We start from the raw sequence: 48,628 nt of genomic DNA on the forward strand, positions 1-48,628 counted from the left end.
CCCGATTATCTCATGTCGATACTGCTTGGTTAAGTCCGACAGGCTGCTAGGCACTTTGGAAACCGCAGATCGAGATATTTTACTGCGCTTTACCGACCAGCGGCGCAGTTTGCAAGAGCTTGCAGATGTAGTGGTTGTATCGAGCAGTCGCGGAGGCGAGCTCACCCTAGGCCAGATAGCAACGTTGCGGGAAACCGGGGAGCGCCCCGAGGCAAAAATTTACTTCAATAACCAGCGCGCGATTGTGCTGGAACTCAGTAAAACACTCCGTGATGATTCGTTGAATGTGCTCGATGAACTCACAGCGCTGATGGACGCTGAGCGCCAACGTATAGACGGGGCATTACAGCTAACCCTCACGCAGAATATGACCAGTATTGTTCGCGATCGGCTGGAAATGCTCGTGAGTAATGGCCTTGCGGGGCTGGCCTTACTTATCGTGGTAATGGGTTTGTTCTTCCGCCCACGCCTTGCGCTTTGGGCCGTGCTTGGTTTGCCCGTTGCATTTATGGGTGCGTTTTTTGTGATGAGTCTAACTGGTTTGTCGCTGAACATGATCACCTTGGTAGCGCTGTTAATGGCGATCGGCATTGTGATGGATGACGCAGTCGTCATTGCCGATAACATTGCCGTTCAGGCACAGAAGGGCGCTACGCCCTTGAACGCGGTGGTAGACGGCACGCTACAAGTGTTGCCGGGAGTCGTGTCCTCGTTTCTGACAACCGTTTGGGTGTTCGCTCCTCTGGCATTTCTTGCCGGTGAGCTGGGTGCCGTGCTTGAAGTATTGCCAGTGGTGTTGATTGCCGCGTTGTTCGCCAGTCTTATTGAAGCCCTTTGGATTCTCCCACATCATTTAAAAGGCACAGTGACATCACTGCGAGCGGATACCCGATCTCGGTTCCGAGAAGCCTTTGACCGGCGCTTTGATGTGTTTCAAGAGCATGTTGGCCGTTTGGCAGATAGAGCGGTGAGCTGGCGCTATGCCGTATTGGGTGCTGTGCTACTTATACTTCTGGGTACTGCGGGCTTTATGGCAGGTGGCCATGTAAGTACAGAAGCCATGCCAGATCTTGATGGTGATACTTTGGAAGCCCGGCTTTTAATGCCCCAAGGCACGCCACTGGCTCGCACCGAGCAGGCTGCCAAACAAATTTCCAATGCAATGTTGCGTCTCGATGAGGCACTCACGCCAGAGCAACCTAGCGAGGAAGCCTTGGTCAAATCCATACAGGTTCGCTTCAACTATAACCCAAGTGCACAGGAGGCTGGCGCCCACGTAGCGACGGTAATGGTGGATCTGTTGAGTGCCGAGCGTCGGACTCTAACACTGGATGAGCTAACGGTTGCCTGGCGTGACCAGATTGGTGAAATCCCCGGGCTTGCGAGCCTGATTATTCAAGAACCGGGTTTTGGCCCCGCTGGGATACCTATTGAAGTGCGCCTGCAGGGGTTTAATCTAGATGAACTCAAAGCAGCGGCCTTGGAAACAAGCCATTATCTGAACGGCTATGGTGCCGTTTACAATATCATCGACGATTTACGCCCCGGTAAACCGCAACGAACCTTCACCTTGAAGGAAGGTGCCGTGACCACTGGGTTAACGGCAGAGATGGTCGCCTCGCAACTACGTGCGGCTTTCCTTGGGGAAATCGTCGATACGCAGCGTATTGGCCTGCACGATATAGACATACTGGTCCGCCAGAACCTCAGCGACAGATCTAGCCTGGATAATCTTGCCGATCAAACCATTTTACTGCCCAGCGGGGCGCAGGTTCCGTTGGAAGTTGTGGTCGATATACACGAACGGCGTGGCTGGGCCATGATCACCCGCGTTGACGGCCAGCGAACGGTTACAGTTCAGGCGAACGTAAATGCGGGGAAGGCGAGCGCCCAGTCGGTTGTTAATGATATGCGCAGTAAATGGCTGACTGAATTCGAGCAACGCCACCCGAACGTTGCTGTTGCATTTGAAGGGCAGGTGGCCCGCTCGGCAGAAACTGGCGGCTCTATAGCACGCGGCTTGATGATCGGTTTGTTGGGCATATTTGTGATTTTGTCTTTTCAGTTCCGCAGTTACGCGGAGCCATTTATTGTTATGTTAGCGATTCCTTTGGCTTTTGTAGGTGCGCTGTGGGGGCATGTTCTGTTGGGTTGGTACATCTCGATGCCATCCATGATCGGCGCAGCGTCTCTTGCTGGGATTGTGGTTAACGATTCCATCCTGCTTGTGCAGTTTATAAAGGAGTATCGCCGAAAGGGTATGAGTGCGATTGTTGCGGCAGGGCAGGCTAGTCGCGACAGGCTTCGCGCCATCCTTATTACCTCGACCACCACGATCGCCGGGTTACTGCCGTTATTGGCCGAAACCAGTGTGCAATCTGCAGCCATCAAACCTTTGGTGATTTCCGTGGTATTTGGCCTGTTAGCCACAACCGTGCTGGTGCTCGTGATGATTCCGGCTGTTTATGTGTTGTTTGACGACTGGGGCTGGACTCGCGATGAGACCGCCGAGGCCGAATAGTCACCTGATGCGGGTAGCAATCGGTGTATGATTTGTTTATGAGAGAACACCATGGATAAGACCAGACAAAAGAACCTTCCTGCCGAGGAGCGCCGCAACGTAACTGTGGAGGCCGTGATTGATCTTGCCGCCTCCACAAACCCCGGCGATATAACAACGGCAGCCATCGCCAAACACATGAAGCTGACCCAGGGCGCGTTGTTCCGGCACTTCCCGAACAAAGAGGCTATCTGGCAAGCGGTGATGAAGTGGGTTGCCGAACGGCTTATGGCACGAATCGACAAGGCCGCCGAGGGTGTCGAATCTCCTCTTGAGGCAATGCAGGCTATGTTTATGGCCCATATTGCCTTTGTCTCTCAGCACCCTGGGGCGCCCCGTATGCTGTTTGGCGAACTTCAAGGCGCCAAAGTGACGCCTGCAAAGCGGCTTGCGCACGCACTTCTCAAGCAATATGCAGAGCGCTTGAATACGCTACTTGAAACGGCCAAGTTGCGAAATGAACTGTCTGCTGAGTTGGACAGCCAAGCTGCCGTCACGCTTTTTATTGGCACCATTCAGGGCCTAATTATGCAGTCGCTGATTTCTGGTGACATGGAGCAGATGGTTCGGGATGCGCCTCGTGTGTTTGCTATTTATCGCCGTGGTATTGCCGCTTCTGGTTAAGCCCGTTGCGTTTGGTAATAAAAGCGAATGATGGTATTTTCATCGCCTTTTACAGCCTCGTCAGCAGAATACCTACACCGAAGCCTTCACGCAGAGCGGTCACAATGCCGGATATAGAACACAGCGACGAATACTGGATGGCTCGTGCGCTAGAGCTGGCGGCCCAGGGCGCTTCAATAGGTGAGGTTCCTGTCGGTGCGGTTGTAGTTCGTGATGGCAAAGAGCTGGGTGCGGGCTTTAACACGCCAATTACCGGATGTGATCCGACAGCCCATGCCGAGATAAATGCGCTGCGCGATGCGTCTGCTAAAGTAGAGAACTACCGCCTGAGTGGAGCCACTCTTTACGTTACCTTGGAACCCTGCACCATGTGCGTAGGCGCCATTGTTCATTCTCGTATTAGCCGGCTTGTTTACGGCGCCTGCGAACCGAAAGCAGGTGCGGTAGAATCAGCACGGCGAACGTTGGATGAGCCCCACCTGAACTGGCAGGTTGAGGCAGTGGATGGCATTCTGCAGGATGACTGTAGCCAGATAATCAGCGATTTTTTCAGCCGCCGGCGGGCCGAAATCCGGCAGCGGCGCAAACAGGATTCAGGGAAGGAGTAGGTCTGCATGAAAGTACTCGTTACCGGCGGTGCCGGATACATCGGAAGTCATGTGGTGCGCCAACTGGCTGAGGCCGGCCACGATATTGTGGTGTTTGACAACCTTTCCACGGGGTACCGCTGGGCAGTGACTGCGGGTGAGCTGGTGGTAGGCGATCTGGCGAACGAGGAAGACATCGATCAGGTCTTCTCTATATATGATTTTGAAGCGGTTCTGCACTTTGCGGCCAATATTGTGGTTCCAGAGTCCGTTACCAACCCGCTTAAGTACTACAGCAATAACACTCGCAACACTCTGAATCTGCTTAAAGCTGTCGATAAGTACAAAGTGCCGTACATGGTATTTTCTTCTACCGCAGCGGTTTATGGCACGCCCGAGCAAACGGTTCTTACGGAAGATCTGCCGCTTGCGCCGATTAATCCCTACGGCGCATCCAAGATGATGAGCGAGCGGATGATCATGGATCTCGCAGCCGCTTCTGACCTGAATTACGTTGTGCTGCGCTACTTTAACGTGGCGGGTGCTAACCCGGAAGGCTTGCTCGGCCAGGCAACCCCCGAAGCGACCCACCTTATCAAGGTAGCCTGTGAATGTGTGACCGGGCAGCGTGACGGTATGAGCATTTTTGGTACGGATTACGATACCAGCGACGGTACCTGTGTTCGTGATTATATTCATGTGGAAGACCTTGCCAGTGCCCATGTCATGGCGCTCAATTACATGGCCGGCGGTGGTGAATCAAAGGTCATGAATTGTGGTTATGGCCGCGGGTTTACCGTGCGGGAAGTGATAGACATGGTACGCAAGCAGTCTGGCGTTGATTTCCCGGCCGCTGAAGCTGGCCGCCGTGCCGGTGACCCTGGCGCGTTAATGGCAGACAATACACTGATTAAAAAGACCCTGGGCTGGCAGCCTGTCTACGACGATCTGGAAACGATTGTTGGCACTGCGTTGGCCTGGGAGGCAATCTGGCAGAAGAAAAAAACTGCGGTTAGCCAGTAAAAATCTTTTTTAAATATCATAAATATCGGGATTTGAAGGATGAAGATAACGATTTTTGGTACCGGTTATGTCGGGCTGGTTACAGGGGCCTGTTTGGCTGATGTTGGTCATAACGTACTTTGCATGGACGTTGATCAGGCAAAGATCGACAAGCTGAAAAATGGCCAAATCCCCATTTATGAGCCTGGGCTCGATAACATCGTAAAGCACACGGTGGAAGCCGGGCGCCTGGCGTTCACAACCGATGTGCGCGAAGCCGTGCAGCACGGCACGCTCCAGTTTATCGCTGTAGGCACGCCGCCGGATGAAGACGGTTCAGCTGACTTGCAGTATGTAACGGCTGTAGCCAAGTCCATCGGGCAACACATGGATGACTATAAAGTCATTGTGGACAAATCCACAGTGCCAGTTGGCACCGGTGATAAGGTCAAAGCAGCCGTTCTTGCGCAGCTCGATAGCCGTGGTCTGGAGCTTGAGTTTGATGTGGTCTCCAACCCGGAGTTCCTGAAGGAAGGCGCGGCGATTAACGACTTCATGAAGCCGGATCGCATTATTATCGGCACCGACAGTGATAGAGCCTCGGATGTACTTCGGGAAGTGTACTACCCGTTCAACCGCAGCCATGATCGCATGATCTTTATGGATATCCGGTCTGCGGAGCTAACCAAGTACGCAGCCAACTCCTTGCTGGCCACTAAAATCAGCTTCATGAACGAGATTGCGAACTTGGCTGAGCGCTTGGGTGCGGATATCGAAGCGGTTCGTCGTGGTATCGGCTCGGACCCACGCATCGGTTATCACTTTATCTATCCTGGTTGTGGATACGGTGGCTCTTGCTTCCCTAAAGATGTGCAGGCGCTGGCACGTACGGCGAGCGATTTTGGCTATGATGCGCGCATACTCAATGCTGTAGAGGCGGTTAACTACGCTCAGAAACATGTGCTTTTCGACAAGATTAGCCACTATTTTGGTGGTGATCTGCAGGGTAAAGTGGTGGCGATCTGGGGGTTGGCGTTCAAGCCAAATACAGACGACATGCGCGAAGCTTCAGCCCGTACGCTGATGGAGAAGCTCTGGAAGGCCGGCGCGAAAGTGCAAGCGTTTGATCCGGAGGCCATGGAAGAGACCCAGCGTATATACGGCGATCATGAAGGTTTAGCGCTGTGCGGAACCAAGGAGCAAGCGTTACGGGGTGCCGATGTATTGACGATCTGCACCGAGTGGAAAGAGTTCCGTTCGCCAGATTTTTCAGCCATTGCATCAGCCTTGAACGAGCCAGTTGTGTTCGATGGTCGTAACCTCTACGACCCGGAAGTATTGGCCCGTCACGATCTGATTTACTACGCTATTGGTCGCGGCCGTAACCAGTTTCAATCGTAAGGGCGCAGAGATGACTCAGAGCCAGGATCAGAACTACCAGCTTCACGAACGGCTGGCGGCGGATACCATCAGTCTTGGTCGGAGCAGTTTATGTGAAGTTCGGCTGATGAATGATCAGACCTGGCCCTGGGTATTGCTGGTACCAGCATTTGCGGGTATTCGCGAAATTTACGAGTTAAACGCGGAACAGCAACAAGTGCTGATGCAGGAATCCTCGGCGCTCAGCCGTGGCATGATGGACGCGTTCGGTGGCGACAAAATGAATGTCGCGGCACTTGGGAACATGGTTCCCCAGCTGCATTTGCATCACATTGTCCGCTTTGAAGGTGACCCTGCCTGGCCCGGCCCTGTGTGGGGGAAGCAGTCACCGGTTCCTTATGACGACGACCGGCTTGCAAAAGCCAAGCGGTCTCTTGCGCCTGTGTTGGCTGAGCTAGGCGTTGCCTGAGTGTTAACTGGTTACCTCTAATTAACGGGTTGATGCATGCTTGGCTAGCCGTTGAGAACCAATCAAAATCATCCTGAGCTCGGTTTTAAGCTTGGCTTTCAGCTCTTCCCGCTCTTTTGGCGTTCCATCCAAAGCATCCGCCCCTTGGTTGAATACCAGTGTAACCATGGCTTCGGCAACCAGCCTGGCTTCAGATAACGGTTTGCGCTGTTCATCCGCAAGGCGCCGCAAATCGTCAGCAAGCTCCGTCACGAAGTGATCAATCTCAGCTTTAATGGCCGTTCGGAATGGTTTTGAGCCACCGGTGCGTTCCCGAAGCATTAGCCGGAACAGGTTGGCATTATTGCCAAGATACTCCATAAAGGTTTCTACAGAGGTAGAGATAGCACTGCCATCCCGGGCAATTCGCTTGCGCGCCTGACGCATAAGCTGCCGTAAAGCTACGCCGCCTTCGTCGACCAGTACCAGCCCCAATTCATCAAGATCTGCAAAGTGGCGATAGAAAGAGGTTGGCGCAATTCCGGCTTCCCGCGCCACTTCCCGCAGGCTTAGGCTCCCGAAACCGCGATCCGCGCTCAACTGGGCGAGGGCAGAATCCATTAGGGCGCGCCGGGTGAGAAGTTTCTGTTCGGCTCTTGTTGACAAGATTGCGGCTCCAGTAATACATGAACGCTGCATTCTAGCGATCTGCCTTCCGGTAGTCACCCGAACCCTTTTATTCTGGGGCAAACACGCCTGATTTCCGGCGCCAAACTGTTTATAATGGTGCGCCTTTACAGTATGGTTCCTGCTTATTTGGCGGGCCAAGATCGAATTTAGGGCAAGCGGGCGTATAGAGCCTACCGAAACCGTGCGGAGCCATGGATGGCGGAGCCGAGCGTACATGGACGTATTTACAGCGTGTTTCGGTAGGCTCTATACGCCCGATTGCTTGCCAGATTTATCAGACAATCACGTAAACATTAGACACTACGGGAACCGGTATGCGCAGTCATTATTGCGGTGGGATCAACGAATCTCACATTGATCAGGAAGTTACACTCTGCGGATGGGTACACCGCCGCCGTGACCATGGTGGGGTTATCTTCCTGGATCTGCGAGACCGGGATGGCATTTCCCAAGTTGTGATCGATCCGGATACCCCTGAAAGCTTTGCGCTGGCAGAAAAAGTGCGCAGCGAATTTGTGGTGAAGGTAACAGGCCTTGTGCGTCGTCGACCTGCTGGCACTGAGAACAGCAACATGCCTACGGGCCAGGTTGAGATGCTGGGTAAAGAAGTGACCATTCTGAACGCCGCAGCCACGCCTCCCTTCCCGCTGGATGAGCACGTAGATGTAGGTGAGGACGTTCGCCTGCGTTACCGCTTCATCGACCTGCGCCGCCCAGAAATGCTGAACCGGCTAAGGTTCCGTTCACGGGTAACCAGTTATATCCGTAACTACCTGGACAGCAACGGCTTTATGGATGTGGAAACACCCATCTTGACTCGTGCCACGCCTGAAGGTGCCCGTGACTATCTGGTGCCAAGCCGTACTCATGAAGGGTCGTTCTTCGCGCTTCCGCAGTCGCCCCAGCTGTTTAAACAAATGCTGATGGTGTCTGGTGTCGATCGCTATTACCAGATCGCAAAGTGCTTCCGTGACGAGGATCTGCGTGCAGATCGTCAACCTGAGTTTACCCAGGTGGATATCGAAGCGTCGTTCGTTGACGAAGAAGACCTGATGAACCTGAACGAGGGCATGATTCGCGCTTTGTTCAAAGACGTTATGGATGTCGAGTTGCCGACATTCCCGCGTATGTCGCACGCCGAAGCCATGGATCGTTTCGGAAGCGATAAGCCAGACTTGCGTATCCCGCTTGAGCTTCAAGATGTGGGTGACCTGGTCGCCGGCGTCGATTTCAAAGTATTTGCCGGCCCAGCCAAGGATCCGAAGGGGCGTGTTGCTGCTCTGCGCGTACCAAAAGGCGGAGAGCTGAGCCGCAAGAAAATCGATGAATACACCAAGTTTGTTGGTATTTACGGTGCGAAAGGTCTGGCCTATATCAAGGTGAACGATTTGGCCAAGGGCGTGGCAGGCCTGCAGTCGCCAATCGTGAAGTTCCTTGGCGATGATGTTGCCATGGCCGTTATCGAACGCACGGGAGCCGAGGACGGCGATATTGTGTTCTTTGGCGCCGACAAGACCACAGTTGTAAATGAAGCTCTTGGCGCTCTGCGCATCCGCGTTGGCCATGATCTGAATTTGCTGACTTCGGAATGGGCGCCCATGTGGGTTGTGGACTTCCCAATGTTCGAAGAACTGCCTGATGGCGGGTTTACCGCCATTCACCACCCGTTCACCGCGCCTAGCTGCAGCCCGGAAGAGCTGGCGTCGAACCCGGCAACGGCTTTGTCCCGCGCCTACGATATGGTTCTTAACGGCACCGAGCTGGGTGGTGGTTCTATTCGTATCCACAACCAGCAAATGCAGCAGGAAGTGCTCCGCATTTTGGGCATTGGCGAGGAAGAGGCTCGCGCCAAATTCGGCTTCCTGCTTGATGCTCTCAAGTACGGTTGCCCGCCACATGGTGGCCTGGCTTTGGGCTTGGATCGTCTCATTATGCTGCTTACTGGCGCCAGCTCCATTCGTGATGTGATCGCCTTCCCGAAAACCCAGAGCGCAACCTGCTTGATGACTCAGGCACCGGGTGAAGTGGACGAGAAGCAACTGCGTGAGCTGAACATTCGCCTACGTAAAAAGCCGGCAAAAGCGGCTGACGATCAGGCTTCAGAAGCCGAAGAAAAGTAAGCAGGCACTGATGTGGCGATTATTCTAGGTGTCGACCCCGGCTCAAGAATCACCGGTTACGGGATTATCCGTGCCGAAGGCCGGCACATAGAATATATCGACAGCGGTTGTATCCGCATGGGTGAAAAGCCCATGCCGGAGCGCCTGAAAATCATCTTTCAAAGCCTGGTGAGTTTGATCGATGAATATCGGCCACAGGAGTTTGCTATTGAGCAGGTGTTCATGGCCCGCAACCCAGATTCCGCGCTCAAGCTTGGTCAGGCCCGTGGTGCTGCTATAGTAGGTGCCGCCACCAGCGGGTTAGCTGTGCACGAATACTCTGCACGGCAGGTTAAACAGGCAGTGGTGGGCAAGGGCGGAGCTGAAAAATCTCAGGTACAGCACATGGTTCAGGTGTTGCTGTCACTTTCCCGCAAACCCCAGGAAGATGCCGCCGACGCTTTGGCCATCGCCCTGTGCCATGCGCACATGAATCAAAGCATTTTGAAAGTTGCAGGCGCTGCGGGTAAAGCGCGCAGCGGGCGTGTGCGACAACAATAAACTGCTCTGAGGAGCGACAGGAGGCTTTCCTTGATAGGTCGTATCCGAGGTATTCTGGTCGAAAAGTCACCCGGGCAGGCGCTAGTTGAGTGCAGTGGCCTGGGTTACGAAGTTGATATCCCTTACACCACCTTCTTTAACCTGCCAGAAACCGGCCAGGAAGTTACCCTTCATACACATTTTGCGGTTCGCGAAGACGCTCAAAGCCTGTTTGGTTTTGCCTCAGGGCTTGATCGGAACCTATTCCGGTTGCTGATCAAGGTGAACGGCGTGGGCCCAAAAATGGCCATCGGCATATTGTCTGGCCTGGATGCACAGCAGTTTATTCGCTGTGTTGAAGCGCGTGATATCAATTCTCTAGTGAAGCTTCCCGGTGTTGGTAAAAAAACGGCAGAGCGCCTGTTGATTGAGATGGCAGACCGCATCAAACAGCTGGAAGGCCAGTTTATATCTGGGTCGGCGCACACGCAGGGCTCGGCAGCAGACGTGCCCGCGCCTTCAGTTACTTCACACAATCCGGCCGACGAAGCGGAGGCTGCGCTCATTGCTCTTGGGTATAAGCCTCAAGAGGCCGCGCGGGCGATTTCCAGGGTGGCGGAAGAGGGTATGTCCAGCGAAGCCCTGATTCGTCTGGCCTTGCGCAACATGATTCCTGCTTGATGACGTGACTTTAATATGTCGCTTGTATAGCACCAAACCTGTAGAGAGCGTAACGTGACACGCACAGGGCTGTTTGTACAATTGGGTCACTTTTGGTTTCAAGTGGCAGTCTATTGATTCCCGATAAGCGGATGAGTAAATGATTGAGTCGGATCGACTGATTTCAGCCCGGACCGGTGACAACGAAGAGGTTCAGGATCGCGCTATCCGGCCCACGTTGCTTTCGGAGTATGTGGGGCAGCCCGTTGTACGGGAGCAGATGGACATCTTTATGTCGGCGGCTCGTGGGCGCCGAGAAGCTCTGGATCATGTGCTGATTTTTGGGCCGCCAGGATTGGGTAAAACCACACTTGCCAACATTGTTGCCAATGAAATGGGGGTGGCGATAAAAACCACTTCCGGGCCGGTTCTTGAAAAAGCCGGCGATTTGGCAGCCATGCTTACCAACCTTGAAGAGGGCGATGTTCTCTTTATTGACGAGATACACCGCCTTAGCGCCGTGGTAGAAGAAATATTGTATCCAGCGATGGAAGACTATCAGTTGGATATTATGATCGGCGAGGGGCCTGCAGCGCGTTCCATCAAGCTGGATTTGCCACCATTTACTCTCGTTGGCGCAACCACTCGCGCGGGTTTATTAACGTCGCCCCTGCGGGATCGTTTCGGCATTGTGCAGCGCCTGGAGTTTTATAATACGGCGGATCTTACGCACATTATTATGCGTTCTGCGCGCTTGTCAGGCGTTGATGTTGATGAAGAAGGCGCCTACGAGATAGCTCGCCGCTCCCGGGGAACACCCCGAATAGCCAATCGGCTGTTACGGCGGGTGAGGGATTATGCGGAAGTGCGGGCGAACGGCCATATAGATGCAGGAATTGCAGACCAGGCTCTGAACATGCTGAAAGTTGATGGCCAAGGTTTTGATCATATGGATCGGCGGTTACTGCTGGCGATGATTGAAAAATTCGATGGTGGGCCAGTAGGCGTTGAAAGCCTTGCCGCCGCGATCAGTGAAGAGCGGGGTACGATAGAGGATGTGCTTGAGCCTTTTTTGATTCAACAGGGTTACATAATGCGTACGCCCCGTGGTCGTATGGTGACATCCCATGCGTATCAGCACTTCGGTATTGTGAGGGAAAATCGGGATTCTGCGGGAGGCTCTTTTGAGTGACCGCGTGGCTCCGGCCGTGTTTGCATGGCCAGTGCGAGTCTACATTGAAGATACAGATGCCGGCGGCATTGTCTTTCATGCCCGCTACCTCCATTACATGGAGCGCGCTCGCACAGAGTGGGTGCGTAGCTGCGGAATAGGGCTCAGGGCGGGAATGGCGGACAACATAAGTTATGTTGTACAGCGACTTTCGATTCACTATGCCACGCCTGCTGTGCTTGATGATGAGCTTACCGTAACCGCAGAGCCAGTGGCCTTTGGTCGAGTTTGGATGAAGTTTCGCCAGCGGGTTGTGCGGGTACGGGATGGAAAACCGTTGTGCGAAGCGGAAGTAAGAGTTGCCTGCATAGCCCTCGACAACGGGCGACCAAGGCGTTTGCCAGAAAATATGCGAGAGCTGCTCGAACAGAATAAGCAGCATTTTGAAACAAAACACGAGCTAAGCCAGGAGTAAGCGGTGGATTCGGAACTGTCAGTCTGGAGTCTGGTTTCTAATGCCGGTGTGTTGGTGCAACTGGTTATGTTGCTACTTGCCGCCGCATCGATAATGTCATGGGCGTTTATTTTTCAGCGCTTTCAGGTTTTTCGCAAGGCCCGCCAAGCGCAGCTTGCGTTTGAAGAGCGCTTCTGGTCCGGCATGGATTTGGGGCAGCTCTATCGCGAAGTGAGCGCCGAGCCAACGCCTTTCTCTGGGATGGAGTCGTTATTTCGCGCCGGATTCAAAGAGTTTTCGCGGTTGCGTCAGCAAAGCCGCGACGCAGATGCTGTCATGGAAGGAACTCAGCGAGCCATGCGAGTTGCGTTTTCCCGTGAGCAGGAGCGCTTTGAAACTCATTTGCCGTTTCTTGCGACGGTTGGTTCTACCAGTCCCTATGTTGGTCTGTTCGGCACGGTTTGGGGGATTATGAACTCATTTCGCGGTTTGGCACAGGTTCAGCAGGCTACGCTGGCCACTGTGGCGCCAGGTATCTCGGAAGCACTTATTGCGACCGCCATGGGCCTGTTTGCCGCGATTCCCGCAGTTATTGCTTATAACCGGTTTTCTACCAAGTCGGATGCGCTTCTGAAAAATTACGAAACCTTTGCGGAAGAGTTTTCCAGCATTCTGCATCGCCGTGTTCACAGTGCTGATAAGGGCGCAGCCTAATGACGTTTACCGTTAGCAGCCGGAGCACAGTGCTATGAAAGGTATGGGGATGATGCCCGAAAATCGGCGCAAGCCGATGGCGGAGATTAACGTCGTTCCGTATATCGACGTAATGCTGGTGCTGTTGATTATTTTTATGGTCACGGCACCCATGCTCACTCAAGGCGTTAAAGTTGATTTGCCAGAGACTTCATCTGACCCGATTCAGGCAGACAAAGATGTAGAATCCATTGTCGTGTCGGTAGATTCCAACGGAGCCTATTATGTCGAGGTTGGTGATAAGGGTAGTGATCCTATGTCTCTTGCGGAAGTTCGTGAGCAGGTAGCCAAAATCCTGTCTCAAAGGACATCCGGCGACATACTTGTGCGTGGCGACGAAAATGTGGAATACGGCACAGTGGTGCGTTTGATGGCAGCTCTTCAGGGTGCGGGGGCGACCAGCGTTGGTCTGATTACCGATACGCTCCCGGACGAAACGTGAGATCAGGGCGGGCGGAATTGTTGTGACAGGTCACGAACGGGAATTTACCAGTACCGGAACGCCGGCTTGGAAGTCGCCAGTCGCGCTTTCAATTGCTTTGCACCTGCTTATTGCCGGTGTTGGCCTAGTAGGTTGGTCATGGTCTTCACCTATCCATGAGCCACCTCCCAACAGCGTTTCTGCTCGCCTTATTACCCAGCAGAAGCCTGAGCCCAGCCCGGTTGTTGAGCCTGTAGATCAACCGGATCGAGAGCAAGAACAGAAAGAGCTTGAGAAACAGAAGCAGGCGGAAGCGCAAAAGCGCCAGAAAGAGGAAGAAGCGCGCAAGGCCACAGAGCAGAAGAAGCGCGAAGACGCTAAACGAAAAGCTGACGAGCAAGAACGCAAGCGCAAGCAAGCTAAGGCTGAGGAGCGTAAGGTTCAAGAGGCGCGTGAAGCTGAAGCCGCGCGCCAGAAGGCCGAGGCTGAAGCCAAAGAACGTGAGCGCAATAAGGCAGAAGCTGAAGCTGAAAAACAGCGACAGCAAGCTGCCCAGAAAAAAGCTGAAGAGGAAAAGCGGCGCCAAGAAGAGCAACGTAAACGCGAAGAAGCCGAACGCAAGAAAAAGGAAGAGCAGGCTCGTAAGGAAGCCGAACGGAAGCGGCTAGAGTCTGAGCGCAGACTGCAGGAACAGCAGCTGGAGGCGCAGGCTGATCAGGCTAGAAAAGCCCGCGCGGAAGAAGCACAGCGCAGAAAACAGGCCGCGGCGGCCAAGGCCAACGAGGCACGGATGCTGTCGGAGAGTGAGAAATACCAAGCGATGATTCGTGAGAAGCTGAGCCAGGCTTGGTTTCCTCCGTCTTCTGCAACCGAAGAGATGACAGTACGTTTGCAGATTACGTTGCTACCAACCGGTGAGTTGGTCAGTGTGAAAGTGATGGCCAGTAGCGGAAACACAGCGTTTGATAACTCTGCATTGGGCGCGGTGAAGTCTTTAAATCGGTACCCGGTGCCGTCTGAACGGGACGCGTTTGAAGCCTATTTTCGCCAGTTCACGATTGAATTCAATCCTCGCAGATTGAGATAAGGAAGCGGGTAACGCCATGATACAGAAAGTTTCTTTCAGTCTATTAAAGACGTTTTATGCTGCGGTTGCTCTGATGCTTCTGGCAGCTACCACTGCTCAGGCTGAATTGCTGATCCGTGTTACCGAAGGCGCTGATTCTGCTATTCCATTGTCAGTGGTGCCGTTTTCAGAGAGTGGCAGCATGCCATCTGGAGACAAATTGAGTAGCATTGTTCAGGCCGATTTGGCAATGAGTGGCGAGTTTCGCCCCTTATCCCCTGAGAAGATGCTGAGCCTGCCATCAAAGCGTTCAGATATATATTTCCGGGATTGGCGAATGCTTGGGCAGCGGTACGTGCTGGTAGGCGAGCTAACCCGTAATGGTGACCGTGTGGAAGCTCGTTATGAGTTGTTTGATGTTAACCGTGAAGAACGGATTCTTGGCGAAACCGCTGCAGCGCCAGCTTCAAATATTCGGTCACTGGCCCACCACGTCAGCGACAAAGTATACGAAGCCATTACGGGCGTTCCTGGTGCCTTCTCCACTAAGCTTGCCTACGTGACGCTTGATAGGGCAAACGGAGAAGCCCGTTACCGGTTGCAGGTGAGTGATATAGACGGAAAACGCGCCAAAATCCGCCTTGAAAGCAAAGAGCCTATTATGTCACCGGCTTGGTCGCCAGATGGTAAAAAGCTGGCTTATGTGTCGTTTGAATCCGGCAAGCCAGCCATATTCGTGCACGAGCTCCGCACTGGTCAGCGTACAAAAGTCGCGGATTTTCGTGGACTGAACTCGGCGCCGACCTGGTCGGCCGACGGGCAGTCGCTGCTAATGACGTTATCGAAAGACGGTAACGCTGAGATCTACAAAATGAACCTTCAAACCCAGAAAGTGACAAAACTGACCAGTCACTGGGCGATTGATACTGAGGCAGCCTGGGATAGTTCTGGTGAAGGCGTGTTTTTCACCTCAGACCGTTCTGGTGGCCCACAAATTTATTACATGGCGCAGCCTGGCGCTGAGCCAAGGCGCATCACGTTTGGTAGCCGATACAATGCGCGCCCGCGCCCAGACAGCAAGGGCGAATATGTGTATTACGTGCATCAGCGAGATGGCGCGTTCCTGATTGCCCGTACCAACCTTAAAAACGATGAGGAAACGGTCCTTACTCGTACAGAATCCGATGAGTCCCCCAGCGTGTCGCCAAACGGTCGCATGTTGATTTATGCCACCAAACAAAGTGGTGAAAGCGTACTGACCGTCATCTCCTCAGACGGTGGCGCTGCGTACAGCCTACCCGCCTCGGAAGGTAACGTTCGCGATCCGGCCTGGGGGCCTATTGTTCGGTAGTGAGTGATTGCAAAAGCATTCACCGAAAAGGCAGAAATTGAAGTCAATCAACGGAAAGGAATGAACCATGAAGTTGTCAGCTCAAACCAAAGTAATTGCTCTTTTGTTCTCCGCAGGCCTTTTCGCCGGTTGTAGCACTACCGGTGAAAACATGGATGACGGCGGCTACGACTCCGATGTTGCACCCATTGATCAGGATCAAGGTTCTACCGTTTATGGTGGTGGCGATCAAGATGGCATTTCTTCGTCTTCAATGACTGAAGAAGAGCGCATGGAAGCTCAGCAGCAAGCTGAACAGGAAGCCCTGCGCGATATCACCACATTCTATTTTGATTTTGACACCTCCGAAATCAAGCCAGAAGCTCGCGATGTACTGATGGCTCACGCCCGCTATCTGACCAACAATCCTGGTCAAAACGTGCGTCTTGAAGGCCACGGTGATGAGCGCGGCTCCAAGGAATATAACTTGGCCATCGGTGAGCGTCGTGCTAATGCGGTTCAGCGCTTCCTGATCGTGAATGGCGCTTCACGGGGCCAAATGGAAACCGTAAGCTATGGTGAAGAGAAGCCGGCGGTTATGGGCTCGTCAGAGAGTTCTTGGGCACAGAATCGCCGTGTGGAACTCGTATTCGAGTAAACGCACATACAACATCAGGTTAACCCCATGAGAAAACAGCTCATGGCGGCAGTGATTTTCCCGCTTGCCCTTGGGCAGGCGGGAATAGCGCTGGCGCAATCATCTACGTCCGCACAGTCAGAGACTCAGCGTAAGGCCAATACCAGCCAGGCCACGTCAGAGCTCTTCTACATGATTCAGCAGCTTCAAGGCGAAGTCCGGCGGCTTCAGGGTGAGTCTGAAGAGCAGCAACACCTTATCAAGCGCCTGCAGAACCAGGGCAGAGACCGATATATCGATCTGGATCAGCGCATTCTCGATCTTTCAGAGAAGATGTCGGCCCAGCCTCAGGCCGCTGAGGCCTCGGGTGAGAAAGCTGGAAAGGATAAGGGTGCGGCTGAGATACGAGAGTATCGCCAGCCCGAGCCTGAAGAGCGCAAAACATACAGGGCTATTCAGGATCTTATTCATAAACAGAAAAAATACGACGAAGCCATTAGTCGGCTTTACGAGTTTATAGACAAGTACCCTGAAGGGGACTTAACGGTGAATGCCTATTACTGGTTAGGCGAGGTTTATCTTGTAAAACCTCAGCTTGAGCAGGCTCGTCAGGCGTTCTCTATTGTGGCGACCCGTTATGAGGATCACCGCAAGGCGCCGGATGCTGTCTACAAACTTGGCGTAACGCTGGATCGGCTGGATGAAAAAGCCGATGCTCGCCGCCAGATGGAACAGGTTGTTAATGACTATCCCGAAAGCGATGCTGCCCGGCTAGCCAAAAAATTCCTGGATTCTGGTCAGAGCTGAGAGCGGCGTTTTAGAAAAATTTTTAAAAACATGGCGCGAAAGGGTTGATCGTCGGGGAAAAATCATTACTATATGCGCCTCGCTTGGGTCGTTAGCTCAGTTGGTAGAGCAGTTGGCTTTTAACCAATTGGTCGATGGTTCGAATCCATCACGACCCACCATATCGATATTTCGGGGCAGTTTCTGAGCCGCCACGGAATCGATCAGGGTCTCCAGGCACTGGTCACAAGTTTTGGGTCGTTAGCTCAGTTGGTAGAGCAGTTGGCTTTTAACCAATTGGTCGATGGTTCGAATCCATCACGACCCACCATATTTGGCGATTTGAAGAGTTAAAGAGTCAAAGAGTTGAAGCTTAAAGGGGCTGCAGAAATGCAGTCCTTTTTTTTTACCTGTTAGTTTATCCATCGCCAAAGCGGATTTTGCGAGACACGGTATAGTCCGTACAGTGCTACCCGTGTTTGAAATGATATACTCGGGCGCAGAAAGTAACTGGCGGAAAATAGCTGCCGGCGGAAAGTAACTGAGAGTATCCGTACATGACTAAAGCTGAAGACCGAATCCTTGTTCAGGAACACCTGGCCCATGCAGCGGAGCCCAAACCGCTCAGCGCTGATGAGAAGACGCAGCTTGAATCCCGTATTAAGGCTGCGCTCAAGGAAAAGGACGCCGTGCTCGTGGCGCACTATTACGTGGATCCAGACATCCAGCGTCTTGCCGAGGAAAGCGGCGGCTGTGTGGCAGATTCGCTCGAAATGGCCCGCTTTGGGAATCAGCATTCCGCCTCAACCGTGGTTGTGGCCGGCGTTCGATTCATGGGTGAAACCGCCAAGATTCTGAACCCTGAAAAGCGTGTTTTGATGCCCACTTTGGAGGCAACCTGCTCGCTGGATGTCGGTTGTCCAGCCGATGAGTTTCAAGCCTTCTGTGATGAGCATAGCGATCGTACTGTTGTGGTCTATGCCAATACGTCAGCCGCTGTAAAGGCCCGCGCAGACTGGGTGGTAACGTCTAGCTGTGCGCAGGCCATCGTAGAGGATCTGGATACCCGAGGAGAGAAGGTTCTTTGGGCACCAGACAAGCACCTTGGCCATTACGTGCAGAAAACCACCGGCGCCGATATGCTGCTGTGGGATGGGTCATGCATCGTGCATGAAGAGTTTAAGCATCGCGGTTTAGAGGATCTCAAGGCTCTGTACCCGGATGCGGCTGTTTTGGTTCACCCGGAATCTCCAGATGCCGTGGTTGAAATGGCAGATGTGATTGGTTCTACCTCGCAGTTGATTCACGCGGTGCAGACCCTGCCAAACCAGCAGTTTATTGTTGCTACGGATAACGGTATTTTCTATAAGATGCAGCAGTTGGCGCCCAACAAGACGCTTATTGAGGCACCCACAGCGGGTAACGGTGCTACCTGTCGCAGTTGTGCACAGTGCCCGTGGATGGCCATGAACGGCTTGGAAAACTTACTTCACGTGATTGAAAACGGCGATCAGGAAGTGCTTGTGGATTCGGAAACCCGGGAGGCCGCGCTCAAACCCCTGCGGCGCATGCTGGATTTCACCGCAGGGATGAACTTGAAGGCCGCAGGCAACGCTTGAGGTTAGCTGTTCCTGCGTATTTGAAGGCGGCTGATGATTTCGTTCAGCCGCTCGCTTACCACTTGTCGCTGGGCTGAGCCTGCTGGCAACTTCTCCTGAGCCTGTCTCAGCTGCCTCTGGGCTGACTCCAGATCTCCCATGAGCGCGTCGTATTCCGCCCTTGCGCGATGAACACCTACTATGTTTCTGGCCATACCTTCGGCTTCAGCCAAGCGCAGCCATAAATACTCCTGCTGGGGCATTCTGCGCGCCAACTGCTTCAGGTACTCTGCAGCCTGGGTGCCATTACCGGCTACAATTTCTACATCTGCAAGAGTGGATGTAATAGGGTAGTTGCCGGGGTTTCGGCTAAGGGCATCTTTTAGAAGCGATCGTGCTTCATCCAGTTTTTTCTCCTGAATCCGGATCTCTGCCAGTGTGACCTGGAAGGTTATCCGCCCCGGGTTGCTGGCTAGTAATTCGTTGATGATGTCGGCCGATTTTTCAAACTGATTGTTACTCAAGTAGGCCGTTGCCAGGCCGTATCGGATTGCTTCATTGCTTTGGGCATCTGGTTTCTTAAGGTAGTTTTCGAAGGTGTCCACGGCAATTTCAGGTGAAGCGGCATAGTGCACTTGTAGGCGACTACGCATCAGATGATATTCTTGGGCGTCTTGGATCGTCTTCTCAGGATATTGCTCTGCACGGTTACGGGTATCGGCCACACGGTTCTGCGTCAGGGGGTGCGTTGAGAGGTACTCCGGCATGTTGTTTCCTTGTAGCCGGTTCTGCCGCATCATGATTTCAAACATTTCAGGCATGCCCCGCGGATCCAATCCGGCAGTTGCCAAAATATCGAGGCCCACCCGATCTGCCTCCTGCTCGTGTGACCGGCTATAGGCAAGCATGTTCTGTATCGCTAAGGCTTGGGTTCCGGCGATGGCGGCTATGCCTATATCGGATTGCGTCACCGCAGAAAGCACAATGCCAGCAATCATTCCGGCAATGGTCAGCGGAGCGCTGGTTTCCTGCTGCTCCAGCCTGCGGGCAAAATGTCGCTGACTTAAGTGGGCAAGCTCGTGGGCAAGCACAGATGCGAACTGTTGCTCAGTAGCTGCGTTGAGAAACAGTCCCCCGTTAACGCCGACAATGCCGCCGGGCACCGCAAACGCGTTGATGGCGGGGCTATCAATCAGTGCAAGGGTGAGGTTGCGGTTTTCCAGGGGGGCCGAGGGCACCAGCCGGTAGATAACGGAACTGAGATAGTCGTAGATCAGCGGATCTGTTATGCGCGGAGCAGAGCGACGGATCGAGACCATAACCTGCTGCCCAATATCGCTTTCCTGTTGCCCGGAAATAAGGCCGCCCCCGGTTCCGCCAATGTTTGGTAGTCGGGTTTCTTGTGCTGTTGAGGCTGGGCTCAATGCCAGCGAAAACGCCAAGGCTATGGCTATCGACAGCTTTCGGTAACAGCGAAACTCAGTAAGAACGTTAATCATGTAATGCTATGTGCTCCTGATTCGGACCGTTCCTGTTACCGCAAATTATGGTTGAAGTTCCGGTAGAAAATCCGGATCTGCGGATTAACAGGTATTGTGATGCAATACAGTATCACTGGGGGCATAATGCCGGCTTGCGAATTCCATGTCTTGTGATGGTGCATCTTTTTTATGGCTGATCGTACATTGGATACGTCTGGGCTTCGTTGCCCAATGCCTCTACTAAAAACAAAACTGGAGCTCAATGGCATGTCTCCCGGCGAAGAGCTTGAGGTGATTGCCACTGATGCGGGCTCTGCTCGCGATATCCCGGCCTTTTTGGCGTTGTCCCGCCACTGCTTGGTGAATTCCTCAGAAACTGATGGCCAGTACTGCTTTGTGATAAAGTGCGGCGGCTAATTTCCGGAGTCCTTGATGGTCAGAATTTTACGCGGTCTTGCGCACAAATACTTTTCAGACGACGAAGCTGTCATTCTATTTCTGATTCTGGTGATAGGCACAATTTTTGTGATCTGGTTCGGTGCCATGCTTGCACCGGCAATCGCCTCTCTCATCGTTGCCTTTATTTTGCAGGGGCTCGTTACCCGGCTTAACACTCTCGGCGTGCCCGAGGGCCTGGCAATACTCGGCGTATTCCTGATATTTCTCGGTGTGCTGGTGGGGTTCATCTTCGGTCTCTTGCCGTTGATTTGGACCCAAGTTAGCACCCTTGCCGGCGAGGCGCCTCGTATCATCGGCGAGCTGCAATCCTATCTTGAGCTACTGCCTGAAGAATACCCGCACATCATCTCAGCCCAGTCGGTTAGCAGCCTTTATGATCAGGTAAACACGGAAGTAGGGCACATGACCCAGTGGCTGGTGTCGTTCTCATTGTCTAGCATCCCCGATTTGGTTGCGCTGTTGATATACATGGTGCTTGTGCCGATTCTCGTGTTCTTTTTCCTGAAAGATCGGGAGGTTTTGCTTGGCGCTATTTCCAAGCTGCTACCGCCTCAACGCCCAATGATGCTGCGAATCTGGCATGAAGTGAACTTACAGTGTGCCAACTATGTGCGGGGGAAAGCTCTGGAAATTCTGATAGTTGGCGGCGCAACTTACATCGCGCTTAAACTCATGGGCGTACCTTATGCGGCACTGCTTTCACTTTTGGTTGGCCTGAGTGTGGTTATTCCCTACATTGGCGCTGCTGTGGTTACCATTCCGGTTGCAGTGATTGCACTGTTTGCTTTCGGCTGGGGCAGTCACTTCATTTGGGTAATGGTGATTTACGGAATCATTCAAGCCCTGGATGGCAACGTGCTGGTTCCTGTGCTTTTCTCAGAGGTGAACAATCTACACCCCGTTGTGATCATCATTTCGGTGCTATTCTTTGGCGGTATCTGGGGCTTGTGGGGCGTTTTCTTTGCCATTCCGTTGGCGACTATGCTGAAAGCGGTGTTCTCTGCTTGGCCGGTGAAGGGGCCTGCTCCTTCAACCGCTCCAGATAAGGTGTAATTTAATTTCCTTGTGTCGGTTCGTGCCCAACATTACCATATCCATTTTATTCGGACGGAGCTTTTATGATTACGGGTAGCCTTGTTGCACTGGTCACGCCCATGCATCCAAACGGTGACATTCACTGGGAGGATCTGGACAAGTTGGTGGACTTTCATCTGGAGAACGGTACAGACGGTATCGTTGCTGTGGGAACCACTGGCGAATCCGCAACGCTCGATCAGAAAGAGCACTGCACGGTAATTGGCCATATCATCAAACGTGTTAACGGGCGGATTCCTGTTATTGCTGGTAGTGGCGGTAACAGCACCCGTGAAGCCATTGAGTTGACCACCGAAGCCTACAAGCTTGGTGCAGATGCCTGTCTGCTGGTTGTGCCTTATTACAACAAGCCGACTCAGGAAGGCCTGTATCAGCACTACAAAACCATCGCAGAAGCCGTGCCGGGCCTGAGCCAAATGCTCTATAACGTGCCTGGGCGCACCGCCTGCGACATGCTAAACGAAACCGTTCTGCGCCTGGCCGATATTCCAAACATTGTTGCCATCAAGGATGCCACCGGCAATATTCCTCGGGGTGCAGAACTGATAGACGCGCTTGACGGTCGCCTGGCTGTCTATTCTGGTGACGATGCCACCGCAGCTGAGCTGATGCTGGCAGGCGCTCAAGGTAATGTGTCGGTTACCGCTAACGTGGCGCCAAAAGGTATGTCCGAGTTATGCGCCGCGGCCATTGCGGGCAACCGGGAAGAAACAGAGCGGTTGAATGAGCTTCTAATGCCTTTGAACCGCAAGTTATTCCTAGAGGCAAATCCTATCCCGGTTAAATGGGCGCTTCAGCGTATGGGCATGATGGGGAAAGGTATACGGCTTCCGCTGACACCGTTCAGCGAAAAATTCCACGCCGAACTTGAAGAAGCTATGAAAGCCTCGGGTGTGCTCTGAGTTTGCTGCCACCAACCCTGAAACACTCCCACACAGAGAGTAGGCCGATGCCGGTTCTTTCAAGAACCCGTAAGTTTGTTGCATTTCGACCCTTGGCTATCACATCCGGGCTATTGCTCGCTGTCGCGACGTCCGGTTGTAGCTTGATCGAAGATCGCTCCGAACGTTATGTGAACGAGAAGGAAGGTGACTCCCTAACGCTGCCAGAAACGGCGGATTCGTCCCGTTTTTCCCAGGTAATGCCGATTCGTTCGGTAAATTCGGCAGACGCCAGCCAGATGTATCCGTCCGATATTCCTCGGCCGCCGGATATGACCTCGGAAATTCTCGAAGAAAATTATGTGGTCGAGGAACTGGATGGTCGAGCCTGGTTACTGGTAAACGATGTGCCGGGGCGCATTTGGCCTGCCGTAACGGCTTACATGAACGAGCAGAACCTAGGTGTCGCACACGACAACCCGCAACTGGGCGTGCTGCAAAGTGAGTTGGCCAATTTCAGCATGCGCGCGCGTGAGCTTCTTGAACTTTCCAGTGAGCCCGCAGAAGCAACGACTGCCGAGCCTAAAACGGTGTTGCAGGTTCGCATAGCTCCTGGTGTTCGCCGTAAAACCACCGAAATCCAAGTTCGCAAGCTCACATCGGACACAACGGCGGAAGAAAGCGAGCCTTGGCCCAGTGAGCTGATCTCATGGCGCGGTATTTCTGAGCCTTCAATCGAGCAGCTCGGGTTGCAAAAACGCCTTCTTGCCGATCTTGGGGAGTTTTTGAAAGCCCGTGAAGAGAGCAAGTCATTCTCTCGTGCAGCGTCGGGTATGGTCGCCAAGCCTTTGGTTAAGCTTGTTAGTGAGAATGATAAAGTGCAAGCCATCCAAATGGATCTCGACTACGGCCGCTCGTGGGCCGAGGTTAACCGGTCGCTCATCGAATCGAACGTTGACGTAGTTGATCTCAACCGCAGCGAAGGCTGGCTCTTTGTCGATGCCCGCACTGCCGATGAGCGCGATCCCGGCTGGTTCAGTTGGTTCAGCGATAAAGAAAAGGCCCGCCATACTCACACGATCAATCTGGTTGAACGCGATGGCCAGGTGCGGGTGACCGCTGAAGAAGCCGAAGGTTACACCGGTGATAGGCGTGCTGAAGATCTGCTGACAAGGCTGTTCGATTACCTATACTGATTAAGAAAGGGCGCCCGCAATGCGGGCCTCTGTTTCGGAGACATATGATGGAAAAGCGCGAAGAACTATACGCTGGCAAAGCCAAATCCGTGTTCTGCACCGACGATCCGGAACGCTTTGTTCTTGTTTTTAGGGATGATACCTCGGCATTTGACGGCGAAAAGAAAGAGCAGCTCAACCGAAAAGGAATGGTGAATAACCGGTTCAATGGGTTCATCATGGAAAAGCTGGAAGCTGCGGGTGTGCCAACGCACTTTGAAGGTTTGCTATGTGCTACCGAATCACTCGTTAAAAAGCTGGATATGATTCCGGTAGAGTGTGTGGTGCGGAACGTGTCGGCTGGCAGCTTGTGCCGTCGCATAGGCGTGGAGGAGGGGCTGGAGCTCACCCCACCAACCTATGAGTTGTTTTTGAAAGACGACGCGCTGCACGACCCAATGGTTAATGAGTCTTTAGCGGTTACTTTCAATTGGGCGAGTGAAGACGAGCTTGCACGTATGAAAGAGCTGACCTACAAGGTAAACAGCGTACTGAAAAACCTGTTTGATGAAGCCGGAATGCTACTGGTGGATTACAAGCTGGAATTCGGGCGTAGCGGCGGAGAGATTGTTCTGGGCGATGAGTTCAGTCCAGACGGCTGCCGTATCTGGGATAAGGAAACCCGGAAAAAGATGGACAAGGATCGCTTTCGCCAAGGGCTGGGCGACGTTATCGAAACTTATGAAGAGGTTGGCCGCCGTCTTGGCATCAACTTCAACTGATCATTAGCGATAGATCCAAACAGACAAAATGATACAGGTGCATTATGCGTAAACTGACCCTTGCGGTAGGCAGTTCTTTGATTCTGGCCACCCCCTTTGCCCAGGCTGATATTGTTGGCTTGGGCGCTAGTGTGAGCTACTGGGATTCCGATTTGTCCGGCAACGTTGCCAATGGCGATAATGCGGTTGACGTGGATGATGAACTGCGACTGAAAGACGATGGCAACGCAAACGCCAGCATTTACCTGGAGCACCCGGTGCCCTTGCTGCCTAACGTGCGCCTGGCCTATACGCTGATTCAGCAAAGTGGTAACGGTGCGCTCGATAGTCAATATGATGGGGTGGATGCTGGCGATGTACGCTCAGAACTCGACTTGGAGCAACTTGACCTTACCCTGTATTACGAGATTTTAGATAACTGGGTAAACCTCGATTTGGGCCTCACAGTGCGTGATTTTTCAGGTGAGCTGCTCGTGCAGAACGCTGCTCAGTCCAGTGTGACTAAAGCGGATGCCATTTTACCACTAGGCTATGTCGCTGCCCGCTTTGACCTGCCATTGACCGGCGTATCCGTTGGCGCTGAAGGCAATTTCATTGCCTTTGATGGCGACTCCATGCGTGATTTTAACGTGTATGGCCAGTACAGCATTTCGTTACTTCAGTTGCGCGCAGGCTACCGCCAAATCGCCGTAGATTATGAAGACGGCAGCGACGTATTCGATGTTAAAATTGACGGGCCGTTTATCAGTGCAGGTGTTACGTTTTAAAGCACCGAACCTGTAAAGCCCTTAAAGGGAGCGATAGACTTGAAGATTCTGGTAACGGGCACTGCCGGGTTCATCGGTGCGCAGTTGGCGCACCGGTTACTTGAGCGGGGAGACGAGGTGATCGGCGTTGACAGCGTTAACGACTATTACGATGTAAGTCTCAAGGAAGCTCGGTTGGCACGCCTTACTGGTCATGCCAGCTTTACAGAAGTGCGCCAGGACATCGCAGATCGTTCTGTGATGTCAGAGATCTTCGAAAAGTATCGCCCCGAGCGTGTCGTACATCTTGCCGCACAGGCAGGTGTGCGATATTCGCTGGAAAACCCGAATGCCTACGTGGATGCCAATATTGTTGGCTTCATGAATATCCTCGAAGGGTGCCGATATAACGATGTGAAGCATCTGGTGTACGCTTCGAGCAGTTCCGTATACGGTGCTAACGAAGCTATGCCGTTTTCCGTTGACGACAACGTGGATCACCCGCTTAGTCTGTATGCTGCGTCTAAAAAAGCCAATGAGTTGATGGCCCACACGTATAGTCATCTGTACGGCCTACCCACCACTGGCCTGCGGTTCTTTACAGTGTATGGGCCTTGGGGCCGCCCCGATATGGCCCCATTTATTTTCACCAAAAAGATTCTAGCCGGCGAGCCGATTGATGTGTTCAATCACGGCAATCACAAGCGAGACTTCACCTACATTGACGATATTGTAGAAGGCGTTATTCGCACACTTGATAAAGTGGCCCTTGGTAATTCCGAGTGGAGTGGGGCCGCTCCGGACCCTAGTACCAGCAAAGCCCCATATCGCATTTACAATATTGGCAGTAATAACCCCGTAGAGTTGTCTCGTTTCATCGAAATTATTGAAGAACGAACGGGCAAGAAAGCTCAGAAAAACCTGCTACCTATGCAGCCAGGCGATGTGCAGGCTACCTATGCAAACGTTGATGGTTTGATAAACGATGCGGGCTATAAACCGGAAACTTCCGTGGAGCAGGGCATAGCCAGCTTTGTGGACTGGTATCGCGAGTTTTACCAGGTCTGATCCCGCAAGTGGCGCCTCCCCAGAATGAAAACGCCCCTTCAAAGAGGGGCGTTGTTCGATATAAAACGCTATTTCCTGCCTTAGAAACTTAACGTTGCAGACAACCAGAGATTCCTGGCTTTTGCCTTCATATTATAATCGTCAATGTAATTGGCGTTGTAGGTAACACCGCCATCATCCGTGGTGTATACGGTTTCGTAGCTGGTGAAATCTTCGTCTAGCAGGTTGTTGATGCGGCCATTAAGGGTTAGATGTTCATTAACTCTATAGCTCGCCCCAAGGTGAAAGATAGTGTAATCCTTGTAGAACTCCGGATATTCAATGGTAGTATCCCAGCCTCTTGGGGTACTGGTGTAGCGCTTGGATCTTAGCTCTGCTGTAAGGTACGTATTAAATGCCGGGGTTACCTGCCAGTCGAGCGTCGCGTTAGCCATGTGCTTGGCTGTCCCGCTCAGTGGATCGCCTTTGTTGTCGCCGCTTTTGATTTCCGCATCTGTGTATGTGTAATTAGCCCGAATAGAAAGCGGGTCGGTAATCCAGTAGCGGCCTGCCAGTTCAAGCCCGTTGATCTCGGCCCTATCGATATTGATCTCTTGTCCAAATTCGTACCCGTCACCTAGCAGTTGATTCCACTCGGGCGCAAGGTTGGCACAGTTGCTGGGGTTAGCGCCTGAGTCATCACAATGCAGGATAGAGCCGCCGCTATCTATTTTATCTTTAAACTGGTTCGAAAAGAGCGTGGCGTTGAAGTTATGGCCTTCTGGGTGGGTGTAGTAAATCGCAATCTCTGAATTTACACTTTTCTCTGGTGTTAGATCCGGCGTTCCAACGAATGGTTTTGTTCCTTGCCCGCCAAAGCCGGTGATGCCTTCAAATAGATCGCTTGCTTTTGGTGCTTTGTAACCAGTGCTCACACCACCTTTTAGTGTCCATTCTGGTGTTATGTCCCAGTTACCGTACAAGCGCGGGCTAGTGTTGCCGCCAAAGATATTGTGGTGGTCGTAACGGACACCGCCTGTTAACGAGAAGTCCTGAGTAACCTCCCAGTTGTCTTCAGCAAAAACAGCCCATTGTCGGTGGGGTTGTGTTTTGCCGGCGCTGAAGCCGCTACCAGTCATCCCGAAGGTGCCGTCCTCCATTTCGGCATCCATGTATTGGGCGCCGTATACAAGAAGGTGGTCACCCACCAGCGAGTCAAATTTCAGATCCAGCGTTGTCTGTCGGGTTTCCAGAATACGTTTTGGCCGTGGCAGCAAGGTGTCTGAAATTTGCTGATCGGTGGCGCCATTGGCGATTAGTTGGTCATATTCCAAGCGTTCCAGAGCCGTAAGTGGCAAAGTGCGCCCGTCGTTCCTGGTTTCAATGTGATGCAGTGAAATGTCACTGTTAGCAAAGCCCCAGGAGCCTTGATGGCGAATAGAGGCTTGCTCGCGGTTGAATTCCTGATTTTGAGCGTAACCAGCGCGGGGCAGTCGGTCTACACTATCGGTGGTACCGAGAGGATTGTTGCCATCTTGGGGTTTGTTGTCGTATGTCTGGCTAGAGGTCTCAAAATCAAACGTCAGATCTTGTCTGTCTGTTACTCGAAGGTCTACACGCGCACCCAGGTTGGTGTTCTCGTTATCCACGGTGCGCCCGCCACTGCCGAAGCCTAATTCTCGGGGCACTTGGTTTCCATTGGGATCAATTCCTGGTTCGTACTGAGGGTTTGAGGCATCGCGGTTGTAAAGGCTGCCTCGTAACCTGAGGCCCAAGCGGTTCTTGATCAGCGGCCCGGCTACAGTGAATTCGGTTGTATCATCGTTACCAAAATCGCTGTCACTTTCGAGAGTCTGGCTGTGAGAGAGAGAGCCACTCCATGTATCACCAATCTTTTTGGTGATTATGTTGATAACACCACCTAAAGCATCAGCCCCGTAAAGAGTAGAGGCAGGCCCTCTAATAATTTCAATCCGATCGATCATTTCCTTGGGAGGAATATGGTTGAACTGGTTGCCGCCAAAGTTGTTTGGGTAGATGTCTCCAACGTTGTTTTGACGCTTCCCATCAATAAGAATCAGTGTGTATTCGGCACCCATCCCCCGAATACTAATACCGCCCTGGCCAGTTTTGTCGGTTGTTTCGCCGACATCAACGCCTTCTACCTCCCGCACTGCGTCAAGAAGTGTCACATACGGTTTCTTGTCCAGTTCTTCCTTCTGAATAACGGTAATTGAGGCGGGCGCATCGGTTATCTTTTGTTCAATACCTGAAGCGCTTACCACCAAAGGAGCCAGCTCTACCGTGCTTTGAGCGAAGGTGTGGGCTGAAAACGTGGATGCCGCAAGGGCCAGAGACGTCTGTGCAAATCGTTTCACGAGGGTAGAGTCCTTTACAAATTATTGATCTGATTAGGTTTCCAATTAGGTGTGATCGCAATATATGTAAACTGTTAACGAAGCGCAATGGTAATTATTATCAAATGGGTCTGCAAATTAAATGTAAATGGGAATTGAAACTAAAAAGAAACTGACATAATCTCCGCCTGAATTCTTCATGAAGTGCCGCCCGATAACTTAGCGACTTCCAGACCAACGGCAGGCCGGAGCCTTCCCTAGATATGCATAACTCTGCCAGTACCACGCCAACCGAGAACCTTGATGAAGAACCGAGTGACCAGCGTGTCCGGCGTCAGAATCGCTGGTTAAAGCTCTGTTTGCAGTGGCACTGGATCAGCTCAGCGCTAGCGGTGTTCGGGATGCTGTTATTCGCGATCACCGGAGTAACTCTTAATCATGCGGGTCAGATTGGCTCGAACCCCGAGGTAGTGATCGTTGAGGATCGACTTCCAGAAACCCTTGTGCAGAAACTTGTCAGCTATGAGCACAAAAAGAGTAGACAGGCGCCGGAAGATTTCACCACATGGCTTTCAGAAAAACATGGCATTTCCCTTATCGGAGGTGCCCTCGAATGGGCTGAGTACGAGCTTTATGTCTCCAGCCCCAGACCGGGGGGTGATGCCTGGTTGAGTGTGGACTTTGAAACAGGCGAGTTGGTTTACGAAGAAACGGACAGAGGCTGGGTAGCTTGGCTGAATGATCTGCATAAAGGTCGTAACACTGGCGCTATCTGGGTCTGGTTTATCGATCTTTTTGCGTTTGTGTGTGTGGTTTTCTGTATGACCGGTTTCGGGGTGTTGTGGATCTACTCCAGGGAACGAGCACAGATCTGGCCTATTGTAGGCGCGGGAGTTCTGGTACCCATTTTGTTGGCGGTTCTGTTTGTTCACTAAGGAGTGTTTATGAAGTTAACAGGGAAAATTCCGGCACTGGCATTGCTGCTGGGTTCCGCTTGCGCAGGGGCTGGAGAGCTAGCTCTGAAAGTTGAGATTCCGGCGCTGAATGTCGCGGAATACCATAAGCCCTACGTTGCGATATGGATTGAAGATAGCAAGGGGCGGCATCAGCAGAATATTTCGCTCTGGTATGACCACGATATGCGTGATGACGAAGGCAGCAAATGGCTCAAGGATCTCCGACTTTGGTGGCGAAGGAGCGGGCGGCAGTTGAGTTTACCCGTCGATGGATTTAGTGGTGCAACCCGGCCAGTCGGTACCCACGAGTTGGTCTTTAACAGTCTCTCACCCGCCATTCGTGATTTGCCCAAAGGTGATTACCGGTTAGTGGTAGAAGCCGCGAGAGAAGTTGGCGGTCGGGAACTTTTGAAACTGCCATTTCAATGGCCAGCTGAGTCAACGTATGAAACGTCTCAGCAGGGCAGCAGTGAGCTTGGCCGCATATACCTTACAATCCAACCCTGAATATTCGGAGAGACTTAATGAACATCAAAAAGCTAACCGCAGTGGTCTTAATGGCAACAGGCGTGGCTGCTGGTTCTCAGGCCCATGCCCATAGAGCCTGGATGCTACCTTCAGCGACAGTACTCTCCGGTGATACAGCTTGGGTAACGGTGGACGGTGCCGTTTCAAACAGTCTTTTTTACTTTGAGCACCACCCTCTGGGCCTGGAGCAGTTAGAGATTACAGATCCACAAGGCGAGCCGGTGGAGGCCGAGAACAAGGCGTCCGGCAAATATCGGTCAGTATTTGATGCTGAGCTGATTAGCGATGGCACCTATACCTTTGAGATTCGCAATTCTGGTCTGTTCGGGGTATTTAAGCTTAATGACAAAAATGTCCGGTGGCGGGGGACAGTGGATGAGATGGATGAAATTCCTACAGAGGCGGAGGATTTGCGAGTGTTTGAGGTAGATCGTCTCATGCAGGTTTTCGTAACCAAAGGGGCTCCGACAACCGAAACCTTTAAAACGGAAGGTGTTGGCCTGGAAATGGTTCCGGTCACCCATCCCAATGATTTGTTTGCCGGCGAAACATCGGAGTTCCGGTTTCTAGTAGATGGTCAACCTGCTGCGGATTTGGATGTGGTTCTGATTCGTGGCGGCATTCGGTACCGTGATCAGGTTGATGAAATACAGCTTCAAACTGATGCCGAAGGCCGTGTTTTTGTGGAGTGGAAAGAGCCCGGAATGTACTGGCTTGAAGCCGAGTTGGAGCAGTCGGGCAAGTTACTCGACAACGCCAAAAGACGCATGAGCTACAGCGCGACGCTTGAGGTGCTGCCACTTTGAGATTATGGGTGAAACCGACACTCGCCGCGCTGTCTTGTGGGGTGCTATGGGTGCTTTTTCAGGATGGGGTAGCGACTGACCGAAAATATATTGCCGTCGCTGCAATGGTTGGTTATGGGATCATCCTGCTGCGGTACCACAAAGCCGGCGCTATAGAAGCAAACGGCAAAGTGGCAAAAGAGTCGGACTACCTGGTGGCTTATGCGACTGAAACGGGTACCGCTCGCCAATTCGCTAAGCAGACCTGCAAAAGGATTCGCCAAGAAGGATTGCGAGCATCGCTGGTTGAGCTCAATCACTTGGCTTCAGCCCAAGTGCCGGCAAAAGCCTTATTGGTTATTGCCAGCACCACGGGTAACGGAGATGCGCCGAGGACGGGGGACGCGTGGCAGGAGGATAGGGGCTTTCTCCAGAACTTTGCCTCCTGCTCGTATGCGGTACTTGCCTTGGGGGATCGTAGCTACCCGCGATTCTGTTGTTTTGGCCTGGAAGTCGCCGCAGACCTAAGGCAGGTAGGGGCCGCCCCGCTTTTTGAGCCGGTACTGGTGCACCAGGGCGACCCGGCCTCTGTGAAGTACTGGTTCAGGCAGCTTTCCCAAAGCGTTGTTCCAGCCAGGCATTGATATCACCGGATTCGTACATCCATTGTTCGCTGCCATCTTCATTTTTAATTCGCAAACATGGCACCTTTATGTTGCCGCCACCTTGCTCAAGATCCGCACGGTGGGTCTCATTGTGCTGGGCATCTCGCTTTTCAATATTCAGATTAAGCCGCACCATCTGCTTTCTGACTTTCACGCAGAAAGGGCAGGTTTTGAACTGGTATAACGCCAACTGTTCGCAGGCGGTGTCCACGTTCTGTTGTTCCTTGGCACTACGCTCCAAGCGTTTGCCTGTGCCCAGCTTTTCGCTTAACAGTACAAAGGGTGTCAAAATAAGACGTAACGTCCGGAAAAAATAACGAATAACCAGTCGCATTAATCAGACCTTTTTAGGGTGGGTGCATTAAAACGGGGCTGTAGTATAAAGCAAAACAAGCAAGGTTCGGGTATTCTGCCGCGAAGGATTGTAAGTGAACTTTTGATGAGGGTCCTATAGATGAAGTCGATTTCCTTGTGGGATCTCCCCACACGGTTGTTTCATTGGTTGTTGGTGCTGTGTGTTACCGGCTCACTGGTTAGCGTGAACCTTGGCGGCACCTGGATGGTGTGGCATGAACGCTGCGGGCTTGCCGTTATTGGCCTGCTCAGTTTCAGGTTGGCGTGGGGAATTGTTGGCTCTACACACGCGCGTTTTCATGAATTTGTTCCGGGCCCTGCCGCAATATCGGCCTACCTGAAAGGAGAGTGGCGAGGCCTTGGGCACAACCCGTTGGGCGCGCTATCCGTTTTCGCTATGCTTGGGTTGCTGGGTTTTCAGGCAGTTACCGGGCTGTTTGCCACAGACGCTATTGCGTTCAATGGGCCGCTCTACCGGGCGGTTTCATCCAGCTGGAACGACACAATTACATCGTGGCATAAGCTAACAGAATGGTTTATTTACGGTTTGATTGGGTTACACATCGCTTCGGTACTTTTCTATACCCTGGTGAAGAAAGACAATCTGATCGCGCCAATGATTACCGGGCGTAAGAATGTGAGCGCAGAAGTGGCCAGCGAACGTAAAGGCGGCGGCTGGATTGCAGTGATCGTTGCGTTGGTAGTGGCGGGAATTGCAATTTGGCTGGCTAACGGAGGGATCCTGCCACCACCTCCGCCACCACCACCCGATTTGGGTTGGTGAGTAGCGAAGGGGGTTGGGCTGTAAGGCTTACTCGGCGCGGAAAGCGTCGTGGCAAGCCTTGCAGGATTTACCAACTTCGCTGAACTGAGCTGCCAATGCGGCTTTGTCTCCGTTACTGGCAACTTCCTGGAGTTTGTTGGCGGCTTTGGCAAAGCCAATGGCTACTTCACGAGCCTTTTCTGGCTTGTCAAAAAACTCAGGCTTGAGCTTAGTGTTGTCGTTTTTGTCCATGGCTGTGCCAGGACCAAACAGGGCGCCCAGTCCAGAGTTTGCTACAGCTGCAATGGAGTTAGCGGCAGCCAGCATCTGCTGCTGGTTGTAAGCAACATCGCCATCAATGGCTTGGGCTTTGATTTTACCCATGTTCCATCCGGCAAACGTAAAGGTGCTCTGGCGGGTTTCAATCTGGTCTTCCACATCCATCTGGGCCGCAACGGGGGTTGCTACGGCAGCACTCAATGCTAAAGCCACAAAAAATCCTGATTTACGCATGCTTCTCTCTCTCATTTTTCAAACGAACAAAAGTAATGTACCAGTCTAATGATTTCATAGAAATTATTCTGGTTATATCGGTATGACGTAAAGTTTAAGTAAATGTGGAAAGGTCACTCCTGAAGGTTAAGCGGAGTCTTTATAGTTGATAGCTTGCTAATTATGTTGTGGCTAGTAATATAGCCGCCCCTGTTCACAGGATCAGCTTGCGGCTGATTCTTCAACGTTTGTCTATTATTTATGACGCCAGATCAAAGTTTTGCGCGCTGGGTTCATGTTTCTCTGGTCGCGTTTATTGTGTTGTTTGTGTATTTCCTGATCGCAGATATCTGGATGCCAGTTACGCCCCAATCAAGGGTGATGCATCCAGTCGTCCAGCTGGCGCCACAGGTCAGCGGTCATGTTATGCAGGTTCATGTCACAGACAATCAACACGTTCGTGCCGGTGATTTGCTGTTTAGTCTTGATCAACGCCCGTATCAGCTGTCGGTCGACAGGGCACGCATCTCGCTGGCGCAGGCCGGTGCCCAAAACGAACAGCTGGATGCCGGAATCGCAGCAGCAGAAGCCAGTTGGCTGGCTGCCAAAGTGGATGTGGCAGACTTGTCCCGGGAACTCCAGCGCATGCGCAGTCTAGCTGCAAAACACAGTGTTTCGGAACAGCAATTGGATCGCTCGAAAGCGCAGCATCAGGCTGCGGCGGCAAGAGCTTCTGCGGCGGAAGCCAAAGTGCAACAGCTTCAGGCACAACGAGGGGATTCTGGCGATACGAACCTGGCGGTGCGAGAAGCCAGCAATGCACTGGCAAGAGCACAACTAGACTTGGGTTACTCCCAAGTTCGGCCAGAAACGGATGGCATTATTTCCAACCTGCAAGTTACACCGGGAGTGTATGCCAAGGCCGGCTTTGTTATGGCAGCGTTAGTGGCGGATAGCGCTGACATTATTGCCGATTTTCGTGAAAAATCTTTGTCTCAAGCCGTTCCCGGTGATCGTGCGGCCATTGTCTTCGATAGCTTGCCTGGGCAAGTTTTTCCTGCGGCTATTGCCGCCGTGGATGCAGGCACAAGGGCAGGGCAGTTGACTGCAGACGGTACGTTGGCGGCGCCTGAATCCACTGACCGTTGGGTACGGGATGCCCAGCGCCAGCGTGTGCACCTGACACTCAGTGATTCGGGCAATACCATGTTGGAGCGCATGCCCTCTGGCTCCCGGGCCACGGTACAGTTGTATCCGGCTGATGGGCTGTCTGCATGGTTAGGAGCATTACAGATCCGCCTGATCAGCCTTATTCATTATATTTACTGAGGGTGCCGGCATGTCCAGATTTGAGCCGATCCTCCTTGTTAAAAAACGTTCGCTGAATAGTAATGACGTGCGCCAGTGTTTGCGGATCTCTTTCGGAGGCATGCTTGGGTTTTTGTTGTGTAAGTTAATGGGCTGGAATTACGGTGCCTTCTTTACCGTAACCCCTCTGTTGTTGCTGGGCTTGGTACCTCAGTTGAATGCCCACATTATTCGTCAGTTTGTGGCGAATGTGGCGCTGGTTAGCCTGGCGGTTTTGGTATTACAGGGACTGTTTGGCGATAAGCCATTACCGATGATAATGGTAGTGATGGGGTTGTTTGCCTGGCTGTTTCGAGAAATGGCTCGCGGGCCACATTTTCTCTTCGGCGCCATGACAGTTGTGAACCTCTCCATGCAGTTTCACTTTGCCAGTTACCCCAGTGCTAACGTCGGCGACATCGTTGTCTCTAATCTTGTGGCCTCGGTGCTGACGCTCTTTATCGCATTTTTGATGCACACTCTGTTTCCCGACGTTGAAACACGGCCGGCACGACAGCCTGCGATCAAGCCACTCTCAAATCAGCGTCACGAAGTGTTGTTGGCGACCACCGTGGCTACGCTGTCTTTTGTCGCCTTTCAGGTGCTGAACCTGCAAGGCTCATTATCCGCACTGGTTGCGACGATTCTGGTTTTGTTTCCCCTGAATTGGAAAGGCGCGGGGCCGGCGGGTTGGAATCGCGCGATAGGTACCTTGGTGGGGTGTAGTTTTGGCTTGGTGGTTCAGTTGGTATTAGTGAACCATTTTGATGTGTTGCCGTTCGTTACGTTTGGGTTGTGGCTCAGCCTGATGCTGTTTGCCCGTTACCACATGCTAGAAGGTGGGGTGCCGGGGGCGGGTTTCAGTGCTTTGACAACCATGGCAATTTTGTTTGGGCAGTACCTGTCACCAAAGCAAGATCTGTTCTTCAGCGATCTGTACCGCTTCACCTCCCTCAGCGTTGCTGTAATGGTCACACTGATCGCGATTTACCTTATGCACCACCTACTTAATTGCTTTCGAAGCACCCGCCTGGAGCCGGTGGCCTGAGGTTCAGGAATTTCAGACACAAAAAAAGCCAGTTCTTGCGTAGGGCGCAAGCTGCTGACTTTTTTGCAGAAGTGGTAGGACCAGGCAGATTTGAACTGCCGACCTCTGCCATGTCAAGGCAGCGCTCTAACCAACTGAGCTATGGTCCTGCGTTCTGCAACGGGGCGAAATATACTGACTCCCGTGTTTTTGGTCAACCTCTTTTATCCGGTTTCTCTTTTTCTCAGTGAGGCTTTAATGGCTTTGCTCAGTGCGCCCCAGCGGTTAACGATCAATGCGGCGAAAATAAGCCCGCAGCCGGCCAGCTGCATGGGGGTCATTGTTTCGCCGAACCACCCGGCTGCAAACAAAGATACCCAAACCGGCTCAAGCACCAGAATCACGGCCCCATGGCTGTGGCTGGACAGACTTTGGGCGTAGGTTTGCACCAGGAAGCGTCCAGCGGTGCCCACGATGGCGCTGGCGAGTACCCACCAGATTAACAGCGGTGGAGGATTGCCAAATGTTGGTTGCCAGGGCTCCAGAACTAGCGATTCAGCCAATGTAACCAGCCCAACTGTAAGCAGTGCTGTGGTTGTTAGAGGTAGGGCAGGAATTCGATGTTTTTCGATCGTTTTACCCTGGCGGTTAATCACCGTTCGCTGGTTAGCCGCACGGGTGTTTAGGGTGAAAAACAGGGCGAAAATTGTTGCAGCCATTACGAAAAATATCTGGCCAACCTCTGGCTGAAAGCCATTACGAAGGGAGAGCAAGGCTAACCCGGCTACGGCCACCGGTATGGCAAACCAGGTACTTGCTGGCTGCACCTCTTTGAAAATGATGCGAGCGATAACCGGAACAATCACCACGCCAAGGCTGGTGATAAAGGCGCCTTCGCCCATGCTCGTGATATGAAACAAGCCCATAACCCAAAAGCTCATAGCAACGCCGAATACTAATCCAACACCTACCCCGCGCTTGAGCTGATCTGCGCTCAGGCGTGCCAGTGGCCGCCATGCAACTATCGCTAAAAACCCGCCCGCTATCAAAAACCGCAGCGCCATGAATAGCAAGGGTGGCATGAGTAACACAGCTTCTTTTGAGAATATCCAGCTTATGGCTGCAAGCAAAGTTACGATGACTAATAGAAGATCAGATTTGTGAGCGTCAGACATTGGCTAGGGCTTTACCAGAGGTAAGAAAATGGCAGTAGCCACACAATGTATAGTTAGCGAACTAAAAAAGGAAGACGGCTCATCCATGAGCCGATAAATTTTGATACACACCTCTTTGCAAGATTCCTCATAAAGAGGTCATGCCGCCTTAGTTGTTAAACGTGGTGTACACAAGGGTGGACATGTCGGTCTGGGCAGACCCAGGCACTTCAATATACTGATCCCCGGAGCCCCAAAGTTTCCACCAAGGTCGCTGGCTGTAGCTTCGGCTGGCAAAGTCGACCTGCAGGCCGTTCAGGGTTGTATTGTTGACGACCGGCACCGAGATGTTACCGGTTTCCGATCCCAGCACACCGCTGTGGCTTGCGCCCTTGTTCATCAACACAGGGTAGTGGTTGTAGTACAGGTCAGCAGGGCCATTCTGGCTGGTCACTTTGCCAGCGAGGCTGAGATTGCTGGAGCATGAATCAATACCCTGAGCAGACGTGGCTCCGCAGGCAGAGTGGGTGGGTACAACGCCATCGTCTTTACCAGAGATAAATGGTTTGGTGATACCGCCGTAGGATGAGCCACCTGCCACGAACCGAAGCCGAGGAATAGAGTTGGGGCTCAGGGCCAGGTTTCTGGCCGCGTTTGTTTGCAGGTCGTTCACTACGCCCAACTTGCTCGGCTTTGGCTCTATGCCTGTGAAGACCTGAACGGCGGCGCGTAGACCCCAGTTATACCAGGTTGGGTTGTACGCGAGGGACATAGCCAAGTTTGCCAGTTCAGTTCCGCCGCCGGCGCCAGAGTAATCAATGGATGCAAGAATCTTCAGTGGTGGTAAGCCTTCGTTCTGCAACCAACGAGCCTGATTTTCCAACAAATAGCGTGTGACCAAGTCACCGGCCGAGTGCGAAACGACGAGGCAAAAGTCATCACACAGTCCCTGTTGACTGATTTCACGGATCTGCTCGTAGGCACGTTGCGCAATGGTGCCCTCAACCCTGCCATCGCTTGGCCAGTCAATACGGGCTTCTGAGCGGGATAACCAGAATGTCTGCCAATAATCCTCACCAGCGTCTTTGATTGCCTGCAGATTGGCGGGTGGAGTTGCAAGATCCTCCTGCTGGAACCCGTGAACCAATATAACGTTGTGCCCGGCTAGCTGTGCTTGGGCGGTTCCGGCCGTCATGCTGGTGGCGAGCGCTGTGGCCAGGGCAATTTTACAGGCATTTCGGTTTTTTGTTGTTGTCATGATTGCTCCGTTTTGCTTGGTTATTGTTGTGGTACCTCAGAACTTGTTAGCCAGTTGTTTTAGCAGGGCTGCACGCTGTTCTGATTCGGGATTCGCCGCCGGTGTGTCATCAAGATCATCAAGGTTTGGCGGCTCAAAGTCGTACCCGTCATCCGGTCCGAACGCATAATGGGTGTGGTCACCGGGCCGGGCAGGCAACTGCCGTATCTGTAAGTTGCGCAGCTGGAAGGTTCCGTTGAATGATTTGTTGGCAAGCACCGTTCCATGAGCTTTTAGCGAGAGGGTGTCTGATGTGCGGTCGAGCCGCCTCTCAGCCTGTAGCTGAGCTACAGGTTGCTGCCCGTTATACAGCTGGGCAGATAACGCATAGAAACCGGATTCCTGCGGCGAGAAACTGACGGGAATAACCAGGTTGTTGTTACTCAGATAGGTATCTTCAAGCCCTTCAAAGTCGCCAAGATAGGGTTCGATGGTAAGGCTGGAGGCGTGCCGAACGGGCTTTCCATCAACGGTTGCTTCCACGATAAGCCGGTATTCTCCGGGCTCTTCATCGGTGGTCAGGGTGCCTTGGTAGTAGCCTGTCTGGTTATCCTGCTCCAGTGTTGTGCTTCCGATGGAATCCCTGGATTCGGTGCGCTCAAGGGTCGCCTGAAGCGAAGATCCCATCACTTGAGGGCCCTGAAGCGCGGCGACAACAAGGATGTCCTCACCTCTGGTAAAACGGAACTTATCGAGTGTAACGGTAAACTGACCGCCGTTTTCCAGGGGCAGTGCCACAGGCTCGTAGCGATTGCCGTGGTATCCCTCGGCTTGGGCTTGGGTTAACGGCACTGACCAGGGTGGATAACGAGCGGACTGAGCGTATTGGTCTGCTACTTTGGTCAGCATGAACCCAATCGGGTTATTCGAGGGCGGTTTTTTCTGAAAGCTCGCAGCTGCTTGAGGGCGTTCAGGCGGGAAGCTTTGCTGGCCGGATGTGTACTGGCTTTCATTTTCCACAGTTGTTGTGTTCCAGCTAAAATCGAAGCCGTTGTCTTCTGACAACAGATACCCAGTGCCGACCACAATGGAGGCCGCAGTTATACTGACTACGAGCACCTTTCCAAGCATTTATCCATCCCTCGCAACACCACTCAAAACCAGCCAGAATCTTTTATCGCCTCAAAGCCAAACTTCAGTTTTACCTCATCCCCCAACAAGGCAGGGTCGAGTCCATAGGTCATGCCCCACTCGCTGCGCTTGAGTGTTGCTTTAGCGCTGATACCGAGAGTGTATTCCTCATGGCCAATGGGGTATTCGGCAGCCTTGTTCAGGGTAACGTCCAGCTCGACCGGTTTTGTTTGCCCAAGCATGTTCAAATCCCCGGTAACTAGCCCGGTAGATTCCCCTGTCGGCTCGAAGCCGGTTACCGTGAATGTGATGTCTGGATACTTCCTGCTGTTCAAAAAATCTTTGCCAGTGACATGGTCATCGCGTTTTTCGTGATTGGTGAATACATTTTCACTTTTGAAAGTGAGCTCGCCGGATATCAATTCCTGGGTTTCGTCGTCGTACACGAATTCGCCTTCGACCTTCCGGAACATTCCCATGACCGGGGCGTAGCCGACGTGCATGATTTCGAAGACCATCGAGAAATGTTCATCATCCAACTCATAGTTGGCGGGAGCGGCATTTGCGATGTTTACAAAAGGTGCCAGTGAGAAACAAGCAAGAAAAGCCGGTGTCAGAAAAAAGGATTTAGACCGTTGCATGATGAAATCTCCTTTCGTATAGCCAGTACACGTCCGTCATAAACGACCAGGCGAGTAACAACAGGGCGGTTGCCAGTGTGAGGCTGGCGAACTTGGGCGGGACAGGTGGCAGGATAGCGACCATCAAGGTAACTATTTGCCAGACGCAGATGGTCTTGCGCCGGAAACTGTCTGGCAATGGACGGTTCAGCCAGCCCAGCACAGACGTAGCAACGACAAAAAAGTAGCGCATAAGGCCGAGTGCGAGAACCCAAGCACCGGCTTTGCCACTCGCTGTGACGGCTAAGCATAAACCCAGAATCAACAGCGCATCCATTTCCATATCGAAACGGGCGCCGAAAGCACTGGCTGAATTGGTTGCCCGGGCAAGCTTGCCATCCAGACCGTCGAAAACCAGCGCAGTGAGAGCACCAATGGCGTAAATCCAGAGTGCGTAGGTCGCTGAGGGAGGGGCAGAGATAAATGGAGCACTGGCTACCAGAGCAACAATCAGACTACTCCGGAAAAGGGTTACTCGATTTGCCCAGCCAAAATCTTTATCTCGGGGCCAGCGCGTAACTACGGCAATACAGATGAAACCATAAAGCAGGGTTGCGATGAAAAACATCGGCAAGGAAGATGAGTACAGTTTTGCAGCAGCAACCAACCACAATGAGCTTAATGCCGCCCCCCAGAGCAAATCAGCCCAAGGCGGTATTATGAAAGGTTTTAGCTGCCTTTCAAAAACCATAACTTAGCTCCAGCGTGTAGGGTTCAATAAACAGCCGTCAGGCGTCAATCGGTGCCGAGCAAATATTAATCAGTATAGTTTCTAGAACACGTTATAGCATACGACACGGAAATTTTTCAGAGGAGTGCAAGATGAGTTCCGGTTTCAGCTATTCATCAGAACAATCCATCTCCCGGGCATTCTGGATAACCGGGCCTAGGGAAGGTTGTATTCTAGAAGCACCTATAGCCGCTGACCAAGCGGATGTATGCGAGCCCTGGGTGGTTGTGCAAACGCTATGGTCTGGTGTAAGCCGTGGTACGGAATCTCTGGTATTCAACGGTCGGGTTCCGGAAAGCGAATTCGATCGTATGCGGGCCCCATTTCAAGAAGGGGTGTTTCCATGGCCGGTGAAATACGGGTATGCCAATGTTGGGCGGGTGCTTGAGGGGCCGGGTGAACTCATCGGTAAGATGGTGTTTTGCCTTTTTCCTCATCAAGAGCGCTACTCAGTACCGGCCAGCGCGGTGACGCCCATTCCCCCTGGCGTTCCGCCGGAGCGGGCCATTCTGGCAGCGAATATGGAAACCGCTATCAATGGCCTTTGGGATGCCATGCCTGCTGTAGGTGATCGCATAGCGGTAGTTGGCCTCGGTGTGGTAGGTCTCCTTGTTAGTTGGCTCGCCAGCCGTATTCCGGGAACACAGGTTACCGCGATTGATACAAATCCTGCCCGGGCAATAGTTGCAGAGGCTCTGGGACTTATGTTTGCAACCGGGTCTTCGGCCGATGATCACGATTTGGTTATCCACGCCAGCGGTCATGAGTCGGGCCTGGAAGCTGCGCTTAGCCTGGTTGGGCAGGACGCAACCCTGCTTGAAATGAGCTGGTATGGAGACACACCGGTTTCGATACCTCTTGGGCGCGGGTTTCACTCCCGCAGGCTTACGCTGCGATCCAGCCAAGTTGGCCAGATTCCACCGGCCCGCCAACCCCGATGGACCTATCGCAAGCGCCTTGAACTAGCGCTTGAGTTACTGCAACACGATGTATTGGATCAACTGATTACCGGAGAGACCGTGTTTGAGCAGATGCCCGAAACCATGAGCCGGATTCTGGCAAACGGCAGTGATACGCTTTGCCATCGCATAAAATACTGAGGAGCTTGTTATGTTTAGTTTAACTGTCCGCGATCACATGATGATTGCCCATAGCTTTAACGGTGAGATCTTCGGCCCAGCACAAAGAACCCACGGCGCCACCTATGTGGTCGACGTGACATTCGAGCGTAACAAACTTGATAGTGATGATCTGATCATTGATATCGGTTTGGCGTCTGAGGTTCTCAAGCAAGTGTTGAGTGAATTCAACATGAAAAATCTCGATGACATCGAAGATGTGCGAGGTAGAAACACCACCACTGAATTCATGGCAAAAAAAGTGTTCGACCGCATGGCCACTGCCATTCAGGAAGGGCGATTGGGCGAGACGGCAAAAGCCATTTGTGCGTTGAAGGTAACTCTGGCTGAGTCGCACATTGCCTGGGCCAGTTACCATGCCGACATCTGACACGGCCCCGCACTTCACGGGTCTGAATTTTACGGTCCTGAACTTTGTAGTGCCAGGGGATCCGGGTCAGAACACAGGTGGCTATCGCTACGTACGGAAATTGGTCGAAGCGCTGAATCGAGCTGGCACGACCGCCGAGGTAACGGGCTTGCCGGGCCGGTTTCCAAAGCCTGACTCAGTCGCAACACATGGGATGGATAGCCTGCTCTCTCAGTTTGCTGAAGGCTCCTGGGTAATTCTGGACGGGCTTGCGATGAGCGCAATGCCTGACATCCTCCTAAAGCATGCCCAACGTTTGCACCTTGTGGCTCTTGTTCATCACCCGCTGGCGGATGAAACCGGGCTAAGCCAGAGCGAGCGGGATTGGTTCTTTGAGCGCGAAAAAAAGGCATTGCAAATCGTTCGGGACGTTTTCACCACAAGCGAATTTACCGCCTCCCGGCTGGCTGACTACGGCGTTCCCGCTGGGCGCATTCGAACGGCCGAACCCGGAGTGGAAAGCCCGGCTGGTCACGCGTTGCCGGGAAATACTGAGCCTTCTGGCAAGGCGCATAAAGCCCAGGCCGGTAAGGCGGTAAACGTGCTTTGTGTCGCGCACCTTTCACCACGTAAGGCGCAACACCAACTGATAGACGCTCTTGCCGGCCTGAAGAATCTGGAATGGCACTGCACCCTGGCCGGCTCGTGCGAGCGTGATCCGGTATACGCGAATGGCATACGGCGGCAGGTTTACGAATCAGGCCTGGTCGATCGGATTGATCTCGTAGGAGAGGTTGCGGAGCAGCAGCTCGCCGGTCTTTACCGAGAAGCGGATCTATTTGTGCTGCCGTCGCTGTATGAAGGCTACGGCATGGTGATTGATGAAGCCTTGGCGGCAAGGCTGCCCATTATTTCATCCGATGGCGGCGCCTTGAAACATACCGGGAACAGGCCAGGCGTGGTGTTGTACAGGGCAGGGGATACCGATGCTCTGCAAACGAGCCTAAGAGCATGGCTGAGTGATCCCACCGCTTTGGAACGTGCCGGTGTACTTGCTGCGCGCGAGTCCGGCAATCTAAAGAACTGGTCAGATACGGCACGACTCTTTTTGCAGGGCCTTGGATATTTCGACCAATGCCATCGAGACACTTATTTTCCGGAGGAGTGGCTGCAGGCTCGTGAGGTCGCAGATCACCGTGCCCGCTCCGTGGCGCTGAGCCAACGGTTGCAGCGGTGGGCAGTGGAGAACGTAAAGAGCGGCCTGATTAGAATCTTTGATATCGGCACGGGTCGTGGCTCAAACGTCGTCTATCTTGCTCCTGTGCTATCTATGCCGCAGAAATGGATGCTAGTTGACCAAGACGAGAACCTGCTGGTTGAAGCCGCCCAGCGGGCCCACCCACGGAAACTATCCGTTGAAACATGGCAGCGACGCTTAATGCCGGAAGATTTTCACGGATTGCTTCCTCGTGACACCGCTATTGTGACAGCCTCGGCGCTCATTGACCTGGTCTCTGAATCCTGGCTGGCGGCGCTTGTGGCCGAAGTGATTTTAAAGCAGGCGGCCATCCTGGTCGTGCTGAGCTACACAGGCCGCTTTACGCTTTCGCCCGCCCATAAAGATGATTCTTTGCTTCTAGAATTGGTAAATCAGCATCAGCATAGCGATAAGGGCGCAGGTGCCGCGCTTGGGCCAGATGCCGCCGCTGTACTTGCGGATAAACTGACCATCGAGGGGTACAAGGTTCAGGTTGCCCAAAGTCCCTGGCAGCTCAACAGTGAGGACACAAAACTGGCGACGATGCTCATGGAGGGCTGGGTAGCCGCGGCAAAACAACGAAGCCGGGGTGCTGATGGTGCCAGTGATCGGCTAGACGCCTGGTTTGCGACCAGAAAGCGGCAGCTAGCTATCAGCGAGCTGGAAATTACTGTGTATCATCAGGATGTGCTTGGTTTGCCGCCCGGGAACCCTGTAGAAAAAACACCCAAACGATCCATATGAACTTGCTCAGCAACACAGGTATTCGCATCGCATTGAAATGGCTGCTGACGGCTCTGATCATAGGTGCGGTATTGTTGCTTGTGGATGGCAAAACACTGATTCGCGAAGTTGCCCGCGTTCCGCCATCTGCGTTGGCGATTGGGCTTGTGTTAGGTATTGGTCAGGTGTTTTTGTCGGCCTGGCGGTGGCGTTATACTGCCGGCCTTCTAGGCCTTCCTATACCCTATATGCAGGCTGTACGTGAGTATTACCTGGCAACCTTTACCAACCAGGTTTTGCCTGGCGGTGTGCTAGGTGATGTCAACCGGGCACTTCGTCATGGTGCTGACACTGACAACCGGGCAGCAGCTGCCCACGGTGTTGCTATCGAGCGTTTGTCCGGGCAAGTAGTGCAGGCGGCGGTGGTTGTAGGTGGCCTTACGTGGCTGTCTATCACAGGCAGAATTAATGGTACTGACGTCACCGGCGCTGATTTTCCGAGCCCTCTTTCTTGGCTGCTAGCAGCCGTGGTCGTTCTGGCTTTGCTGGGGTGGTTTCTCACACAGAAGAGTAGTCGGGTGTCCGCTTATTTTGGCACGCTGCGCGGGGACCTAACCCGGGCCTTGCTGTCCTGGCCCGCTTTTCCGGTGCAGGTGCTGACCTCTTTGTTTGTGGTGACAAGCTATCTGGCGGTGTTTCTTGTGCTGGCAAGCGGTGCAGGTTACCTGAATGATCTGTCTTCAGCGGTTGTTATCGCGGCGCTATGCAGCCTTCTTCTGCTCAGCATGGTGATACCGGTTACCGTTTCTGGGTGGGGAGTCCGTGAAGGTGCAGCGGTTATTTTGTGGCCCATGGTGGGTTTGCCAGCCGAGCAGGGGGTGGCTTTGAGTGTGGCGTATGGCGCTTTGATATTTGTCTCAAGTTTGCCGGGCGTGCTGTTTCTATTCAATTTGCCGGCGAGGCGGCCCTGAAGTCCAAATCAAACAACATGTCGGTGCCCAGATTCACAAATTGAGACGCGGGCCTGAGTGCGTTATCCAGAAAATCAATTTCTGGTAGAGAAAATGCCGGTCTGCCGCTACCGATAATCATGGGTGCGACCATCACATGGAGACGGTCAAGCAAGCCGGCTTGCAGGAACGATGAGACCGTCATGCCCCCGCCTTCGACAAAGATTTTTTTAAGGCCAAGATCCGCAAGAACCTCAAGCACGAGTTTTGGGTCTACCGGATCCGTTCCATTGCCCAAGCAGGGGATCTCCGTCACAGAACTTTGCCTATAGCTGCCAGACTTCCCACGTGTATAGTCGCCCGCCACCAATCGCAGTGTAGGTGCTGCTCCATCAGTAAACAGGTGGTGGCTTTCAGGCACTCTGCGGTTGCGGTCGATAACAACTCTTACGGGATTTGCACCGCTGGTGCGGCGTACAGTCAGTTGAGGATTATCGATTGTCGCCGTGCCAGCACCAACAACCACGGCATCTGAAAGCGCGCGAATGCGGTGCAGATGAATAATTCCATCTGCACCGTTAATAAATCGGGAATGCCCGGTAACTGTTGCGATACGACCATCCAGGCTCTGCCCAAGTTGACCGATAACGTGCAGCTGCGCTCCCGCAGAAAGTGGTCGGCATAAGGGTAAGAAAACGTTCAGTAACGCCTTGGCTTCCTCTGTGGCTGGCAGCAGCAGGCGCCATTCTCCGCTGCTATCCAGTTCAAAGGCCGGCTCTTTAGATCCCGGCTGTGCTAGCCTCAGGCCCTTGCGGTTTTCCGCTAGCAAGATCAGTCTCCAAGCGGATTCAATATCCAGAGCGTGAGAGGTCATGGGATCCTTGCGTAACTGAGATTGCCCGAGCGGGCCGTTTATTTCTGCTTTTTGTAGATGTTTTCGTACACGTAGTTGGTGGCTTCTACAAAACCGTCGATACTGCCGCAATCGAAACGCTGGCCTTTAAATTGGTATGCGAGCACGCAACCGTTCTTGGCTTGTTCCAGCAGTGCATCGGTAATCTGAATCTCGCCATTTTTGCCCGCCGGGGTACGCTCAAGAATCTCGAAAATGTCTGGAGTAAGAATATAACGGCCAATGATCGCCATATTGCTTGGGGCGTCTTCTGGCGCAGGTTTTTCAACCATATCGGTGATGCGGTACAGACCGTCTTTCATAGACTCACCAGCAATAACGCCATACTTGTGCGTTTCATCCGCTGGCACTTCTTCAATGGCGACAATGGAGCAGCGGAACTGGTTATAAAGCTTAACCATTTGCGCCATAACACCGTCTTGGCCTTCGCCCGGCCCAACACAAAAGTCGTCTGCAAGCACGACAGCAAACGGGTTGTCACCAATCAGGTTGCGACCGCTCAGAATGGCGTGGCCAAGCCCCTTCATCTCAACCTGGCGGGTAAATGCGAAGGTATTGTGGTCAATCAGATCTCGAATGGAGGTCAGTAGACCTTCTTTGCCGGATCCTGCAATCTGGTGTTCAAGCTCGTAGCTGATGTCAAAATGATCTTCAATTGCCCGCTTGCCGCGCCCCGTCACAAAGCCAAACTCATGAATGCCTGCTTCGGCTGCTTCTTCAACACCGTATTGCACCAATGGCTTATTAACCACGGGTAGAATTTCCTTCGGCATCGCTTTTGTAGCTGGCAGGAATCGGGTGCCGTAACCGGCAACTGGGAACAGGCATTTTTTGATCATCGCGTTCGTCCTTATAGTCGGGATTCGTAGCCGGTCAGCGGTTAGATTAGGCCGGCAGTTTCCATAGATTGTGGCGAGTTTACCAAGTTATCCGTCCAAATGGAGAGGGCGGGTTGGATTCATTACGTTTTGTAACCAGCAGCTTGGCTAGGCCAATTCGAGCAAGATGCCCGCAAAATCTAATGTTTTAGGTGTGAATGTCGCTATAACATACTGTTTTTTGGTATGTTAAATTTGTAATTTTTGGCAATTACTACTAGATTCTGAAGTCATGTTTTCCTAGAATCACCCCGTTGTTTTTTTAAAGCATTGTAATTCTTAATCGTTCACCCCCAATGAGGATTTCTGTGGGACGCATTCTGCTCGCAGCTCTGATTATTTGCATGGTTGCCGGCCAAGCTTCAGCGAACAGCGGGCGCTCTTCGGCCGGGTTCCCTTTTGGGGAGTTGTATCCTGCTGATCTTCTTCAATCGGTTACCCGGTATGTAGCCTCCCATGTTGAGTTTTCCGGCAATTCCAGCCAAACCAACGATAAAGCAGATGGCCGAATCAATTTAACCAGCAATAATCTGATCTGGGCGCACCATGTGCTTGGCCTCGACTTCAGCGACTCTGCTGCCCGTGAGGGCAGTGCAGAATCGACCAGGCTTGCTCTTCGTTACTCTTTTCCCTTAGCGGGCAATGACATTCGGGTTGATCTCGAAAACAGGGACTACTCCGGCGCGGTGAGTAGCTCAGGACAGCGTTACGACACCCGTGGCGAACGCCGAAGCCTTAAAATAACGGGCAACCGCTCTCTTTGGTCGTGGAAGGGCATGGAAGTAGACAGCGTGTTTTCCCACACCAGCGGCACCAGTAGTGCGTTTGAAGACGCGGTATGGGTTGAGGATTCTGCTCACCGGCTTTCAAGCTTTGGGCTTGAAGGCACGGCTTCGCGGGAGTTGATTGGCGGGTTCTATGCCAGCACGTCGCTAACCGCCATTAGCGGGCTGGATTCTGAAGAGGTTTTCAGTACGTCTGGCTACAGCAGTGATGCAGACGGCTTCCACAAGCTGGCTGTCGCCGCCTCTTTAAGTCGGGAAGTGCTTAGCTGGAACCTCGGGCTTAACGGGCGGTATCAGTTTGCCCCAGGGGATTTGCCATCCTCCGAGCATCTAGCCATTGCCGGATCTAGCTTGATTCGCGGTTTTAACGGCCAATCTGTGCGTGTCGCTGAAGGTGGCTGGCTGCGGATGAAGGCGCGTAGCCCAGGTTATCATTGGCCATTTGCATCTGAATTAAACTCCTCTATTACATTTTCTTTGCTCCAGGGCTGGGCGCCATATTCGGCGGCCCAGTCTGACCGATTTGGTAGCACCAGCACGGGCGAAATTTCTCTTCAGCTCTATTCTAGGGACTTCCGTGCGGACATGAGCGTAGGGCAGATGCTCAACGCTTCTAACACCGCGCTTCTTATGCCCACCCATCCCGATCTTTCCTTTTCGATTACCGTCGGCATCTGATCGCAGGCTCCCCCTTACCAAGATGTCACTTGAGGCATGCCCGCTTGCCGTTGTCTCATGTGTAGTTAGGTTTACAAGGAGTTTCGTTATGACTGGGTCACGGCTGCCCGTGTTTTTTTGTTCCTTCATTATTCTGATGGCGCTTTCCGGCTACTCTCAGGCGTTCGGCTTCAAAGATGTGTCTGAAAAAGCTAAAGCTCTGGCCGGTGAAAAATACCAGAGACCGGCACAGGCGCCTGACTTCCTAAAAAACCTCAGTTACTCAGATTATCAGTCG

At 52.8% G+C, this 48,628-nt stretch carries 49 protein-coding genes, 3 tRNA genes and 1 pseudogene; 40 read left to right on the forward strand and 13 right to left on the reverse strand.

The genetic code is table 11. The annotated features are described in order from the left end of the window. From ACTH3S_RS05585 to ACTH3S_RS05610, 6 genes are all read left to right on the forward strand, one after another. Positions 1 to 2,521 (forward strand): efflux RND transporter permease subunit (locus tag ACTH3S_RS05585; RefSeq protein ID WP_441808041.1); only part of this gene is annotated, 2,521 nt, incomplete at its 5' end. 51 nt (positions 2,522 to 2,572) lie between these two features. Beyond that, complete coding sequence (locus tag ACTH3S_RS05590) at positions 2,573 to 3,184, forward strand: TetR/AcrR family transcriptional regulator (protein WP_441808042.1); 612 nt, start codon at positions 2,573 to 2,575, stop codon at positions 3,182 to 3,184. Positions 3,185 to 3,288: 104 nt separating this feature from the next. Continuing rightward, positions 3,289 to 3,792 carry a tRNA adenosine(34) deaminase TadA gene (gene tadA, locus ACTH3S_RS05595; protein WP_441808043.1) on the forward strand — a complete coding sequence of 168 codons (504 nt, stop codon included), beginning with the start codon at positions 3,289 to 3,291 and terminating at the stop codon, positions 3,790 to 3,792. Positions 3,793 to 3,798: 6 nt separating this feature from the next. Further along, the gene (gene galE / locus ACTH3S_RS05600) at positions 3,799 to 4,794 is read left to right on the forward strand and encodes a UDP-glucose 4-epimerase GalE (RefSeq protein WP_441808044.1); all 996 of its coding nucleotides are present in this window, start codon (positions 3,799 to 3,801) and stop codon (positions 4,792 to 4,794) included. 39 nt (positions 4,795 to 4,833) lie between these two features. Then, positions 4,834 to 6,174 (forward strand): UDP-glucose dehydrogenase family protein, encoded by a 1,341-nt coding sequence (locus ACTH3S_RS05605; RefSeq protein WP_441808045.1) that lies wholly within the window; start codon positions 4,834 to 4,836, stop codon positions 6,172 to 6,174. 10 nt (positions 6,175 to 6,184) lie between these two features. Continuing rightward, positions 6,185 to 6,622 carry an HIT domain-containing protein gene (locus ACTH3S_RS05610; protein WP_441808046.1) on the forward strand — a complete coding sequence of 146 codons (438 nt, stop codon included), beginning with the start codon at positions 6,185 to 6,187 and terminating at the stop codon, positions 6,620 to 6,622. Between the two features lie 21 nt (positions 6,623 to 6,643). On the opposite strand, the gene fabR is transcribed toward ACTH3S_RS05610, so the two are convergent. Next, positions 6,644 to 7,267, reverse strand: coding sequence for an HTH-type transcriptional repressor FabR (gene fabR / locus ACTH3S_RS05615; RefSeq protein ID WP_441808047.1), 624 nt, complete (start codon positions 7,265 to 7,267; stop codon positions 6,644 to 6,646). 338 nt (positions 7,268 to 7,605) lie between these two features. On the opposite strand from fabR, the gene aspS reads away from it, so the two are divergent. The 14 genes from aspS to nadA all read left to right on the forward strand — a co-directional run bounded on the left by aspS (position 7,606) and on the right by nadA (position 18,827). Further along, a complete protein-coding gene (aspS, locus tag ACTH3S_RS05620; RefSeq protein WP_441808048.1) occupies positions 7,606 to 9,411 on the forward strand; it encodes an aspartate--tRNA ligase in 1,806 nt (601 codons plus the stop codon). 12 nt (positions 9,412 to 9,423) lie between these two features. After that, on the forward strand, positions 9,424 to 9,951 hold the full coding sequence (gene ruvC / locus ACTH3S_RS05625; protein WP_441808049.1) for a crossover junction endodeoxyribonuclease RuvC: 528 nt from the start codon (positions 9,424 to 9,426) through the stop codon (positions 9,949 to 9,951). Between the two features lie 30 nt (positions 9,952 to 9,981). Further along, entirely contained in the window at positions 9,982 to 10,611 is a 630-nt protein-coding gene (ruvA, locus tag ACTH3S_RS05630) for a Holliday junction branch migration protein RuvA (protein ID WP_441808050.1), read from the forward strand. Positions 10,612 to 10,750: 139 nt separating this feature from the next. Next, positions 10,751 to 11,782: a Holliday junction branch migration DNA helicase RuvB gene (gene ruvB / locus ACTH3S_RS05635; RefSeq protein WP_441808051.1), complete on the forward strand. Its 1,032-nt coding sequence runs from the start codon at positions 10,751 to 10,753 to the stop codon at positions 11,780 to 11,782. After that, entirely contained in the window at positions 11,775 to 12,236 is a 462-nt protein-coding gene (gene ybgC, locus ACTH3S_RS05640) for a tol-pal system-associated acyl-CoA thioesterase (protein WP_441808052.1), read from the forward strand. Before ruvB ends, ybgC begins: the two co-directional genes overlap by 8 nt. Before the next feature lie 3 nt (positions 12,237 to 12,239). Further along, on the forward strand, positions 12,240 to 12,929 hold the full coding sequence (gene tolQ / locus ACTH3S_RS05645) for a protein TolQ (protein ID WP_441808053.1): 690 nt from the start codon (positions 12,240 to 12,242) through the stop codon (positions 12,927 to 12,929). A gap of 34 nt (positions 12,930 to 12,963) precedes the next feature. After that, entirely contained in the window at positions 12,964 to 13,410 is a 447-nt protein-coding gene (tolR, locus tag ACTH3S_RS05650) for a protein TolR (RefSeq protein WP_441808054.1), read from the forward strand. Positions 13,411 to 13,432: 22 nt separating this feature from the next. Beyond that, positions 13,433 to 14,476 (forward strand): cell envelope integrity protein TolA, encoded by a 1,044-nt coding sequence (gene tolA / locus ACTH3S_RS05655; protein WP_441808055.1) that lies wholly within the window; start codon positions 13,433 to 13,435, stop codon positions 14,474 to 14,476. A gap of 16 nt (positions 14,477 to 14,492) precedes the next feature. Next, complete coding sequence (tolB, locus tag ACTH3S_RS05660) at positions 14,493 to 15,806, forward strand: Tol-Pal system beta propeller repeat protein TolB (protein ID WP_441808056.1); 1,314 nt, start codon at positions 14,493 to 14,495, stop codon at positions 15,804 to 15,806. Positions 15,807 to 15,873: 67 nt separating this feature from the next. Further along, on the forward strand, positions 15,874 to 16,443 hold the full coding sequence (pal, locus tag ACTH3S_RS05665) for a peptidoglycan-associated lipoprotein Pal (protein WP_441808057.1): 570 nt from the start codon (positions 15,874 to 15,876) through the stop codon (positions 16,441 to 16,443). Positions 16,444 to 16,470: 27 nt separating this feature from the next. Then, on the forward strand, positions 16,471 to 17,229 hold the full coding sequence (ybgF, locus tag ACTH3S_RS05670) for a tol-pal system protein YbgF (RefSeq protein WP_441808058.1): 759 nt from the start codon (positions 16,471 to 16,473) through the stop codon (positions 17,227 to 17,229). Positions 17,230 to 17,314: 85 nt separating this feature from the next. After that, positions 17,315 to 17,390 (forward strand) — tRNA-Lys (locus tag ACTH3S_RS05675). A 73-nt stretch (positions 17,391 to 17,463) separates the two neighbouring features. Beyond that, positions 17,464 to 17,539, forward strand: a tRNA-Lys gene (locus ACTH3S_RS05680). Between the two features lie 226 nt (positions 17,540 to 17,765). Then, positions 17,766 to 18,827, forward strand: a complete 1,062-nt coding sequence (gene nadA, locus ACTH3S_RS05685) for a quinolinate synthase NadA (protein ID WP_441808059.1) — start codon at positions 17,766 to 17,768, stop codon at positions 18,825 to 18,827. A gap of 2 nt (positions 18,828 to 18,829) precedes the next feature. On the opposite strand, the gene ACTH3S_RS05690 is transcribed toward nadA, so the two are convergent. Further along, positions 18,830 to 20,305, reverse strand: coding sequence for a M48 family metalloprotease (locus tag ACTH3S_RS05690; RefSeq protein WP_441808060.1), 1,476 nt, complete (start codon positions 20,303 to 20,305; stop codon positions 18,830 to 18,832). 171 nt (positions 20,306 to 20,476) lie between these two features. Here ACTH3S_RS05690 and ACTH3S_RS05695 point away from each other — a divergent pair, with 171 nt between their 5' ends. The 7 genes from ACTH3S_RS05695 (at position 20,477) to ACTH3S_RS05725 (ending at position 26,493) form a co-directional block, all read left to right on the forward strand. Then, a complete protein-coding gene (locus ACTH3S_RS05695; protein WP_441808061.1) occupies positions 20,477 to 20,704 on the forward strand; it encodes a sulfurtransferase TusA family protein in 228 nt (75 codons plus the stop codon). 15 nt (positions 20,705 to 20,719) lie between these two features. Then, a complete protein-coding gene (locus tag ACTH3S_RS05700) occupies positions 20,720 to 21,799 on the forward strand; it encodes an AI-2E family transporter (protein ID WP_441808062.1) in 1,080 nt (359 codons plus the stop codon). 65 nt (positions 21,800 to 21,864) lie between these two features. After that, complete coding sequence (dapA, locus tag ACTH3S_RS05705; RefSeq protein WP_441808063.1) at positions 21,865 to 22,743, forward strand: 4-hydroxy-tetrahydrodipicolinate synthase; 879 nt, start codon at positions 21,865 to 21,867, stop codon at positions 22,741 to 22,743. Positions 22,744 to 22,790: 47 nt separating this feature from the next. After that, a complete protein-coding gene (gene bamC / locus ACTH3S_RS05710) occupies positions 22,791 to 23,918 on the forward strand; it encodes an outer membrane protein assembly factor BamC (protein ID WP_441808064.1) in 1,128 nt (375 codons plus the stop codon). Positions 23,919 to 23,965: 47 nt separating this feature from the next. Further along, the gene (gene purC, locus ACTH3S_RS05715; RefSeq protein WP_441808065.1) at positions 23,966 to 24,679 is read left to right on the forward strand and encodes a phosphoribosylaminoimidazolesuccinocarboxamide synthase; all 714 of its coding nucleotides are present in this window, start codon (positions 23,966 to 23,968) and stop codon (positions 24,677 to 24,679) included. Between the two features lie 44 nt (positions 24,680 to 24,723). Continuing rightward, positions 24,724 to 25,446: a TIGR04219 family outer membrane beta-barrel protein gene (locus ACTH3S_RS05720; protein WP_441808066.1), complete on the forward strand. Its 723-nt coding sequence runs from the start codon at positions 24,724 to 24,726 to the stop codon at positions 25,444 to 25,446. 39 nt (positions 25,447 to 25,485) lie between these two features. Next, positions 25,486 to 26,493, forward strand: coding sequence for an NAD-dependent epimerase (locus tag ACTH3S_RS05725; protein ID WP_441808067.1), 1,008 nt, complete (start codon positions 25,486 to 25,488; stop codon positions 26,491 to 26,493). 80 nt (positions 26,494 to 26,573) lie between these two features. Here the strand turns inward: ACTH3S_RS05725 and ACTH3S_RS05730 are convergent, their stop codons facing one another. After that, positions 26,574 to 28,850 (reverse strand): TonB-dependent receptor domain-containing protein, encoded by a 2,277-nt coding sequence (locus ACTH3S_RS05730; protein WP_441808068.1) that lies wholly within the window; start codon positions 28,848 to 28,850, stop codon positions 26,574 to 26,576. Positions 28,851 to 29,092: 242 nt separating this feature from the next. Between ACTH3S_RS05730 and ACTH3S_RS05735 the strand changes: the two genes are divergently transcribed. Genes ACTH3S_RS05735 through ACTH3S_RS05750 form a run of 4 tightly spaced genes read left to right on the forward strand, consistent with a single transcriptional unit; the run spans position 29,093 to position 31,742 of the window. Continuing rightward, positions 29,093 to 29,764: a PepSY-associated TM helix domain-containing protein gene (locus ACTH3S_RS05735; RefSeq protein WP_441808069.1), complete on the forward strand. Its 672-nt coding sequence runs from the start codon at positions 29,093 to 29,095 to the stop codon at positions 29,762 to 29,764. A 9-nt stretch (positions 29,765 to 29,773) separates the two neighbouring features. Further along, the gene (locus tag ACTH3S_RS05740; RefSeq protein WP_441808070.1) at positions 29,774 to 30,292 is read left to right on the forward strand and encodes a DUF2271 domain-containing protein; all 519 of its coding nucleotides are present in this window, start codon (positions 29,774 to 29,776) and stop codon (positions 30,290 to 30,292) included. A gap of 17 nt (positions 30,293 to 30,309) precedes the next feature. Further along, positions 30,310 to 31,119, forward strand: a complete 810-nt coding sequence (locus ACTH3S_RS05745) for a DUF4198 domain-containing protein (protein WP_441808071.1) — start codon at positions 30,310 to 30,312, stop codon at positions 31,117 to 31,119. A gap of 8 nt (positions 31,120 to 31,127) precedes the next feature. Next, positions 31,128 to 31,742 carry a flavodoxin domain-containing protein gene (locus ACTH3S_RS05750; protein WP_441808072.1) on the forward strand — a complete coding sequence of 205 codons (615 nt, stop codon included), beginning with the start codon at positions 31,128 to 31,130 and terminating at the stop codon, positions 31,740 to 31,742. Here the strand turns inward: ACTH3S_RS05750 and ACTH3S_RS05755 are convergent. Further along, positions 31,702 to 32,097 (reverse strand): glutaredoxin family protein, encoded by a 396-nt coding sequence (locus tag ACTH3S_RS05755; protein ID WP_441808073.1) that lies wholly within the window; start codon positions 32,095 to 32,097, stop codon positions 31,702 to 31,704. The two genes, ACTH3S_RS05750 and ACTH3S_RS05755, sit on opposite strands and share 41 nt — an antisense overlap. Before the next feature lie 120 nt (positions 32,098 to 32,217). Here ACTH3S_RS05755 and ACTH3S_RS05760 point away from each other — a divergent pair, with 120 nt between their 5' ends. Further along, entirely contained in the window at positions 32,218 to 32,901 is a 684-nt protein-coding gene (locus tag ACTH3S_RS05760) for a cytochrome b/b6 domain-containing protein (protein WP_441808074.1), read from the forward strand. Positions 32,902 to 32,928: 27 nt separating this feature from the next. Here ACTH3S_RS05760 and ACTH3S_RS05765 read toward each other — a convergent pair whose 3' ends face one another. Beyond that, the gene (locus ACTH3S_RS05765; protein ID WP_441808075.1) at positions 32,929 to 33,393 is read right to left on the reverse strand and encodes a c-type cytochrome; all 465 of its coding nucleotides are present in this window, start codon (positions 33,391 to 33,393) and stop codon (positions 32,929 to 32,931) included. 240 nt (positions 33,394 to 33,633) lie between these two features. On the opposite strand from ACTH3S_RS05765, the gene ACTH3S_RS05770 reads away from it, so the two are divergent. Next, entirely contained in the window at positions 33,634 to 34,701 is a 1,068-nt protein-coding gene (locus tag ACTH3S_RS05770) for an HlyD family secretion protein (RefSeq protein ID WP_441808076.1), read from the forward strand. A gap of 10 nt (positions 34,702 to 34,711) precedes the next feature. Next, positions 34,712 to 35,767 carry a DUF2955 domain-containing protein gene (locus ACTH3S_RS05775; protein WP_441808077.1) on the forward strand — a complete coding sequence of 352 codons (1,056 nt, stop codon included), beginning with the start codon at positions 34,712 to 34,714 and terminating at the stop codon, positions 35,765 to 35,767. Between the two features lie 72 nt (positions 35,768 to 35,839). Here the strand turns inward: ACTH3S_RS05775 and ACTH3S_RS05780 are convergent. From ACTH3S_RS05780 to ACTH3S_RS05805, 6 genes are all read right to left on the reverse strand, one after another. Then, positions 35,840 to 35,916 (reverse strand) — tRNA-Val (locus ACTH3S_RS05780). A 54-nt stretch (positions 35,917 to 35,970) separates the two neighbouring features. Then, complete coding sequence (locus ACTH3S_RS05785) at positions 35,971 to 36,921, reverse strand: DMT family transporter (protein ID WP_441808078.1); 951 nt, start codon at positions 36,919 to 36,921, stop codon at positions 35,971 to 35,973. A 148-nt stretch (positions 36,922 to 37,069) separates the two neighbouring features. After that, positions 37,070 to 38,158, reverse strand: coding sequence for a hypothetical protein (locus ACTH3S_RS05790; protein ID WP_441808079.1), 1,089 nt, complete (start codon positions 38,156 to 38,158; stop codon positions 37,070 to 37,072). Between the two features lie 36 nt (positions 38,159 to 38,194). Further along, positions 38,195 to 39,268 carry a hypothetical protein gene (locus tag ACTH3S_RS05795; RefSeq protein WP_441808080.1) on the reverse strand — a complete coding sequence of 358 codons (1,074 nt, stop codon included), beginning with the start codon at positions 39,266 to 39,268 and terminating at the stop codon, positions 38,195 to 38,197. A gap of 23 nt (positions 39,269 to 39,291) precedes the next feature. Next, positions 39,292 to 39,909, reverse strand: coding sequence for a YceI family protein (locus ACTH3S_RS05800; protein WP_441808081.1), 618 nt, complete (start codon positions 39,907 to 39,909; stop codon positions 39,292 to 39,294). Next, complete coding sequence (locus tag ACTH3S_RS05805; RefSeq protein ID WP_441808082.1) at positions 39,896 to 40,639, reverse strand: CDP-alcohol phosphatidyltransferase family protein; 744 nt, start codon at positions 40,637 to 40,639, stop codon at positions 39,896 to 39,898. Before ACTH3S_RS05805 ends, ACTH3S_RS05800 begins: the two co-directional genes overlap by 14 nt. Before the next feature lie 131 nt (positions 40,640 to 40,770). Between ACTH3S_RS05805 and ACTH3S_RS05810 the strand changes: the two genes are divergently transcribed. From ACTH3S_RS05810 to ACTH3S_RS05825, 4 genes are read left to right on the forward strand one after another with little or no spacing between them, the layout of a single operon-like run. Beyond that, positions 40,771 to 41,778, forward strand: coding sequence for a zinc-dependent alcohol dehydrogenase (locus tag ACTH3S_RS05810; protein ID WP_441808083.1), 1,008 nt, complete (start codon positions 40,771 to 40,773; stop codon positions 41,776 to 41,778). A 10-nt stretch (positions 41,779 to 41,788) separates the two neighbouring features. After that, complete coding sequence (locus ACTH3S_RS05815; RefSeq protein ID WP_441808084.1) at positions 41,789 to 42,187, forward strand: 6-pyruvoyl trahydropterin synthase family protein; 399 nt, start codon at positions 41,789 to 41,791, stop codon at positions 42,185 to 42,187. Beyond that, a complete protein-coding gene (locus tag ACTH3S_RS05820; protein WP_441808085.1) occupies positions 42,174 to 44,168 on the forward strand; it encodes a glycosyltransferase family 4 protein in 1,995 nt (664 codons plus the stop codon). Before ACTH3S_RS05815 ends, ACTH3S_RS05820 begins: the two co-directional genes overlap by 14 nt. Then, positions 44,165 to 45,118, forward strand: a complete 954-nt coding sequence (locus ACTH3S_RS05825; protein WP_441808086.1) for a lysylphosphatidylglycerol synthase transmembrane domain-containing protein — start codon at positions 44,165 to 44,167, stop codon at positions 45,116 to 45,118. The genes ACTH3S_RS05820 and ACTH3S_RS05825 overlap by 4 nt, the downstream gene beginning before the upstream one ends. Here the strand turns inward: ACTH3S_RS05825 and ACTH3S_RS05830 are convergent. After that, complete coding sequence (locus ACTH3S_RS05830; RefSeq protein WP_441808087.1) at positions 45,093 to 45,971, reverse strand: RibD family protein; 879 nt, start codon at positions 45,969 to 45,971, stop codon at positions 45,093 to 45,095. The genes ACTH3S_RS05825 and ACTH3S_RS05830 overlap by 26 nt on opposite strands. A gap of 38 nt (positions 45,972 to 46,009) precedes the next feature. Continuing rightward, positions 46,010 to 46,849: a UTP--glucose-1-phosphate uridylyltransferase GalU gene (gene galU, locus ACTH3S_RS05835; protein ID WP_441808088.1), complete on the reverse strand. Its 840-nt coding sequence runs from the start codon at positions 46,847 to 46,849 to the stop codon at positions 46,010 to 46,012. Positions 46,850 to 47,196: 347 nt separating this feature from the next. On the opposite strand from galU, the gene ACTH3S_RS05840 reads away from it, so the two are divergent. Both ACTH3S_RS05840 and ACTH3S_RS05845 read left to right on the forward strand, forming a co-directional pair. Next, complete coding sequence (locus tag ACTH3S_RS05840) at positions 47,197 to 48,351, forward strand: ShlB/FhaC/HecB family hemolysin secretion/activation protein (RefSeq protein WP_441808089.1); 1,155 nt, start codon at positions 47,197 to 47,199, stop codon at positions 48,349 to 48,351. A gap of 88 nt (positions 48,352 to 48,439) precedes the next feature. Then, positions 48,440 to 48,628, forward strand: a pseudogene (locus tag ACTH3S_RS05845) (glucan biosynthesis protein G); the annotation flags it as partial.

Source organism: Marinobacter sp. (genome assembly GCF_052094685.1).
Classification (GTDB): Bacteria; Pseudomonadota; Gammaproteobacteria; order Pseudomonadales; family Oleiphilaceae; genus Marinobacter.

What these genes read in the sequence shown, in the direction of transcription:
- ACTH3S_RS05790 (WP_441808079.1), bottom strand. Translation starts at nt 38,158, where the DNA reads ATGACAACAACAAAAAACCGAAATGCCTGTAAAATTGCCCTGGCCACA.
- ybgF (WP_441808058.1), top strand. Translation starts at nt 16,471, where the DNA reads ATGAGAAAACAGCTCATGGCGGCAGTGATTTTCCCGCTTGCCCTTGGG.
- purC (WP_441808065.1), top strand. Translation starts at nt 23,966, where the DNA reads ATGGAAAAGCGCGAAGAACTATACGCTGGCAAAGCCAAATCCGTGTTC.
- aspS (WP_441808048.1), top strand. Translation starts at nt 7,606, where the DNA reads ATGCGCAGTCATTATTGCGGTGGGATCAACGAATCTCACATTGATCAG.
- ACTH3S_RS05755 (WP_441808073.1), bottom strand. Translation starts at nt 32,097, where the DNA reads ATGCGACTGGTTATTCGTTATTTTTTCCGGACGTTACGTCTTATTTTG.
- bamC (WP_441808064.1), top strand. Translation starts at nt 22,791, where the DNA reads ATGCCGGTTCTTTCAAGAACCCGTAAGTTTGTTGCATTTCGACCCTTG.
- ACTH3S_RS05785 (WP_441808078.1), bottom strand. Translation starts at nt 36,921, where the DNA reads ATGTCTGACGCTCACAAATCTGATCTTCTATTAGTCATCGTAACTTTG.
- ACTH3S_RS05800 (WP_441808081.1), bottom strand. Translation starts at nt 39,909, where the DNA reads ATGCAACGGTCTAAATCCTTTTTTCTGACACCGGCTTTTCTTGCTTGT.
- tolR (WP_441808054.1), top strand. Translation starts at nt 12,964, where the DNA reads ATGAAAGGTATGGGGATGATGCCCGAAAATCGGCGCAAGCCGATGGCG.
- ACTH3S_RS05775 (WP_441808077.1), top strand. Translation starts at nt 34,712, where the DNA reads ATGTCCAGATTTGAGCCGATCCTCCTTGTTAAAAAACGTTCGCTGAAT.
- ACTH3S_RS05590 (WP_441808042.1), top strand. Translation starts at nt 2,573, where the DNA reads ATGGATAAGACCAGACAAAAGAACCTTCCTGCCGAGGAGCGCCGCAAC.
- ACTH3S_RS05690 (WP_441808060.1), bottom strand. Translation starts at nt 20,305, where the DNA reads ATGATTAACGTTCTTACTGAGTTTCGCTGTTACCGAAAGCTGTCGATA.
- ACTH3S_RS05695 (WP_441808061.1), top strand. Translation starts at nt 20,477, where the DNA reads ATGGCTGATCGTACATTGGATACGTCTGGGCTTCGTTGCCCAATGCCT.
- pal (WP_441808057.1), top strand. Translation starts at nt 15,874, where the DNA reads ATGAAGTTGTCAGCTCAAACCAAAGTAATTGCTCTTTTGTTCTCCGCA.
- ruvB (WP_441808051.1), top strand. Translation starts at nt 10,751, where the DNA reads ATGATTGAGTCGGATCGACTGATTTCAGCCCGGACCGGTGACAACGAA.
- ACTH3S_RS05825 (WP_441808086.1), top strand. Translation starts at nt 44,165, where the DNA reads ATGAACTTGCTCAGCAACACAGGTATTCGCATCGCATTGAAATGGCTG.
- ACTH3S_RS05760 (WP_441808074.1), top strand. Translation starts at nt 32,218, where the DNA reads ATGAAGTCGATTTCCTTGTGGGATCTCCCCACACGGTTGTTTCATTGG.
- ACTH3S_RS05770 (WP_441808076.1), top strand. Translation starts at nt 33,634, where the DNA reads ATGACGCCAGATCAAAGTTTTGCGCGCTGGGTTCATGTTTCTCTGGTC.
- ACTH3S_RS05740 (WP_441808070.1), top strand. Translation starts at nt 29,774, where the DNA reads ATGAAGTTAACAGGGAAAATTCCGGCACTGGCATTGCTGCTGGGTTCC.
- galE (WP_441808044.1), top strand. Translation starts at nt 3,799, where the DNA reads ATGAAAGTACTCGTTACCGGCGGTGCCGGATACATCGGAAGTCATGTG.
- ACTH3S_RS05700 (WP_441808062.1), top strand. Translation starts at nt 20,720, where the DNA reads ATGGTCAGAATTTTACGCGGTCTTGCGCACAAATACTTTTCAGACGAC.
- ACTH3S_RS05795 (WP_441808080.1), bottom strand. Translation starts at nt 39,268, where the DNA reads ATGCTTGGAAAGGTGCTCGTAGTCAGTATAACTGCGGCCTCCATTGTG.
- ACTH3S_RS05745 (WP_441808071.1), top strand. Translation starts at nt 30,310, where the DNA reads ATGAACATCAAAAAGCTAACCGCAGTGGTCTTAATGGCAACAGGCGTG.
- galU (WP_441808088.1), bottom strand. Translation starts at nt 46,849, where the DNA reads ATGATCAAAAAATGCCTGTTCCCAGTTGCCGGTTACGGCACCCGATTC.
- ACTH3S_RS05765 (WP_441808075.1), bottom strand. Translation starts at nt 33,393, where the DNA reads ATGCGTAAATCAGGATTTTTTGTGGCTTTAGCATTGAGTGCTGCCGTA.
- ACTH3S_RS05820 (WP_441808085.1), top strand. Translation starts at nt 42,174, where the DNA reads ATGCCGACATCTGACACGGCCCCGCACTTCACGGGTCTGAATTTTACG.
- ACTH3S_RS05610 (WP_441808046.1), top strand. Translation starts at nt 6,185, where the DNA reads ATGACTCAGAGCCAGGATCAGAACTACCAGCTTCACGAACGGCTGGCG.
- ACTH3S_RS05805 (WP_441808082.1), bottom strand. Translation starts at nt 40,639, where the DNA reads ATGGTTTTTGAAAGGCAGCTAAAACCTTTCATAATACCGCCTTGGGCT.
- dapA (WP_441808063.1), top strand. Translation starts at nt 21,865, where the DNA reads ATGATTACGGGTAGCCTTGTTGCACTGGTCACGCCCATGCATCCAAAC.
- ACTH3S_RS05720 (WP_441808066.1), top strand. Translation starts at nt 24,724, where the DNA reads ATGCGTAAACTGACCCTTGCGGTAGGCAGTTCTTTGATTCTGGCCACC.
- ACTH3S_RS05815 (WP_441808084.1), top strand. Translation starts at nt 41,789, where the DNA reads ATGTTTAGTTTAACTGTCCGCGATCACATGATGATTGCCCATAGCTTT.
- ACTH3S_RS05605 (WP_441808045.1), top strand. Translation starts at nt 4,834, where the DNA reads ATGAAGATAACGATTTTTGGTACCGGTTATGTCGGGCTGGTTACAGGG.
- tolB (WP_441808056.1), top strand. Translation starts at nt 14,493, where the DNA reads ATGATACAGAAAGTTTCTTTCAGTCTATTAAAGACGTTTTATGCTGCG.
- ACTH3S_RS05810 (WP_441808083.1), top strand. Translation starts at nt 40,771, where the DNA reads ATGAGTTCCGGTTTCAGCTATTCATCAGAACAATCCATCTCCCGGGCA.
- nadA (WP_441808059.1), top strand. Translation starts at nt 17,766, where the DNA reads ATGACTAAAGCTGAAGACCGAATCCTTGTTCAGGAACACCTGGCCCAT.
- ACTH3S_RS05735 (WP_441808069.1), top strand. Translation starts at nt 29,093, where the DNA reads ATGCATAACTCTGCCAGTACCACGCCAACCGAGAACCTTGATGAAGAA.
- ACTH3S_RS05830 (WP_441808087.1), bottom strand. Translation starts at nt 45,971, where the DNA reads ATGACCTCTCACGCTCTGGATATTGAATCCGCTTGGAGACTGATCTTG.
- tadA (WP_441808043.1), top strand. Translation starts at nt 3,289, where the DNA reads ATGCCGGATATAGAACACAGCGACGAATACTGGATGGCTCGTGCGCTA.